Annotated in this window: 51 protein-coding genes and 1 rRNA gene (1 of these 52 running past the window's edge); 16 read left to right on the top strand and 36 right to left on the bottom strand. The window is 54.6% G+C overall.

The genetic code is table 11. The features are described 5' to 3' along the window. The 6 genes from RJP21_RS03255 to RJP21_RS03230 form a co-directional block, all read right to left on the bottom strand. On the bottom strand, positions 1–1,310 hold the 5' portion of the coding sequence (locus tag RJP21_RS03255) for an ABC transporter substrate-binding protein (protein ID WP_310858077.1). 52 nt of this gene lie to the left of the window's left edge; 1,310 of the gene's 1,362 nt are visible here — the first part of the coding sequence; the start codon lies at positions 1,308–1,310; the stop codon falls past the left edge of the window. Positions 1,311–1,341: 31 nt separating this feature from the next. Further along, positions 1,342–3,066 carry a cache domain-containing sensor histidine kinase gene (locus tag RJP21_RS03250; protein ID WP_310858076.1) on the bottom strand — a complete coding sequence of 575 codons (1,725 nt, stop codon included), beginning with the start codon at positions 3,064–3,066 and terminating at the stop codon, positions 1,342–1,344. Positions 3,067–3,201: 135 nt separating this feature from the next. Further along, on the bottom strand, positions 3,202–4,071 hold the full coding sequence (locus RJP21_RS03245; protein ID WP_160038636.1) for a carbohydrate ABC transporter permease: 870 nt from the start codon (positions 4,069–4,071) through the stop codon (positions 3,202–3,204). Then, positions 4,068–5,024 (bottom strand): carbohydrate ABC transporter permease, encoded by a 957-nt coding sequence (locus RJP21_RS03240; protein ID WP_310858075.1) that lies wholly within the window; start codon positions 5,022–5,024, stop codon positions 4,068–4,070. The genes RJP21_RS03245 and RJP21_RS03240 overlap by 4 nt, the downstream gene beginning before the upstream one ends. A gap of 204 nt (positions 5,025–5,228) precedes the next feature. Continuing rightward, positions 5,229–6,578, bottom strand: a complete 1,350-nt coding sequence (locus RJP21_RS03235; protein WP_310858074.1) for an ABC transporter substrate-binding protein — start codon at positions 6,576–6,578, stop codon at positions 5,229–5,231. Between the two features lie 211 nt (positions 6,579–6,789). Next, on the bottom strand, positions 6,790–7,152 hold the full coding sequence (locus tag RJP21_RS03230; RefSeq protein ID WP_310858073.1) for a winged helix-turn-helix transcriptional regulator: 363 nt from the start codon (positions 7,150–7,152) through the stop codon (positions 6,790–6,792). Between the two features lie 269 nt (positions 7,153–7,421). Here RJP21_RS03230 and RJP21_RS03225 point away from each other — a divergent pair, with 269 nt between their 5' ends. Then, positions 7,422–7,961 carry an NAD(P)H-dependent oxidoreductase gene (locus RJP21_RS03225; protein WP_310858072.1) on the top strand — a complete coding sequence of 180 codons (540 nt, stop codon included), beginning with the start codon at positions 7,422–7,424 and terminating at the stop codon, positions 7,959–7,961. Between the two features lie 207 nt (positions 7,962–8,168). Here the strand turns inward: RJP21_RS03225 and RJP21_RS03220 are convergent, their stop codons facing one another. The 6 genes from RJP21_RS03220 to RJP21_RS03195 all read right to left on the bottom strand — a co-directional run bounded on the left by RJP21_RS03220 (position 8,169) and on the right by RJP21_RS03195 (position 13,373). After that, on the bottom strand, positions 8,169–8,435 hold the full coding sequence (locus tag RJP21_RS03220) for a hypothetical protein (RefSeq protein ID WP_310858071.1): 267 nt from the start codon (positions 8,433–8,435) through the stop codon (positions 8,169–8,171). 111 nt (positions 8,436–8,546) lie between these two features. Then, on the bottom strand, positions 8,547–9,416 hold the full coding sequence (locus tag RJP21_RS03215; protein WP_310858070.1) for an inositol monophosphatase family protein: 870 nt from the start codon (positions 9,414–9,416) through the stop codon (positions 8,547–8,549). Between the two features lie 300 nt (positions 9,417–9,716). Continuing rightward, on the bottom strand, positions 9,717–10,718 hold the full coding sequence (gene uvsE / locus RJP21_RS03210; RefSeq protein ID WP_310858069.1) for a UV DNA damage repair endonuclease UvsE: 1,002 nt from the start codon (positions 10,716–10,718) through the stop codon (positions 9,717–9,719). 32 nt (positions 10,719–10,750) lie between these two features. Further along, positions 10,751–11,071, bottom strand: coding sequence for a hypothetical protein (locus tag RJP21_RS03205; RefSeq protein ID WP_160038646.1), 321 nt, complete (start codon positions 11,069–11,071; stop codon positions 10,751–10,753). Positions 11,072–11,192: 121 nt separating this feature from the next. Beyond that, positions 11,193–12,287 (bottom strand): D-alanine--D-alanine ligase, encoded by a 1,095-nt coding sequence (locus tag RJP21_RS03200; protein WP_310858068.1) that lies wholly within the window; start codon positions 12,285–12,287, stop codon positions 11,193–11,195. A 66-nt stretch (positions 12,288–12,353) separates the two neighbouring features. Continuing rightward, positions 12,354–13,373, bottom strand: a complete 1,020-nt coding sequence (locus RJP21_RS03195; protein WP_310858067.1) for an amidase domain-containing protein — start codon at positions 13,371–13,373, stop codon at positions 12,354–12,356. Positions 13,374–13,820: 447 nt separating this feature from the next. Here RJP21_RS03195 and acnA point away from each other — a divergent pair, with 447 nt between their 5' ends. Then, positions 13,821–16,535 carry an aconitate hydratase AcnA gene (acnA, locus tag RJP21_RS03190; RefSeq protein ID WP_310858066.1) on the top strand — a complete coding sequence of 905 codons (2,715 nt, stop codon included), beginning with the start codon at positions 13,821–13,823 and terminating at the stop codon, positions 16,533–16,535. A 195-nt stretch (positions 16,536–16,730) separates the two neighbouring features. Here acnA and RJP21_RS03185 read toward each other — a convergent pair whose 3' ends face one another. The 4 genes from RJP21_RS03185 to RJP21_RS03170 all read right to left on the bottom strand — a co-directional run bounded on the left by RJP21_RS03185 (position 16,731) and on the right by RJP21_RS03170 (position 19,950). Continuing rightward, positions 16,731–17,699, bottom strand: coding sequence for a hypothetical protein (locus RJP21_RS03185; RefSeq protein ID WP_310858065.1), 969 nt, complete (start codon positions 17,697–17,699; stop codon positions 16,731–16,733). A gap of 16 nt (positions 17,700–17,715) precedes the next feature. After that, on the bottom strand, positions 17,716–18,717 hold the full coding sequence (locus tag RJP21_RS03180) for a cysteine peptidase family C39 domain-containing protein (protein WP_310858128.1): 1,002 nt from the start codon (positions 18,715–18,717) through the stop codon (positions 17,716–17,718). Further along, positions 18,717–19,622: a helix-turn-helix transcriptional regulator gene (locus RJP21_RS03175; RefSeq protein ID WP_310858064.1), complete on the bottom strand. Its 906-nt coding sequence runs from the start codon at positions 19,620–19,622 to the stop codon at positions 18,717–18,719. Before RJP21_RS03175 ends, RJP21_RS03180 begins: the two co-directional genes overlap by 1 nt. Positions 19,623–19,734: 112 nt before the next feature. Next, entirely contained in the window at positions 19,735–19,950 is a 216-nt protein-coding gene (locus tag RJP21_RS03170; RefSeq protein ID WP_160038665.1) for a hypothetical protein, read from the bottom strand. Positions 19,951–20,197: 247 nt separating this feature from the next. Between RJP21_RS03170 and RJP21_RS03165 the strand changes: the two genes are divergently transcribed. From RJP21_RS03165 to RJP21_RS03135, 7 genes are all read left to right on the top strand, one after another. Next, positions 20,198–20,344, top strand: a complete 147-nt coding sequence (locus tag RJP21_RS03165; protein WP_310858063.1) for a hypothetical protein — start codon at positions 20,198–20,200, stop codon at positions 20,342–20,344. A 274-nt stretch (positions 20,345–20,618) separates the two neighbouring features. Further along, the gene (locus RJP21_RS03160; RefSeq protein ID WP_310858062.1) at positions 20,619–21,212 is read left to right on the top strand and encodes a TetR/AcrR family transcriptional regulator; all 594 of its coding nucleotides are present in this window, start codon (positions 20,619–20,621) and stop codon (positions 21,210–21,212) included. A gap of 132 nt (positions 21,213–21,344) precedes the next feature. Further along, positions 21,345–22,550 carry an MFS transporter gene (locus RJP21_RS03155; RefSeq protein ID WP_310858061.1) on the top strand — a complete coding sequence of 402 codons (1,206 nt, stop codon included), beginning with the start codon at positions 21,345–21,347 and terminating at the stop codon, positions 22,548–22,550. A 304-nt stretch (positions 22,551–22,854) separates the two neighbouring features. Then, on the top strand, positions 22,855–23,253 hold the full coding sequence (locus tag RJP21_RS03150) for a GntR family transcriptional regulator (RefSeq protein ID WP_310858060.1): 399 nt from the start codon (positions 22,855–22,857) through the stop codon (positions 23,251–23,253). After that, on the top strand, positions 23,253–24,350 hold the full coding sequence (locus RJP21_RS03145) for a DUF1648 domain-containing protein (RefSeq protein ID WP_310858059.1): 1,098 nt from the start codon (positions 23,253–23,255) through the stop codon (positions 24,348–24,350). The genes RJP21_RS03150 and RJP21_RS03145 overlap by 1 nt, the downstream gene beginning before the upstream one ends. Before the next feature lie 118 nt (positions 24,351–24,468). Beyond that, entirely contained in the window at positions 24,469–26,106 is a 1,638-nt protein-coding gene (locus RJP21_RS03140) for an alpha/beta hydrolase family protein (protein WP_310858058.1), read from the top strand. Positions 26,107–26,214: 108 nt separating this feature from the next. After that, the gene (locus RJP21_RS03135; protein ID WP_310858057.1) at positions 26,215–28,215 is read left to right on the top strand and encodes a S9 family peptidase; all 2,001 of its coding nucleotides are present in this window, start codon (positions 26,215–26,217) and stop codon (positions 28,213–28,215) included. Positions 28,216–28,381: 166 nt separating this feature from the next. Here RJP21_RS03135 and RJP21_RS03130 read toward each other — a convergent pair whose 3' ends face one another. Then, positions 28,382–29,122 (bottom strand): IclR family transcriptional regulator, encoded by a 741-nt coding sequence (locus tag RJP21_RS03130; protein WP_310858056.1) that lies wholly within the window; start codon positions 29,120–29,122, stop codon positions 28,382–28,384. A 392-nt stretch (positions 29,123–29,514) separates the two neighbouring features. On the opposite strand from RJP21_RS03130, the gene RJP21_RS03125 reads away from it, so the two are divergent. Then, a complete protein-coding gene (locus RJP21_RS03125; RefSeq protein ID WP_397386167.1) occupies positions 29,515–30,540 on the top strand; it encodes an alpha/beta hydrolase in 1,026 nt (341 codons plus the stop codon). Between the two features lie 94 nt (positions 30,541–30,634). Here RJP21_RS03125 and folE read toward each other — a convergent pair whose 3' ends face one another. From folE to RJP21_RS03095, 6 genes are all read right to left on the bottom strand, one after another. Next, the gene (gene folE, locus RJP21_RS03120; protein ID WP_160038683.1) at positions 30,635–31,228 is read right to left on the bottom strand and encodes a GTP cyclohydrolase I FolE; all 594 of its coding nucleotides are present in this window, start codon (positions 31,226–31,228) and stop codon (positions 30,635–30,637) included. Between the two features lie 56 nt (positions 31,229–31,284). Then, positions 31,285–31,527, bottom strand: coding sequence for a YneF family protein (locus tag RJP21_RS03115; RefSeq protein ID WP_160038685.1), 243 nt, complete (start codon positions 31,525–31,527; stop codon positions 31,285–31,287). Between the two features lie 93 nt (positions 31,528–31,620). After that, on the bottom strand, positions 31,621–32,655 hold the full coding sequence (locus RJP21_RS03110; protein WP_310858054.1) for an HD-GYP domain-containing protein: 1,035 nt from the start codon (positions 32,653–32,655) through the stop codon (positions 31,621–31,623). Positions 32,656–32,709: 54 nt separating this feature from the next. Then, on the bottom strand, positions 32,710–34,485 hold the full coding sequence (gene queG / locus RJP21_RS03105) for a tRNA epoxyqueuosine(34) reductase QueG (RefSeq protein WP_310858053.1): 1,776 nt from the start codon (positions 34,483–34,485) through the stop codon (positions 32,710–32,712). Positions 34,486–34,524: 39 nt separating this feature from the next. After that, positions 34,525–35,130: a signal peptidase I gene (lepB, locus tag RJP21_RS03100; protein ID WP_310858052.1), complete on the bottom strand. Its 606-nt coding sequence runs from the start codon at positions 35,128–35,130 to the stop codon at positions 34,525–34,527. A gap of 206 nt (positions 35,131–35,336) precedes the next feature. Continuing rightward, entirely contained in the window at positions 35,337–35,765 is a 429-nt protein-coding gene (locus RJP21_RS03095; RefSeq protein ID WP_160038693.1) for a GNAT family N-acetyltransferase, read from the bottom strand. A 481-nt stretch (positions 35,766–36,246) separates the two neighbouring features. Here RJP21_RS03095 and RJP21_RS03090 point away from each other — a divergent pair, with 481 nt between their 5' ends. Further along, positions 36,247–36,861 (top strand): superoxide dismutase, encoded by a 615-nt coding sequence (locus RJP21_RS03090; RefSeq protein ID WP_160038695.1) that lies wholly within the window; start codon positions 36,247–36,249, stop codon positions 36,859–36,861. Between the two features lie 98 nt (positions 36,862–36,959). Here RJP21_RS03090 and RJP21_RS03085 read toward each other — a convergent pair whose 3' ends face one another. Beyond that, on the bottom strand, positions 36,960–37,877 hold the full coding sequence (locus RJP21_RS03085; RefSeq protein WP_310858051.1) for a LysR family transcriptional regulator: 918 nt from the start codon (positions 37,875–37,877) through the stop codon (positions 36,960–36,962). 230 nt (positions 37,878–38,107) lie between these two features. Between RJP21_RS03085 and RJP21_RS03080 the strand changes: the two genes are divergently transcribed. After that, on the top strand, positions 38,108–39,118 hold the full coding sequence (locus RJP21_RS03080) for an NADP-dependent oxidoreductase (RefSeq protein WP_310858050.1): 1,011 nt from the start codon (positions 38,108–38,110) through the stop codon (positions 39,116–39,118). On the opposite strand, the gene RJP21_RS03075 is transcribed toward RJP21_RS03080, so the two are convergent. Beyond that, entirely contained in the window at positions 39,081–39,629 is a 549-nt protein-coding gene (locus tag RJP21_RS03075; RefSeq protein ID WP_310858049.1) for a TetR/AcrR family transcriptional regulator, read from the bottom strand. The two genes, RJP21_RS03080 and RJP21_RS03075, sit on opposite strands and share 38 nt — an antisense overlap. Positions 39,630–39,803: 174 nt before the next feature. Between RJP21_RS03075 and RJP21_RS03070 the strand changes: the two genes are divergently transcribed. Both RJP21_RS03070 and rrf read left to right on the top strand, forming a co-directional pair. After that, positions 39,804–40,670: a ketopantoate reductase family protein gene (locus RJP21_RS03070; protein WP_310858048.1), complete on the top strand. Its 867-nt coding sequence runs from the start codon at positions 39,804–39,806 to the stop codon at positions 40,668–40,670. A 119-nt stretch (positions 40,671–40,789) separates the two neighbouring features. Beyond that, positions 40,790–40,906, top strand: a 5S ribosomal RNA gene (rrf, locus tag RJP21_RS03065). A 105-nt stretch (positions 40,907–41,011) separates the two neighbouring features. Here rrf and mutY read toward each other — a convergent pair. Beyond that, on the bottom strand, positions 41,012–42,184 hold the full coding sequence (gene mutY / locus RJP21_RS03060; protein ID WP_310858047.1) for an A/G-specific adenine glycosylase: 1,173 nt from the start codon (positions 42,182–42,184) through the stop codon (positions 41,012–41,014). A gap of 41 nt (positions 42,185–42,225) precedes the next feature. Continuing rightward, positions 42,226–42,621, bottom strand: a complete 396-nt coding sequence (gene acpS / locus RJP21_RS03055) for a holo-ACP synthase (RefSeq protein ID WP_036707416.1) — start codon at positions 42,619–42,621, stop codon at positions 42,226–42,228. Between the two features lie 198 nt (positions 42,622–42,819). Between acpS and RJP21_RS03050 the strand changes: the two genes are divergently transcribed. Together RJP21_RS03050 and RJP21_RS03045 are read left to right on the top strand one after the other, a co-directional pair. Then, positions 42,820–43,380 carry a PadR family transcriptional regulator gene (locus RJP21_RS03050; protein ID WP_310858046.1) on the top strand — a complete coding sequence of 187 codons (561 nt, stop codon included), beginning with the start codon at positions 42,820–42,822 and terminating at the stop codon, positions 43,378–43,380. Further along, positions 43,349–44,137 (top strand): CPBP family intramembrane glutamic endopeptidase, encoded by a 789-nt coding sequence (locus RJP21_RS03045; RefSeq protein ID WP_310858045.1) that lies wholly within the window; start codon positions 43,349–43,351, stop codon positions 44,135–44,137. Before RJP21_RS03050 ends, RJP21_RS03045 begins: the two co-directional genes overlap by 32 nt. 102 nt (positions 44,138–44,239) lie before the next feature. Here the strand turns inward: RJP21_RS03045 and RJP21_RS03040 are convergent, their stop codons facing one another. From RJP21_RS03040 to RJP21_RS03000, 9 genes are all read right to left on the bottom strand, one after another. Next, entirely contained in the window at positions 44,240–46,315 is a 2,076-nt protein-coding gene (locus RJP21_RS03040) for a beta-galactosidase (RefSeq protein WP_310858044.1), read from the bottom strand. Between the two features lie 20 nt (positions 46,316–46,335). After that, positions 46,336–47,376 carry a glycoside hydrolase family 53 protein gene (locus tag RJP21_RS03035; RefSeq protein ID WP_310858043.1) on the bottom strand — a complete coding sequence of 347 codons (1,041 nt, stop codon included), beginning with the start codon at positions 47,374–47,376 and terminating at the stop codon, positions 46,336–46,338. A gap of 12 nt (positions 47,377–47,388) precedes the next feature. After that, entirely contained in the window at positions 47,389–48,267 is an 879-nt protein-coding gene (locus tag RJP21_RS03030) for a carbohydrate ABC transporter permease (RefSeq protein WP_310858042.1), read from the bottom strand. 18 nt (positions 48,268–48,285) lie between these two features. Then, complete coding sequence (locus RJP21_RS03025) at positions 48,286–49,182, bottom strand: ABC transporter permease (protein WP_310858041.1); 897 nt, start codon at positions 49,180–49,182, stop codon at positions 48,286–48,288. A gap of 227 nt (positions 49,183–49,409) precedes the next feature. Continuing rightward, positions 49,410–51,101 carry an extracellular solute-binding protein gene (locus RJP21_RS03020; RefSeq protein WP_310858040.1) on the bottom strand — a complete coding sequence of 564 codons (1,692 nt, stop codon included), beginning with the start codon at positions 51,099–51,101 and terminating at the stop codon, positions 49,410–49,412. 104 nt (positions 51,102–51,205) lie between these two features. Next, on the bottom strand, positions 51,206–52,846 hold the full coding sequence (locus tag RJP21_RS03015) for a response regulator (protein WP_310858039.1): 1,641 nt from the start codon (positions 52,844–52,846) through the stop codon (positions 51,206–51,208). After that, on the bottom strand, positions 52,843–54,609 hold the full coding sequence (locus RJP21_RS03010; RefSeq protein ID WP_310858038.1) for a sensor histidine kinase: 1,767 nt from the start codon (positions 54,607–54,609) through the stop codon (positions 52,843–52,845). The genes RJP21_RS03015 and RJP21_RS03010 overlap by 4 nt, the downstream gene beginning before the upstream one ends. 527 nt (positions 54,610–55,136) lie before the next feature. Next, on the bottom strand, positions 55,137–55,571 hold the full coding sequence (locus RJP21_RS03005; protein WP_160038723.1) for a BrxA/BrxB family bacilliredoxin: 435 nt from the start codon (positions 55,569–55,571) through the stop codon (positions 55,137–55,139). 119 nt (positions 55,572–55,690) lie between these two features. Then, positions 55,691–57,352 (bottom strand): two-component system sensor histidine kinase NtrB, encoded by a 1,662-nt coding sequence (locus RJP21_RS03000; protein WP_310858037.1) that lies wholly within the window; start codon positions 57,350–57,352, stop codon positions 55,691–55,693. Between the last annotated feature and the right edge of the window lie 319 nt (positions 57,353–57,671).

Here is a 57,671-nt window from a genome sequence, read left to right as displayed (position 1 = left end):
TCCAATCGGACCAGCGCATCCCCGGGAGCCGTCTGCCCGTTGATCACTTCCTCCACGACGGCCAGGAACGACCATTTCACCTCCGGCGAAAGGATGTTGTCGTACGGCGCGAACGTCCGCGCCGGCTGCTCCATCAATCCCGTCACCTGGGTAAAAACCGCACCCGTTTGCCGCGTGTCGAAATCGATCCGCATGGACGGAATGCGCAAGCCTTCATAGACGATCCGTTTCTGCACGTCCTCGGAATAAAACGACTGCATCAGCTCCAGCGCCGCCTTCTGCTGTGCCGCCGTCAAGTTCGAAGAAAGACCGATGCCGAACGTATAACCTCCGGCGATCGATCGCTCCCCGCCCGGGTGAAGCGCCGGAAACGGAAGGACGCCCACTTTGTCTTGAAACTCGGGCGGAGCTTTCTCGTTGTGGAACAACGTGATGTCCCAATTCCCGTTCAAATACATCGCGGCTTTGCCGTGCGTGAACAGGTCGATCGCTTCCTCAGTCGACAGGCTGTTCGGCGACGGCCCAAACGCCCCTTCCTTGCCCCATTCCGCGAGCTGCTCGAATGCTTTTAAATACCCACCGTTGTCAAAAACGGCCCCTGCTTCCCCCTGAACGATCCCGTCGATCTGGTTCGGGCCGCTGAAGCGGTCCATCAAATAATGCGCAAACACCGCCGCCGGCCACCGGTCCTCATTCCCGAGCGCAAACGGGATGTACCCGTTTTCCTTCAGCACCTTCACGGCCTCGTTTAGCTGAGTAAGCGTTTCCGGAAGCGCCAGGCCCAACTTGTTGAAAATTTCCGTGTTTACGTACAGCGGCTCCGCGTTGCCTTCGATCGGCAGGCCGTAGATCCGCTGATTGTAGGTCCACAGCTTCAAATCCTTGAATTCCTTCTCCAGATGATTGTTTTTCACGAATTCGGTCAGGTCCATCAGCCGGTTGGACCGGATATACGGCTCGATCTCCGCCCCGCCGAACAAAACGAACATATCGGGCGGCGTGCCGGTCACCATTTCGCTTTTCAGCTTCTGTTCCCGGTGGATCGTCTGGTCCATGCCCTCGAAATTTACCTTGACGTTGGGATGGCTGCTTTCGTACTGCCGGACCACATCCTCGAAAATGTTCAGCATCGGGCGGTCATGCTCGGCGATCCAGAAGTGGCGGAAGGTCAAGGTCGTTTTTTCCGCGGTTTCCTCCTCGATCCCGCCGTGATTGCTCCTGGCCACCAGCGTCACCGTAACGGTAAGCACGGCCGCGTACAGCAGCGCCCAGCTCCAGTTCAGCCATTTTTTCACCCGCACACGTTTCACGCTCATTCCCCCTTCCCAGCGTCCCCTAAGCTCATGGCCCGATTTTGGGCAGCCGGATGCGGATGACCGACCCGCAGCCCGGAGATGAGCAGATCAGGATGCCGTAGGGGGAGCCGAACCGGATGCGCAGGCGTTCATGCACGTTTTTCAGGCCGACGCCGCTGTCGCGGTATTTTTTGGCCCCGCCGGGGTGTTCGTCCCCCAGATGCAGCAGCGTATCCTCGTCAAAGCCCGGACCGTTGTCGCTTACGTCTATGATGATGTCGCCGCCGGCATCCTTCGCTTCGATCCGGATCAGGCCTTTTTCCTCCATCGGCTCGATCGCGTGGTACAACGCGTTTTCCACGATCGGCTGAACGATCAGCTTCTGCGTCATATACAGCTTCAGCTGTTCCGGCAGCGCGATCTCGCATTCGAACCGGTCCTCGAAGCGGTATTTTTGGATGTTCATATAATGGCGGACATGCTCAAACTCCATATTCAGCGCGATCAGCTCGTGGTTTTCGCTGATGCTGATGCGCAGCAGCTTGCCGAGCGAAACGACCATTTTGCTGATATCCCGGTTCCCCGCCAGCACGGCCATGGAATTGATCGACTCCAGCGAATTGTATATGAAATGCGGGTTGATCTGAGCCACCAACGCCTGCATTTCGGCTTCCTTTTTGCGGGTCTGCTCGGTCTCCACCTGCTGAAGCAGCTCCTGGATCTGCCCGCTCATGCGGTTAAAGCCGTCGATCAGCAGATCCGTCTCGTCGAATCGCTCCACATGCGTCTGGATCGGCGTAAAAATGCCCTGCTTCACCCGTTTCATGCCGTTAACGGCGCTGATGATGCTGCGGACAAGTCTGCGGATGAAAAACTGGTCGAACCATAACGCCGACAGAAGCGAAAACAACACCAAAATAACGGCGATGTTGCGGATCGACACCGATTCGGAGCGGATCAGCTTCAAAGGAGTGACGGCGACAAGATACCACCCCTCGTTATGGGACGGCAAAAAGGTAATGAGCGATTTTTCATGCTGGTACGTATCGACGTAGTAATCTTTATTCTGGTGGAAACCATCGGCAAGAAACGGAAAACCCACCCTCTCGCCGACATGACCTCCGGATTTGTTGAACACGATGCTGCCCTCTTGATTGACGAGCAAAATATCGCCGCTTTTCAGCGTCGCGGATTCCCAAAACACCTGGTCCAATATGTCCGGCTTGACGTAAATGACGAGATACCCGATGTCCTCCAGCGAGTAATAGTCTTTGATGACGCGGGCGTGGATCATGACCGGCTTGCCCGTCTCCGCGGAGCCGTTTTCCCCGGGGCCGGACCAGATCGGCCTGCCTTCGGCCTTTTCCATGTCGGCAAACCACACTTGGCGTTTCATGTCGCTGTAGGACATGGGGGCGTTGTACTGGTATACGAGATCGGTTTTCGAATACAAGCTGAACGAAGCGATCATCGGATGATTGATGAGCAGATTGTTGATCTCCTGCTTGCGGTCGTAGGTCATCCCGGATCCTTGGTTTTTGAGCGCCTGCTGGATGGCCGGCTGCGTTATCGCCGCATTCGAGATCGAGTTGATTTCGCTGAGGGCGAATTTCAGCTTCCGGTCGGTTTCCAGCAGGGATATCCAGTAAAAATTGCTCGACTTTTTTTCCATCGCGCTCGAAAAGTTGTAATAGGAAACGGCGCCCATGACAATGACGGGTATAAACACGAGAAGAATAATAGCAAGCAGGATTTTGCGGCGGAGCTTCATGGCCTATCCTCCTGCGCCTTGGTCTGTGGCTTTACTCTATTATTCTTCATCATGCCTGATATTCCTTGCTTGAAACGCTGATAGCAAATCGCAGGCTGCGATCCGGCCGGGGCGCCCGGCCCAAAACGGCGGGCCTCAGCTTTTGACCGCACCGGAAGTCAAGCCGGCGATGACCCAGCGGCTGAACAGCAAGAATACGATCAGAAGCGGAAGCGTCGCCGTAAAGGTCGCGGACATGATCATGCCGTAATCGAGACCGTCCCGGTTGGAAAAAAGCTGCTGCAGCGCGATCTGGATCGTAAAATGCTCGCTGTTTTTCAGGACGACGAGCGGCCAGAAGAAATCGTTCCACACGTTCATGAAATTGAGAATGCCCAGCGTCGCCATGGCCGGCGTGATGACCGGAACGGCGATGCTCCAGAAAATCCGGAAATGCCCGCCCCCGTCGATCCGCCCGGATTCGATCAGCTCCGAATGCACGGCCGTCGCCGCATACTGGCGCATCCAAAAAATGCCGAAGGCGTTAACCATCGCCGGCACGATCAAGGCGCGGTACGTGTCAATCCAATGCAGCTTCGCCATGATGATGTACGTCGGCAGCACGCTTAGCTGGGACGGAACGAACAGCGTAGCGATCACGAAATAAAAAAGCGCGTTTTTCAGCGGAAATTCATACTTCGCAAACGCATACCCCGCCAGCGTGCAGAAGAAAACGACGGACAACGTCACCATCGACGAGACAAACAGGGAATTCAGCAGCGCCTGAAAAAAATCCGTCCGCTCCAGCACGCGCTGGAAATTGTTGAAGAACTCCCCTCCGATCGTGAGCAGCGGCGGAATGTGGAACACCGCGCCGCGGTCGTTCGTGGCGATGACGAACATCCAATAAAACGGGAAGATCGATATCAAGGCGCCGATGATAAGGAGCACATAAAATACCGTTTTGCCGAAAACTCCGGCTCCGCCGGGCGCTTTCGAAGCTGGGGTCCAACTGCTTGCGCTCATGCTTTGCCACCTCCCGTGTCGCCTTCCATCCGGTTCGATACCCACATGTTGATCATGGAGAAAATGATCGTAATGATGAACAGCATGACCGCGGTCGCCGCCGCCGTGCCGAAGAAGCCGTTACGGAATGCTTCGCTGTACAGGTACGTGACCATGGTGATGCCTTCCTGCCGCGTGGAGCCCGTTCCCGATTGCCCGAGATACACGTAAGGCTCCGTAAAGAGCTGCAGTGCCCCGATGGTCGAAATGAGGGTGACGAACACGATAAACGGCTTCAAAAGCGGCATCGTGATGTACAGCAGCTGCTGGCGCCGGTTCGCGCCGTCGATGCGGGCCGCCTCGTACAGGTCGAGAGGTATGCTTTGCAGGCCGGACAGGAAAATGATTGCGTTGTAGCCCGTCCAGCGCCACATGACCATCGTGGAGATGGCGATCTTGACGCCCCACCAGCCGGAGTTGAAGGCCATGCTTTCAAGTCCCATTTGATGGAGCAGCCAGTTGATCATGCCGTTGTTGCCGAACATCGTGCTGAACACGAGCGTCACGGCCACGATGGACGTAATGTTCGGCATGAAAAAGAGGACGCGGAACGTTTTTTTGAACCGGGTCATCGCCGAATTCAGCATGACCGCCAGCAGCAGCGCAATGATCAGCTGCGGAACGGTGCCCATAACGCCCATAATGAGCGTGTTCACGAACGACGTCCAAAACAGGGGATCGCTTGTTACCAGATCGTAGTTTTTCATGCCGACATAAGTCATCGGCCCGAGCGCATCCCATTTGAAAAACGACAAATAAATGGTGAAGAAAATCGGGTATAAGCCAAAAATCGCAAACAAAATAAAAAAAGGCGATATGAACGTATAGGCCGTTAACCGGCTTCGCCTTTGCTCGGTCCAAAAAGGCCGCCTGCCTGCCGAAACGGGCCGCGCGGCGGTGACGGGTTCTGCCATGACGCACCTCCGTGAAGTCTCTTAAAATTATCGGAATCCGCCGGGGAGGCGACTGCCTAACACCCAGCGGATTCGCGAATAAACATTGCACCATTCCATTGGTTGCAGCCTCAAACGGCTGATCGGCCGGAGAGCAGTTCACGATCCCCGGTCAAACCGTTCCGGTTCGAGTTGGCTCAACGAGCCGCGTGCTTCTGCTTGCTTCTAGCTGCGGGCCGCCAGCGTTTTCGCCTTCTCGACCGCCGCGTCCCATTCCTTGGCCGGATCGGCTTTTTTCTCAAGCACGTTTTTCAAAGCGTCCTTGAAGAAGGTGTCGGTTTGGTCATGCAGCGGGCCGTAATAGACCGGTTTTACGCGCTGAGCGGCTTTGCCGTATTCCACGGCCGTCGCTTGGCCGCCGAAAAATTCGTCCTTGAAGCCGGTAAAGGCTTCATCCGTATACAGCGCCGGAATCGAAGGCATGAGGCCTTTGGATTTGAACGACTCCAGCTGATTTTCCTTGCTGTCTAGCCATGCGATGAATTCATACGCTTCCTTCGGATGTTTGCCCTGCTTCGGCAGCGTCAGGAACGAACCACCCCAGTTGCCCGCGCCTTCGGGAAGCTGGGTGATTCTCCATTTGCCGGCGGAATCCGGCCCGTTGCTCTTGATGTTGCCGGCCATCCACGCCGGGCCGAGCATCACTTCGAAACCGCCGTCGTTTATCGCCTGACCCCATTCCGGAGACCACAGCAGCGTGTTGCCGATCCATCCTTCCTGGATGCCTTTGACGGTAAAGTCGAACGCCTTTTTCACCTGCGGATTTTTGTCGCCGATAAAGGAGCCGTCCGCTTTGCTGAAATAGATCTCCCCGTCGGATTGGTCCCGAACGCCGTTGTAGACGAGGTCCGTCAAGTCGGCGAACGGCTTGCCGGTTTTTTCCTTGAACTGCTTCGCCACGGCGGCGAATTTATCCCAGGTGTCGATCGCTTTGCCGAATTCCTCCGGATCCGTCGGCAGCCCGGCCTGTTCTGCCAGGTCGGTGCGATAGTAGGCGACGGTCGGCCCGATATCCGTCGGCAATCCGATCTGGAAGCTGCCGTCCTTGGAAGACCCCTGTTTCCATTTCCAGTCCAGATAGTTGCCGGCGATATCTTTCGCGCCTAAATCGTTCAGGTTGTAAAATTTGTCCTCGGCCGTAATAAAGCGCTCCATGAATCCGATTTCGAGCATGAAGATGTCGGGCGCCCCGGAACCCGCGGACAGCGCCGTCGTCAGGTTGTTGTGGTGGGCCGTCTGGTCGGACGTATTTTGAAATTTGATCGTCACGTTCGGATGTTCCTTCGTGTACTCCTTGCCGAGCTCCTCGTAGTTGGTCGTTCCGAGCGACCAGAAGGTGAGCTCCACTTTTTCGCCATCGTCTTTTTTGTCGTCGGTTTGCGCGGCCGAATTGTCCGTCGTCTTCTCCGGCGTCGTTTGGGCGTCCTGCGTGCCGCTTTTCCCTCCGCACGCCGCCAGCGACGCCGTCAGCAGCAGCGAAAGCAGCAGCAGCGACCATGTTTTGCCTCGTTTCATTTTTCTTTTCCCCTCTCGAAAATAGGTTTGACGTTTGACAAGGTTCAGTCTACCGGAGCGGGCGGGAAATTTTGAGGAGGCAATATTTCGATTTCAGGTTGAAATTATTACGGCACGAAAAAAACGCCGTGGGATTCCCACGGCGTTTTTGGCACACTTCATTATTTTTTTCGATTCGAAAACGGCCGGCCCGGCAAACGAAAGAGACAAGTCACCTGCTCATCCGCTCCTCCTCGAAACCGCTCATGAACTCCCGATGATTGTACCCCCATCCGCACATATCTTTAAGCACAGAGCTTAACGACTTTCCGTGCTCGGTCAGCGAATATTCGACCTTGGGCGGAATTTCCTGATAAATCTTCCGGGTGATCAGCTTGTCGCGCTCCAGCTCGCGAAGCTGGTTGGTGAGCATGCCCTGCGTTATGTTGGGGAGCTGCCTCCGCAATTCCCCGAACCGTTTGGTGCCCTCATGGAGCAATATGAACAAAATCAGCGGCTTCCATTTGCCTCCGATCGCATGCAGCGTCGCCATGATTCCTTCCGTGCCCCCGGGGCGGCGATCAACCGTGCTCATGTTCTTTCGTCCCCTTTCCCTTTCCGATCGGTTTCGGTTTTTTCCATCTTATCAAAACGCGCCGTGATCTTACAGTACTCTTATTTCTCGGACATAGTACGTTTTTCGGTACTATCCTGCAACCCGCGTCTGAACCGATGGTACGTTTTGAGAGACCTGGTATGAAAAAAAAGCGTACTTTTCAGAAAACGGAATCGGAACCATACTGAAGATGAATCAAACGAATGCAGCATTTTAAACCATGTTAATCAACGAAAGGATGATTCAATATGAAAACGATGATCCTTGCGGCGCACCCCGATCTCGCCGCTTCCAAAGCCAATCGAGCGCTCATTGACGCGGTGAATGAAGAACAAGACATTTTTGTCCACGACCTTTACGCCGAATATCCCGACTGGAACGTCGACATCGCTCGCGAACAGCGGCTGTTGACCGAACATGACCGAATTGTGCTGCAGTTTCCTTTTTATTGGTACAGCACGCCGCCCCTCCTCAAAAAGTGGTTCGACGACGTGATCATATCCGGTTGGGCTTACGGCCCCGGCGGGGAGCATTTGAAGGGGAAGGAATTCATGGTGGCCACCACGGCGGGAGGAACGGAGAAATCTTTTCAAGCTGGCGGAGACAACTGGTATACGATCAGCGAATATTTGAAACCGATTCAGGGGACGATCAACAAATGCAGCGGCCTGTTTCTCCCCCCATTCGTCGTTTACGATGCCAATCGGGCGGACGGCTCCCGTTTGCGGCAAGAGGGGCGGCGGTTTGCAGAGCATATACGTAAACCTTATCGTGTCTTGGTTCATTAAAAGCGATTATTAAGCCGTTAAAAAATGGGCCGCATAAAAAATCCAGCCTATAAAACGATGTCTATCGAGGTATATTCATTTGGAGGGAGAACTGCATTGCGCCGATTTTTTTTGCGCTGCTTAGCCGAACGTGAGGCATATCCTTTCTCCTATTATCTAAAAAAAAAAGCGGACGCAAGTGAAATATCCACTCCGTCCGCTTCTCCTTTATTCCTTATCCAGCCCGGATTCGGGCTTGGTTTCCCTTTGTTTCGTCCGTTCCAAATAACGGTCGTACCGGTCGTCCAGCTCGCGCGCGATGCTGCGGTATTTCAGCGTCTCTTCCACGATCGGATCCATTTTGGTCTGAATCCGGATTTCATACCGGGGCGAGATGAGCTCCCGCTCCTGCTCCTTGCGGTGATGCTGATCCTCCATTTCGCCTTCGGTTAGCATCTCACTAAGCTGACGCTCCAGTTCGTGTTTTTCGCTCATAGCAGGACACTCCTTTTTGCGATAGATTCAGCACCCGAACATCGGTGCCGCACGATATTTGTTATCCCTAAAACCGGGGAATGAAACGATCTTTAAAAGGCTTCAAGACATTTAGACGTTTTCAAGCCCGGTAGCCGCGGCTTCCTTCAAAGCCTGCACAAGCTCCGAATGTACGGCCCCGTTCGTCGCCGCAATATGGCGCGTGCGGAGGGAATAAGGATTCCCTGCCGTATCGGTAATCTGTCCGCCCGACTCCATCACCATCAGCGCTCCCGCTGCGGTATCCCAGGCGTTCAGGCCGATTTCCCAGAATCCCGTCAGCCGGCCTGCGGCAACATAGGCCAAATGCAGCGCAGCCGATCCGCCGGAACGGATGTTGCGGACCTTCGGCGCCAAATAAGCCAAGCCCGCCATATTTACCGGCAGCGTGCCGGCCAAGTCTACCGGGAACCCGGTAGCCAGCAAGCTTTCCTCAAGCTTGGCCTCGTCCGACACCTGCATGCGCTTGCCGTGAACATAGGCGCCTTTGCCTTTTTCGGCGACGAACATTTCGTCGCGCGACGGATCGTAGATGACGCCGACGATAATCTCGCCTTTATGCGCCAGCGCAATCGATACGGAGAAAAACGGAAAACCGTGCACGAAATTGGTCGTGCCGTCCACAGGATCGACGATCCATAAGTATTCTTCTTCCGCATATTTCTCGAGCGCTTGGGCCGAAGCCTCCGGACCGGGGGCGACGCCTTCCTCCCCGAGAATGGCATGATCCGGGAAATGGGTGAATATCAGTTTGCGGATCATCGATTCCGCTCCTTTATCCACTTCCGTCACCAGATCGCTGACCGCGGATTTGGTATTTAATTGTTTTACGGTGCCCAATCTGCTTTTAATCCATTCTCCCGCTTTGGAAGCGGCATTGATCGCCACAGCGGTATAGCTTTTGCTTGTCACGACATAAGGAGTTTTTTCCTTTTGGTTCAAAGCGCTCACTCTACTTTCTGTGTTATCGTAAAAAACATCGACCGATGTCTGTTCAATGAAGAGACCGCGTATAGCGGAAGGTTTCCCATGAGATAAAACTCGTGTCCTTCATCCCGATGCCTGCATTTCCCTGCTTATCCTCGGCACCTCGGAAGGCCCGATTCTTGCAGCTATCATCTTTAAAATATACGTAGTGAAAGATTTAAAGTTTCGCCTGTTTTCGCAGGGGAAGGCAAAACCCGCGCGAGCCCGGAAAGCTTTGCGCAGAGCCGTTTTCGCCCGTCCCGTCGTTCCTTTGAATCAACCCCGGATTTCAATGCTCGCTCCGTCCAGAATCCGGACTCCTTCGGATGAATAACCGGCCAAATGTTTCATCAGGTCAAAAAGGGCCGCGTCTTTATGTTTGGCTTCGATCATCACGTCGACCGCGGGAGTGTTATCGGCAATGCGGCGCAAAAAAGCAAGCAACGGCTCCGGATCGACCAGGTCGGCATGGCTGCGCGGATCGCTTTCGCTTTTCGGGCTGGAAACATGGATTTTCGGCGGCAGCGGACGGTCCCGATCCGCATCTTGCTGCGCAAGAGGCCCGGACCACGTCCTCAGAATGCCGGGCCAAAGCTCCCATGGCTGCTCGCCGTCATTGTTCACCCATTGGTGGTGCAGGTCCAGCACCATCGGCAGGCCGGTTGCCCGGCAAACCTCCAACGTTTCGGCCGCCGTGAACGTCTTGTCGTCGTTTTCGAGCGTCAGGCGCTCCTGGATCTCCCGTTCCAGCACGCGGAAGTGCTCTTTGAAGCGTTCGGCCGCAGACGGCTTGTCTTTGTAGGCTCCTCCGATATGGATATTGTTTTTCGCGGTAGCGTTCAGCCCCATCGCCTTCAGCATCGCGACATGGTGCCTAAGGTCCCGGATAGAGTTCCGCAAAACTTCCTGTCTTGGCGTGCTGAGCACCGTAAAATGATCCGGATGGAAAGACACCCTCATGCCGTGTTCGCGAACGTATCGACCCACTTCCCCAAAAGCGTCTCCAAGAGCTGCAAACGGGTCCCAATCCTGCAAATCCTCATGGGTCGCAAGCGGGATCAGCTTGGAAGAAAAACGGTAAACCCGGATGTCATGGGCGTAATTGTGCTTCAGCAGCCTTAGCGTATTGTGCAAATTCCCTTCCGCAATCCGCTCCAGCTTCCGAATGGCCGCCTCCCGGTCACTCAGCTTGCGAAAACTCGTCAGCGTCATCGTTTTGGACGGGGAAGCGTCCTGAACCGACATCGACATGGCCACATAGCCGAACCTTACGATCATATTTCCGCTCCTTATGGTCTGTAATGAACACCTTAAGGATTATGTTCCCCAAAAAACATTTCGTAAGCCAAGGCGGTCTGAATTCGCGATTCCTCGTCGTTCAGCTTGCGGATCAGCTCCATTTCGACCTCGGTCACCTCTTGGCCCTGGAAGTTGATTTCCGCGATGCAGCCCACGATTTTGACGATGGCCACGGCGACGTTTTCCGGCGTATACGCAATCACCTTCTGGCCCGTCGGAAAAACGCGGAAGCCCTGCTTCACCATTTTGCCGCGCCCGTATTCCATCAGCTCGTACAGCTCCTGCTCGCTCTTGAACTTGCATACGGAGTTGAATTCCGTTTGAAATCCCATCCATGCACCCTCCCTTTCGGCATAAAATCGGCCTTCCAATGCTTAAAAGGTGCCCGGGCCTTCAACTGCGCCGGCCGGACACCTTATGAAACGTTTGTTCATCCCCAACGGGCGCCGCCGCTTACGCTTCGTTCGTGTAGCTCAGCGCCTGTTTGCTTTCGTAACGCTCGAATGCCAGCCCGATCATCCGGTCGAGCAGCGCCTGATAGCTGAGGCCCGTTTCCCTCCACAGCAGCGGATACATGCTGTACGGGGTAAAGCCCGGCATCGTGTTGACCTCGTTGATCAGAATCGCGCCGTCCGACTTGCGGAGGAAAAAGTCCGCGCGGGTAATGCCGCTGCCTTCGATCGCTTGGAACGCGACCAAAGCCGCCTCGCGGAGACGGTCCGCCACGTCGGGGTCCACCGGAGCCGGAATGATCATTTCCGATTGCCCGTCGGTATATTTGGCCGCGTAATCGTAATAATCCGCCGAGGAGACGATTTCGCCCGGAACCGAAGCCATCGGCTCCTGGTTGCCGAGAACGGCCACCTCCACCTCGCGGGCGTCGACGAATTCTTCGACGATGACCTTCAGGTCGTACCGGAACGCCAGCTCAACCGCGCGCTCCAGCTCTTCACGGTTTCTCGCCTTGGAAATCCCGACGCTTGATCCGAGATTGGCAGGCTTGACGAAGCACGGGTAGCCAAGTTCGTCTTCTACGCCCATGATTAGATGGAAGCTGCCTTGTTCCCATTGATGTTTGGTGAAATGGCAAAATTTGCACTGCGGAAGGCCGGCTTGGGCGAACAGCTTTTTCATCACGACCTTATCCATTCCGGCCGCCGACGCCAGCACGCCCGCTCCGACATACGGAATGTTGGCCATTTCGAACAGACCCTGGATGGTGCCGTCCTCGCCGTACGTTCCGTGAAGAAGCGGAAACATCAGATCAACGGCCGCTTCCCCGCCGTACATCCGGCTGAAAATCGCCCCAAGCGCCGCTTCCGTGCCTTCGCTGCCGTGCTCGAGCTTCAGCTTCTCCACCTTGTCTAAAGGCGCGGATAGCGCGGAGCCTTTTCTCCATTCCCCCTGCTTCGTGATGTAAAACGGGATCAGCTCGTATTTATCGTAATCAAAGGCGTTCATGACCGCAAAAGCCGTCTGCAGCGACACCTCGTGCTCGCCTGATTTGCCGCCGTAAACCAGCCCTACGGTTGTTTTGTTGTTCCCCATGCCTAACCTCTCTCTTTTTCGCTGTATTGCAGGCTGCTCCTGCTGTCGTACTTACATGATAACGTTCTAGAAGTAGTCCGGGATATGCAAAAAGCGGTATGCGGTGTTTTCGGTCCACGCATAGGAATCCTTGTAATCCCAGTAGCGCTGCCTGCTGCTGACCGTGTGCGCGTTGACCAGCGGCTGCCCGCCGGCATCAAAAGCGGTCACAATGGTCGAATGCTGGAAGGAGCCGTCCCCGTCCCAGTCATAAAAAATGACGTCGCCGAGCATAAGCTGCTCCGGGCGCTCCACGATTTCCCCGCGGGTTCCCCACGCGCTTCCCGCCAAAAAAGCGGCCATCGCGTTGGAAACGGCCCAGCTGTAGCTCCACCATTCTTTGCCGCCGACGTATCCCTTGTACCACCAGCCCGTTTCCCTTCTTCCAGTATAGTTGATTGGCGCGCCGCCTGCAAAGAGACATTGGGAAATGTAATTGGTGCAATCGACGTCGAATACGGCGAATTCGGGGTTATTGGAATTCCACCATCTGTCGGCATACGCGGCCGCTTCCTCCCGCCGGTACCGGACGGATTTGCGCCCGATGCCGCCGCCAAGAATATACGGGTTCAGGTAAGGCTGCGGGCTGCCGTCGTATGATTGCTGGTAGCCGATCTGCTGCGGCCCGGCATAAACGTCCAGGCCCGATGCGGGGGGATGTTTTTCGGGCGTCAGATGCTCCACGGACACGATGACCCACTCGTCCCCGTCGCGAATAAGCGTCAGGCGCTCCCGCTGAATGATTTCTTCGGCATGGGTCACGCCGCCTTTTTCGTAAAAAAGCTGCACGTGCAGCAGCACGTCGATAACCGCCTCATCCGGCGAATCCTGGATCGTCCGCAGCAGCTTGGCCCTCGTTTCGCTGCGAAGGGGCCGGGCTCCACGCTCCGCGTACCACTCGGAAAGCCGGGCGGAGCGCTCCGCTCTGGCCATCAGGTAGGCCGGATCGGCCACCACCTGCTGCGTATGCTGCGATCTGTAATCGATCTGCAGCTGGTTATATTGATTCACATAGGTGTAAAGTGTCTGCTTCCATTCCTTCTCCATTTGCTTGATTCCCCTCTCGTTTCCGTTACTTGCAGCCGTTTCAGCCCGAGACGGGCGAACCATGAACAAGCGATGCAACGGCCTCTTATATAACGTATATGAACCTGAACGAGCCGCTATGAGCTTCAGTTCGTTCACGGTTGACCGGAGCGGTATGGGGAAAGAATGATAGGCAGCGGGTTTGGCGAGCCTAATTCATTGGCGGAACAAGGATCGTCGGCCCTTTGGGCGTTAGTTCCCCCGCCTTGGATCCATCTTTTCGTTTCATATAAATAGACGCAAAAAGTTCTTTACTCACCGGCTTGTAAACGGTATACTAAAAACAAACCTCACTATTTTGAAATTATGTTTCATCTAGTGAAACAGGAACGGCAAAGTGATGGCCTTATCGCTTACCGCATCCCACCGAAAATGTTCACAAAAGCACATTCTCAAGGAGGTACATGTATGACAGCAAAGGATCAATTCTCCACTGCCCGCAGCCTGGAAGTCGGCGGCAAAACATACCGCTATTACAGCCTGCAGGCGCTTGAAGAACAGGGACTCGGCAACATTTCGAAGCTCCCGTTCTCGATCAGAGTGCTTCTGGAAGCCGCTGTCCGCCAGTTTGACGGCCGCGCGATTACCGAGGAGCATATCAACCAGCTGGCCAAATGGAGCGAAGGCGTCGGCCGCAACAAAGAGATTCCGTTTATCCCTGCCCGGATCGTGCTCCAAGACTTCACCGGCGTGCCGGTTGTCGTCGACCTTGCCGCGATGCGCGACACGGTGAAAAAAGCGGGCGGAGATCCGAAGAAGATCAACCCGCTCGTACCGGTCGACCTCGTTATCGACCACTCCGTTATGGTTGATGCCTTCGGCACACCCCAGGCGCTGAACTACAACATGGAAGTCGAATTCGAGCGCAACGAAGAGCGCTACCGCTTCCTGCGCTGGGCGCAAACGGCGTTCAACAACTTCCGCGCGGTTCCTCCGGCTACGGGTATCGTTCACCAGGTCAACCTGGAATACCTTGCATCGGTAGCGGCCACCAAAACGATTGACGGCGAAACCGTCGTATACCCTGACTCCCTCGTCGGAACGGACTCCCATACGACGATGATCAACGGTCTTGGCGTCGTAGGCTGGGGCGTCGGCGGCATCGAGGCTGAAGCCGGCATGCTCGGGCAGCCGCTTTATTTCGTCACTCCGGACGTCATCGGCTTCAAGCTGACGGGCAGCCTCACGGAAGGCGCAACCGCGACCGACCTGGCCCTGACGGTAACCGAAATGCTGCGCAAAAAAGGCGTTGTCGGCAAATTCGTCGAATTCTTCGGCCCCGGGCTTGCCAACATCAGCCTGGCGGACCGCGCGACCGTAGCCAATATGGCACCGGAATACGGCGCAACCATCGGCTTCTTCCCGGTTGACAGCGAAACGCTGTCCTACCTGCGCAACACCGGCCGCTCCGATGAACAAGTCGAACTGGTCGAAGCCTACTATAAAGCACAAAACATGTTCCGTACGGCCGACACGGAAGACCCTGAGTTCACGGACATCATCGAACTCGACCTGGCTTCCGTCGTACCGAGCCTTGCCGGTCCTAAACGTCCGCAGGACCGCATCGAGCTGACGAACATGAAAAAAGCCTTTAACGACATCGTGCGCACGCCGATCGAAAAAGGCGGATACGGCCTCAGCGATGCCAAAATCGAAGAAAAAGTGACCGTGAAGCATGCGGACGGCACCACCAGCCAAATGGGAACCGGCGCCGTCGTGATCGCCGCGATCACAAGCTGTACCAACACATCCAACCCAAGCGTTATGCTGGGCGCGGGCATCTTGGCGAAAAAAGCGGTTGAACGCGGCCTGAAAAAACCGGGCTACGTGAAAAGCAGCTTGACGCCGGGCTCGCTGGTCGTTACCGAATACCTGGAAAAAGCAGGCCTGCTTGAGTCCCTGGAAGCGCTCGGCTTCTACGTTGCAGGTTACGGCTGCGCGACATGTATCGGCAACTCCGGTCCGCTTCCGGATGAAGTCAGCCAAGCGATTGCCGACAACGACATGACCGTTGCCGCCGTATTGTCCGGCAACCGGAACTTCGAAGGCCGCGTCCATGCGCAGGTCAAAGCCAACTACCTGGCTTCGCCTCCGCTCGTGGTGGCATACGCGCTGGCCGGAACGGTCAACATCGACCTGCAAAACGACCCGATCGGCCACGACCAACAGGGTGAGCCTGTATATCTGAAAGATATTTGGCCGACTTCCGCGGAAATCAAGGAAGCGATGAACCAATCCATGAACGCGGAAATGTTCCGCAAAAAATACGCGAACGTCTTTACCGCCAACGAACGCTGGAACGCGATTCCGGTTCCGGAAGGCGAACTGTACGAGTGGGACGAAAAATCCACTTACATCCAAAACCCGCCGTTCTTCAAGAACCTGGGAACGGAGCTGGATGACATTAAAGACATCAACGCGGCAAACGTACTGGCGCTGCTTGGAGATTCCGTCACGACCGACCACATCTCCCCTGCCGGCAACATCTCGCCGACCAGCCCAGCAGGCCTGTACTTGAAAGAACACGGCGTCGAACGCAAAAACTTCAACTCCTACGGCTCCCGCCGCGGTAACCATGAAGTCATGATGCGCGGCACGTTCGCCAACATCCGGATCCGCAACCAGGTTGCGCCTGGAACCGAAGGCGGCGTCACGACTTACCTGCCGACGGATGAAGTGATGTCCATTTACGATGCTTCCATGAAGTATCAAAGCGAAGACCGCAACCTGGTCGTCATCGCTGGCAAGGAATACGGGACGGGAAGCTCCCGCGACTGGGCGGCTAAAGGTACGTTCCTGCTTGGCGTCAAAGCCGTCATCGCCGAAAGCTTCGAACGGATTCACCGCAGCAACCTTGTCGGCATGGGCGTGCTTCCGCTGCAGTTCCAAGAAGGAGCCGGCTGGAAGAGCCTCGGCCTGACAGGCAGGGAAACATTCGACATCGTGGGTCTGAGCAACGACGTGCAGCCTGGCCAGTCGCTGACCGTGAAAGCGACGCGCGAGGACGGCACGACCTTCGAATTCCCGGTTACGGCACGTCTGGACAGCATGGTGGACGTGGATTACTACCACAATGGCGGCATCCTGCAAACGGTGCTTCGCCAAATGATCGCAAACCAATAATCGTTTTATTGGAGGATATTGCAAAATTCAAATCGCGACTTCAAGCGAATTTTGCAATATCCCAAATGTAAAAAGGCGTTCCTTAAGCCATGGTCAAAATGGCTTTGGGAACGCCTTTTTTGCTGTATTTTTTCATTCATCGCCAGCTTATAACATTTACAATGCCGTACCGCATTACCAGCGTGCATACGCAGACTAACGCAACCCGATATGATCAAATCGGTTTCGGATCCGCTCTTGCATAAATGTTTTGATCTGACCGATCGCCCCGTGCTCCGCCTGCTGCGCTTCATCAAATAGAAGAACAAGGCTTTGCTCTTTGCGCTTCATTTTGTTGTGATCACCGTCCATGGCTCCCATCACCTTCTGAAAGGCGTCCGCCACACTCCGATACCCATCAGCCGCCGGTTCAAGCTGTGGCCACAGGCGGCTCAGCATTTCCATATATTCACTGACGTCTCGTTTGGCAGCCGCGTAACTTTCGAAAACGCCGGCAGCCTGCACGGGATCGTATGCCCCATCGGATAAAGCTTGCTTAATTGCATCATAAGCGGCAAATCCGCAGGCATAATCGGCTTCCGGCAGTACCCGGTCAGGTGTTTCCCATTTGTAGGCGGCCTGCATCAAAGATTCTTTATATATTTCGAGCGGATCGAGCTCCACCGTTCCTTCGAAGACCTGATAATACCAATATGGGGACTCGTTTTGTCCGAATTCATCGTATGGCAGCCGCTGCAGCCCAAGTCCTCCGCCGTCGTCATAATACAGGATCCCATCCTCGTCATCATACCCTGCCGCAATGGCAAAGCCATCTTTCCAAAACACGGCTCCAACTCCCCGATCCAGCGAAGCCTTGATTTGCCCAATCGCTGCATCCCTGTAGAGCGGAAACGTCGGATGAAAAGAAAATCCGGCCGATGACGAAGCCGTGACCCCCACAAAATCCGCGGCAAGAAAGTTTTCCGCCATCCAATTGTAAGCCGTCGGCGATTCGGCGGTTAAACGCCGATGGACCGCAAACCGGAAACCTGTGACGGTCACTCCGGACAGCACAGCCTTGGAATACGTCGTCCAACCGGCATGGGTTAGCACCGCATGCATGGCATCGACATAGGATCGGGACTCTATGGTCATACCCAAATTCTTCAGAATCTTTTTCCCCATCCCTTTCCCCCTCCTTTTATCTTGCGGAATGCAGTCCCCAGCGCGGAACCGTGGACCGGTTCAAATCGGGATATTGTCCGGATATTTTTTTGAAAATCCTCATTGCATGCTCTTCCAGCCGCTCAGCCTCTTTCAATATATCGACCAGAGCCGGAACAACGTGGGAACTCAATGCGCGTCCCCTGCTTTCGGCATCAACCCACCGATCAGGCGCTCCGAAGTTGCATACTAGCTGCTCATAACACTTTACCGCCTCATTTAAACCTGGGAATAAAATCGCTGTGTCTTGCAAAAAGAGCATGATTTCATTTCGTGAAACCCGGAAAGAATCCAAAATATAAACGGCTCCGCGCGCATCAAAATCTCCTCGCTCGAGCGCAGAGATATAATATGAATACGCCATCCTGCCGGATGCGATTTTGCGGTCAGGCGGAACGGAATAGGGGGTTTCCCAATCGTCCAATGCCATGCGGAGCGCTTCGAGGGTCATATCCTTTACCGGAATATCCACTTTCCCGCCAAAAATTTGAGCATACCAAAAAGGAGTGGAGTTGATGCCAAAGTTATCGTATAAGACAATTCGGCTTTCCGAAGAGAATCCATCCTGTACATAAAAAATCCGGTCGGCATCGTCATATCCATGGATAACGCCAAACTCAGGCAGCCAATACACGGCTGCGAGTCCGCGGTCGAGGCTTGCTTTGATCCACTCAACGGCATCCTGCTGATACGACTTGAAGGTGGGATGCCGCGTCCTGCCTGCATCCGTCACCGTAAAAATGCCCAGATTATCGGCAGCGCGTTTATGTACCGTCCCCCACTCCCCGTACGCACTAACGCAAAACGGCAGCAGCCTCTCGTGTACAGAAAAAATGGAAGCCATGCCGCTCAGCGCTGATAGCATGTATTTCGGCCCGGAAAACAATCCTGCTCCCGTAAGGATCGCATACAGGCTATCTGTAAAAGACTTCGATTCCCTTTTCATTTCGAGTTCGAGAATCACTTCGGACACTGGCATCATTCCTCCCCATACAAGCATGTTAATATTTGTTCGCATCGGTTCTGCAGCTTTGTTTTCAGCCATTTGGGGGATTCCAGCCTCTGCCATGATCCGAGCACAAGCTGCTGCAAAAATGCATCCGCATCATAAAACTCGATGTCGTAAAGACCATCTCCCGTCGATCGGGCTTTATAACCATGCCACGTATCCCCTTGGAGCTCCGAATTCAGTTTAAGCCTGGCCGTAAAAGGTTTGATCCCGGGAGGCCCGGCTTTTGTGAGCGGAACCTCTTCCCCATCGTCTTGTTCGAAAATACGTCCTGTTATATGCAAGTTTTCGATGCGGTCCAGCCGGTAAAGCGTCCTCCCGCCCCCATGCTCCCCATAAGCGGCGACATAATCGGCGTTGTATTGGGAAAGCAGCCGCACAGGGCATACGTTTTCCCGGGTCTGCCCGTTTTCGTGCCGGTAATGGAGATGCACGACCCTTCGGTGCGAAATCGCAAACGAAAGTTGCTGACTGATCTGAATAAGCCGGGGATCGGCTTCGAAAAAAGGGAGGCGGCGGGAATCCTCCCCTCCCTCTTCACCCGCGAACCTACCCAGCAAATGCGCGACCCGCCGCACGCCGGACGGTGAATCGCTGCTGTACTCCCCGTATTTCCGGGCCAAAAACTTCAGCACCGACTTCTCTTCTTCCGTCATGTACAAATGCGGCAGCACATAGGTTCTGTCCTCGTAGCAGTAGCCGCGGTATTTGGCTATGTAAAGAAGCGGAGCCCGCAAGGAAACCGCAAGGTATTCGATATCCCGCTGCGCCTGCCTTCTGGAAATTTCGAATTGAAGGGCAAGATCTTTGCTGCTCGGATAATGCCCTCCCCTAATCCGCTGGTCAAACCAGTGAATCCTGTGCATATTGCTCATATCTCGCTTCCCCTCGCAACAAGAAGTGATGCCCTGCCATTTTATTGAAGCATTTGCGGGCTTTCCGATACAAGCAGTTTTTCAAATTTTTCCCGGCCGCAAAACGCCCGATTTACTCCTTCCGAATTGCGGATTCCGGCTTTCTACTGGCAGCGTCGACTCGTTCCTGCTCGGCTTTAAAGCATTTTTTGCACACCTTTAGAGCCGTGCCGTCCGTAGCCGTGCGCGTATACAGGAGCTTGATCCGCGTGCTGCGGCAAACAGGGCATGTTCCCCGCCCCCTGGACGGCAAACTCCATAATGCGCGACCTCGTTTCGTTTTTGCCATAGACATTCAACCTCATTTCATTTTTCCAAGTTACAGGACCATTATAGAAGACATGGTGCGACATAAAATGTCGTATCAATTTCCGCCTTGAATTTTTGCAAAATTTAAATTTTCAAAATATGATGTTTATAAACCGCGCGAAACGGGTAACAGATGGTAAGAAACTGCGCCGAACCCACGGCGCTTCCGGTTTGCCCCGCTGCCCGACAAATTCAAGGCCGGCAAACCTTCGGAAGGAGAGATCAGGATGAACGTCCCGCGGATGATGCCCTTTCACCCTTCATATCCGAGACCTCAGGTCGTTGCGCCGAAGAAAAAGGAAGATTCCCTGGAGCAAAACGCGACCTTTAAAGAACTGCTCAAAAAGAAAATGAACCAAAAACAACAACGTTGATATACGCTGCTCAGACAAAAGCGACTGCTTTAGGGCAGGCGCTTTTTGGCATGAAGCCGGCCGCATGTTTGCGGTCGGCTTTTTTGTCTTTTCCGTACGCCGATCTCCTCATGCATAATGATTTCGATCTGCCCAAACGCCTCAGACTCTGCATGCCTCGCTTCATCAAACAGGCCCATGAGGTTTCGCGTGGTGCCCACGCAAGCATGGAACAAAAAATACTGGACTACTCGTTCCAGTTCGTATATACTTGTGCTCAAAGGAGGTGGCGCCGATGGGCCGCACCAAAGAATTTGACCGGGATCAAGTGCTCCGCAAAGCTATGATGGTGTTCTGGGAGAAAGGTTACGAGGCGACGAGCATACCGGATTTGCTGGAAGCGATGGGTCTTAGCCGTTCCAGTTTGTACGAAACGTTCCAGGATAAGCAGTCCCTGTACTACGAGGCGATCCAGCACTACAAAAAGATGTCGCAAAGAAAGCGGGATCTGTTAATCGCCGCTCCTACCGCCATTGAGGGCATCCGGCAGTATTTCGAGATTCATATCACAAATGCTTTTGCCGCGCAGGACGAAGTCCTTCCCAACGGGTGCCTGATTACGAACGCAGCCCTGAGTATCGACGCCATGGACGAACCGCTGCAGAACATGGTCAAGAAGAGCTTTGAGGAACTGGAACAGCTGTTTTACGAAAAATTAAAGAGAGGACAGGAGACCGGAGAAATTTCTCCCGACAAAGACATTCGTCTCTTATCGTTCATGCTGCTCAATCTCAACCACAGCGTTAACGTGATGGCGAAAATTCAGCAGGACAGCGCCAAGGCGCGGGAAATGATGGGAATGGTGCTAGGCATGCTGTATTTTTTTTAACCATACTGGAACGATTGTTCCGAAAAAAGATTTACTAAAAAAACTATTTTTGTGTAAAAAATTAGGCGGACTGTCTTCATACTGGAATGATCGTTCCGATAAAGGATGCCTTATAAACAAAGGAGAAATGTTATGAATACCATCGCAAAAGGAAAGCCTCACGCCGCTGCCGTTTCGTCCTGGATCAACCTGATCCTCGCCGTCGCTTGCGGCATCATCGCTGCCAACCTGTATTATGCCCAGCCTCTCGTAGGATCGATCAGCTCAACCCTGGGACTATCCTCCGGAGCGGCGGGATTGATCGTCACCTTAACCCAAATCGGTTACGGAATCGGCCTGTTATTGATCGTTCCTTTGGGGGATTTGCTCGAAAACCGCAGGCTGGTGGTCACGCTGCTGCTCCTTAACGTGATCGTTCTCGTCGTCGCTGCCGAAGTCCGAAGCGCAGCCTTGTTTCTTGCGGCATCGCTCTTTATCGGTGTTGGATCCGTTGCTGCCCAGATTTTGGTTCCGTATGCAGCTCATCTGTCTCCTGAGGAAACGCGGGGGCGCAACGTGGGGAATGTCATGAGCGGCCTGCTCCTCGGCATCATGCTCGCCCGTCCGGCTGCAAGCTTGGTGGAAGACTTCCTGGGATGGCACGCCATCTTTATTTTGTCCGCCGTTCTGATTCTGGTGCTTGCGCTGGTTCTGGCCAAGGCGCTTCCGGCAAGACGTCCGCAGACATCCATCAGCTACCCGGCCATCCTGTCGTCGATGCTGAAGCTGCTGAAGACGACGCCGATTTTGCGGCGCAGAGCTCTTTATCATGCGTTCCTGTTTGCTTCCTTCAGCCTGTTTTGGACGACGGTTCCTATGCTGCTGGTCAGCCCGGCATTTCATTTTTCCCAGACAGGGGTCGCCCTGTTCGCCTTGGTAGGGGTATCCGGAGCAGCGGCGGCGCCGGTTGCCGGCCGCCTTGCCGATAAAGGATGGATCCGTCCCGGTACGGGGATCGCCCTTGGGCTCGCGGTCATTTCCATGCTCCTGCCCCTTCTGATCCATGGCGGTTCCCTGCTTTCGATCATCACCCTGGTCGTGGCCGCCATTGTGCTGGACATGGCGGTGTCCGCCAATCTGGTGCTCGGGCAGCGCTCCATTTTCGCTCTGGGCGCAGAGCTTCGCAGCCGGCTGAACGGCTTGTTCTTGGCGATCTTTTTCGCCGGCGGGGCCATCGGTTCCGCAGCGGGGGGATGGGCGTACGCGCAAGGCGGATGGGAAGCGGCCATATGGCTTGGCGTTCTGTTTCCGGTGCTGGCCTTGCTCTACTTTTTTACGGAGAAAAGGGAAGCGAGATAAGAGGTTTGGCGCAATCTAGAAGATCTCTGTTGATGTCTCAAAAAAAGCAACCGTACAAGTGAATTTTTTGCGTGCGGTTGCTTTTTTATTGAGGTTTGTAAACAACAACGTTGATATATGTACATGAAAAAAAGCGTCTGCTTTGGGCAGGCGCTTTTTGGCATGAGGCCGGCCGCATGTTTGCGGTCGGCCCTTTTTTTCCTTTTCCGTACTTGAGTTAAATGTTTATTTACAGCATTCGTTCTATCTGTTATATTTGTTGTATAACAGAAGCAATATTTCATATCCGAAAGAAGGTCTTTGTATGATCATCCGCCTGGATATGCAGTCGGATTTCCCCATTTATACGCAGCTGATTAACCAGATTATCGAAGGCATCGCGAGCGGCAGCCTGCAGCCGGGCGAAGATCTTCCCTCCGTCCGCAACCTCGCGGCCGATATCGGCGTTAATTTGCATACCATCAACAAAGCTTACACGCTGCTGAAGCAGGAGGGTTATATCCAGATTCACCGGCAGAAAGGCGTGGTCGTCAATCCGGACGGTATGCCTCCCGTCACTCCGGAGTTTGTAGAGAAGCAGGCGGAACAGCTGCGGCCGCTCATTGCCGAGGCGATTTGCCGCAATATGGATAAGGAAAGGCTGCTTGAAATGGTCGATTCCATTTATGAAGATATTTCACACGGCAAAAAGGAGAATGCATAATGTTCTGGATCCCCGCTATTATGATCGTCGCCTTGTTTATCCCGATCTCCATTGCGCTGGTCGCCATGCCGTTTCTTAGCAGGGAAACCGTCAGCTTTGGCGTTTCGGTCAGCGAAGAGATGTACCACAGCCCGCCGCTGCGCCGGATGAGAAAGCAATTCGCCTGGATCAGCGGCACGGTGTATACCCTCCTGCTGCTCGTTTGCCTGTATTCGTTGATGCATGCAAGCGAGCAAGGCCAGGCGTCCGTCTTGACCGTCTATATCACTGTGGTTATCCTTTGCTCGGCGGCGATCAGCTTCATTTTTTACCTAAGAATGAAAAAAGCGAAAGCTTCCTTGCCGGAAGTTCGCCGGCCAAGCGGAAAAGTAGCGATCGACACGAAGTTCCGCAGCAAAAAGATCACGATTTCCAACCGCTGGTTTGCATTGCATATCGCCGTCATGCTGGTCAGCGCCATCCTTGCGCTCGTCTATTACGACCAATTCCCGTCTTCCATCGCCATGAAGTTCAATTGGCAAGGTGAAGTCACCCGCTCTGTCGGCAAGTCGCTGCGGACGGTCCTTGGACCGAACCTGATGCAGCTCGTCATGATTGCGCTGTTCATGTTCATCAATCGGATGATCCGGAAAAGCAAACAGCAGCTTCATCCCGATCATCCCGAGCTGTCGGCGCATCGAAATACCGTCTTTCGCCTCAGATGGTCGATGTTCAGTGCGGTTTCCGGCATGATCATCGTGCTCATGCTTTCGTTCATTCAATTAAATATGCGTTATTCGCTGCCGAACGATGTGGTCTTTCTCATCACGCTCCTAATGCCATCGATCATCGTCATCACGGCTTTGGTTCTTTCGTTTACGACCGGGCAAGGAGGCCGCCGCATCGGCCGCCTTGCCGGCGGCACCAGCAATACCGCCGTCAATGACGACCGTTTCTGGAAGCTGGGCTTCATTTACTACAACCCGGACGATCCGGCATTATTCGTAGAGAAGCGAATGGGCATCGGGTGGACGGTCAATTTCGCCAGACCGGTCGCATGGATCGTCTTTGCAGTGACCTTGCTCGTCATCCTTGTTGCCAGCCTTATCGCAGGTTAAGCATTCCATCGCTACATGGTTGTTTTGCGGCATCGGACACCGAAGATACCAGCATTCCTTGCGTATGATGCCTTTAATCCATATACCGGAGCGAAGACGCTCCCGAGGAGGAACCTTCATGAAAAAGAATCCGAAAACATTCCGCAACATCGCTGCCGCTTCCCTTGCGCTTGCTCTCACTCTGCCTGGCGTCGCTTCCGCGGCGGAGACGTCCCCAGCCGAGGCGGCTTACGCCCCCGTACGCGACGCAGCCGCCAAGCTCGGCGTGCAGGTCCGCTGGGATCAAGCTGCGCATACCGTGACACTGACAAAAGGCGACACGGTGCTTGTTCTGACGCCGGGCAAAGCCCAAGGGCTGTTAAACGGCAAAACCGTGCAGGTCGGCGGCACCGTGCAGCTCGTTTCCGGGAAAACGCTTGTCCCTGCCGCTTTCCTTTCCGGCATTTTCAGTGAAACATCCGGTACGGGCGACGGTATGGGGCCGGTAGCTTCCAAAAACGCCGCCGATCTCTTCCTGCAAGCGCTTGAAGCCGGGAACGGCGCCAAAGCGGCCGAATACATGACTCCCGCTTTCCAGAAAGTGCTGCCGGTTCAAGCGATCAATGCTCTATGGGGCAATTATGAGCAGATGTATGGAAAAACGTCCTCGAACCCTCCTGTGCAAACGGAGCAAACCGATGCGGTCTACCATAACGTTTCGTACATGCTGCAGCTGGGCCAGGTGCCCGTGAACGTGACGCTTCGGCTGAACGCCGACGGCAAAGTGGATGACATGTATTTGGGGCCGGTCAGCGCCGCGGGGTATCAAAAACCGTCCTACGACAACCCCGCCGCCTATACGGAGCAGGAAGTGCGCATCGGGAACGGCGAGATGGCCCTGCCCGGCACGCTGACGCTGCCGCAAGGAGAAGGCCCCTTCCCTGCCGTCGTGCTTGTCCATGGCTCAGGGCCTCAAGACCGCGATTCTTCGATGGGTGCCGCCAAGCCGCTGCGTGATCTGGCCGTCGGCTTGGCCGCCAAAGGCATCGCCGTTCTCCGTTACGACAAGGTTACTTATGAGCATACCTTCAAGGTAGCGTCCGATCCGAAATTCACGCTGAAAAAAGAAAGCGTGGACGACGCGGTCTCCGCCGTCAAGCTGCTGAAACGGACTTCGAAAATCGATGCGGGCCGGATTTTTGTCGCGGGCCACAGCCAAGGCGGTTTCGCGATGCCGCTCATTATCGATGCGGACCAGGACCATGACGTTGCAGGTGCGATCTTGCTCTCCGGCCCGAGCATGGGATTTGCGGATACGCTGATCGATCAACAGCAGGAGCTGGTGGCGCGCGTGAAGAAGTTGGGCCAGGACGCGGCGCCGTATGAACAGCAGGCGGCCGCATGGAACGGAATCGCCAAGCTGGTGAATGATCCGCAGTACACCGTGGACCACATGCCGGAGAACTTCCCGGTATCCCCCGCTTACTGGTGGTTTGAGCAGAAGAACTACAAGCCGGTCGATCTGGCGGCCAAACAGCAAACGCCGATGCTTATCCTTCAGGGGGAAAACGACTGGCAGGTGACGATGAAACAGTTCAACGGGTGGAAAAACGCGCTTCAAACCCGCAGCGACGTCGAGTTCAAATCGTATCCGAAAATGAACCATGTGCTTGCGGATTACGACGGCCTTTCGATCGGAACGGAATATGCCGCTCCATCCAACGTATCCGCGGAACTGATTTCCGATATGGCCGCATGGATTCAGAAACATAAATAAGCGGTACCGGGCCCTCGGCCTTTATCGAAACGGGATGGAATTTCCGTCCATTCTCTGGGATAATGAACTCATGCAATGGTTCATCATTTTCATGGGAGGTCTTTTTCGATGAGTGAGAAACGCTTCATAACGGCCGAGGACCTGTACCGCATGCACTGGGTTAGCGATCCTGCCGTTTCGCCCGAAAACGGCGCGACGGCATACATACTGAAAACTGTCAACGACAAGCGGGACGGTTACTTGAACCAAATCCGCCTCATCCAGCCGAACGGAGGCATTGACGTTCCGTTTGCGGCCGGCGAGCAGGACGGGGCGCCTCAGTGGTCCCCCGACGGTTCGCAGCTCGCTTTTCTCCGCAAAAAAGGAGATGCGCGCCAAGTGTGGATCATGTCCGCACATGGCGGCGAAGCGCAGCCTGCTACTGAGCTCAAGCATGGCGTAAGCGCCTTCAAATGGTCGCCGGACGGCAAGTCTCTGCTGCTGAAAGCCGAAGCGCCGGATACAACTGAAGAGCAAGCCGAGTCCTCCAAAGCTAAAGACGAAACGAAACTTCCCGAGGAGAGAATCGTGGACCGCATCCGTTATAAAGCCGACGGAGTCGGTTTGAGAAGCGTCCGTCGGTCGCATTTATTCGTGTTCGACCTCGAAGCCAAAAGCAGCGTGCAAATTACGGAAGGTGCGTTTGACGTCGGCTCGTTCGCCTGGTCGCCGGACGGCAGACGTATCGCATACACGGCGGAGCTGCCGACGGAGGAATATGCCGACCCCGATCTGAGGCCGACGGGCGATTTGTACGTGACGGACCGCGCCGGCGGCGAAGCGCGGCGGCTAACGGACGGCACAATCCGCATCGGCGCCGTCAGCTACACGCCTGACGGCCTCTCCATCCTGATGCTTGCCGATGATCTGTCCTGCGGTTACGCGACGCTGACCCGCATCTATCTCATCCCTGCCGAGGGCGGCGAATACCGCGCCCTGTACACCGAGCTCGACATTCAGCTCGGCCACAGCTGCGTCAGCGACATGCGTGCCGGAGCCGGGACGCCTCCGGTTTTCAGCCACGACGGAGCATACGTCTACCTTCAGGTAAGCCAGAACGGCCGCGTTGAAATCGCCCGTTTTGCCCTGGACGGCTCCGATTTCGAAATCGTCGCCGGCGGCGACCGCGAAATTTACCAGTTCGCGCTGACGCCGGAGGGCAGCCTGGTGTTTGCCGCCGCCGACCCGTTGAATCCCGGCGATTTGTACTGGATGGAGCTGCCCGGCGGAGCAGAGACGCGTTTGACCGAATGCAACAAAGAGCTTTGGAGCGAGCTTGCGCTAAGCGAGCCGGAGGAGTTCCAATTTACGACCGGCGACGGTTGGCCGTTCCAGGGCTGGATCATCAAGCCGATCGGCTTTAAGGAAGGCTCCAAAGTTCCGGCCGTCCTTGAAATCCACGGCGGGCCGCAAGCGATGTACGGCCATACGTTCATGCATGAATTCCAGCTGCTTGCCGCTTCCGGTTATGCCGTGTTCTACACGAATCCGCGCGGCGGGCACGGCTACGGCCAGGTCCATGTCAACACGGTTCGCGGGGATTACGGCGGACGGGATTATTTGGACCTGATGGAATTTACCGATTACGTGCTCGAGCGTTACCCGTTCGTCGACGCCTCCCGTCTCGGCGTAACCGGCGGCAGCTACGGCGGGTTTATGACGAACTGGATCGTCGGGCATACGAACCGCTTCCAGGCGGCCGTGACGCAGCGCTCCATCAGCAACTGGCTGTCGTTCTACGGCGTCAGCGACATCGGGTACCACTTTACGGAGGATCAGATTTGGGGCAATGCGTGGGACGACGTCGAGAAGTTGTGGAAACACTCGCCGCTGGCCTACGTGAAGGACGTAAGCACCCCGCTGCTTATCCTTCACGGCGAGCAGGATCTGCGCTGCCCGATCGAACAAGGCGAGCAGTTGTTCGTCGCCCTGAAACGGCTCGGCAAAGAAACGCAGCTCATCCGATTCCCGGGCGCAGACCATAATCTTTCCCGCAGCGGCAATCCTTATCTTCGCACGCGGCGCCTCACCCACATCGTGCGCTGGTTCAAAGAGCATATCGAGGCCTGAAAAAGTAAAATTCTATCGACGTACTTCAATAGAAGACAAACCGCAATTAGCGGCAGTTTTCGCTTGCGACTAAGGCAAGCAGAGGCTCCGGAACTTTTATTTTCTTATATGATCAAAAGCCCGCTTAACCGTTTAAACGGTCAAGCGGGCTTTTTGCCGCCTATGCCTATATCATGAGGCCCATCTCATGGGCCGCTTCGATCAGCACCGGCGCAAACTCATGCAGCGTATCGACGCCGATCCGGCTGATCGGGCCGGACACGGAGAGGGCCGCAGCCACCTCGTCCCTCCGGTTTACGATCGGCACGGCTACCGCGGCCGCGCCCGGCTCGCGCTCCTCGAAGCTGGTCGCGTACCCGCGCTCCCGGATCTCCTCCAGCATGCGCAGATAACCTTCCGGATCGGCCATTTCCGGCCACTCCGGATCTCGCAACAGCTCCTGCCGATCCTCCTCCGAAGCAAAGGCGACAAGCACCTTGCTGGAGGCGCCGACGTACAGCGGAAGGCGCGCGCCGACCTGCGCCACCCGCCGGATCGCCTGGTTGCTCTGTACGGCCTGAATCCGCAGGCGGTCTTTGCCGTCCCGCAAATACAAGCTTACCGTCTCCCCAAGTCGGTCGCGAAGCCGTTCCATGGCCGGAAGGAACAACACGGCCGGGTCATCGCTTTTGGACAAATGGGTGGACAACTCCCATACCTTCAGGCCCAGGCGGTACTTCTCCGTAGCCGCATCCCGGGCGACGAAACCTTTCTCCTCCAGCGTCGTCATCAGGCGATGCACCGTGCTTTTATGCAGGCCGATCTGTCCGGCGATTTCGGTCAGCCCCAGCTCGCCGCTTTTGGTAAAACACATCAATATATCAAGCGCACGCTCGACGGCGCGCACCGTTAATTTGCGGTCTTCCATTCTTGCTCCCGCCCCTCTTAATGTTTCACCAAATGAAACATGGTTACAATAATTATAAGAAATTCAGCCCTCAAAGTCTACTTTTTCGCTAAAAATCCGCGCCTCGTCCCAAAAGAAATAACGCAACCGATCTGCCGGCGAAGGAAAACCTCGTTTAGCCCATGTTCCCGCCATTCCAAAGAATGCGCAAGCTATACTGGAGCCACCATTTTAACGCCTCAAAAAAAGCCCCCGATCGGAAGCCAGGCTGTTGACTTTAGGCAGCAGAGCGCATAGGATATAGAGTAAAATTTTTTCTGTTTCCGAATCGGGTGTATAATAGGTAAACTAGAAATAGAACTCGAAATTTGTAGAATCCTGAAATTTGATATAAAGGAGGGGCAAGCATGAATATGGCAACCCGGAACGACGCCCAAATTTCTCCCCCCCTAACCGAAACACCCATACCGCTCTCTCCGCGGCTGATCCGCCTGAAGCATGTTCTTGTCGCTTTGCTGTTGTCCGTCGTGTTTTTCCTGCTCTTTTGTTTTATCTCTTTGCACGCCTATATCGCCTGGGTGCTTTCGAACCCGACCGTCGCGCCGCTGTATTCGAATCCGATGCAGGCAAAGCATATGTCCTACGAAAACGTCACCTTTCCCGCTTTGGACGGAAGCCGGATGATGCAGGGCTGGTACATTCCCGCCGCCGGATCGAAGAAAACGATCGTATTCAGCCATGGATACGGAGCCAACCGCGAGGAAACGTGGATCCCGATGTACGACCTGGCCCATTACGCGCACCGGATGAATTTTAACGTCGTCATGTTCGATTACGGCTTCGCGTCGCAGACCAGCAAGGCGGTAGCCACGGGCGGCAAAGCCGAATCGCAGCAGCTGCTCGGAGCGATCGAGCTGGCCAAAAAGCGCGGCGCAAAACAGATCGTCGTGTGGGGCTTCTCGATGGGGGCGGGCACGGCGCTTCAGGCCGGACTGCAGACCAAAGATGTCGACGCCATGATTCTGGACAGCACCTTCCTGCTTGAGCCGGATACGCTGTACCATAACATCAAAAACCAGATCGATCTGCCGCGGCATCCGTCGCTCGAAATATTGGAGCTGCTGTTCCCCGTGCTAAACGGAACCAGCCTGCATCAAATCCCGTATCAACAGGTCAAAAAGGAGGATTACCCGTTCCCGATCTTTTTCGTGCACGGGACGGAGGATGAAAAAGCGCCTTACCCGATTGCCGAAAAATTGGCGGGGAACCAGACGAACCCTTACTCCGATGCATGGATCGTCCCGGGCAGCCATCATGAGCTCATTTTCCGCGAACACCCGCGCGAATATCTTCGCCGCGTGTCCGCCTTCCTTGCCAATGTCAAGCTGGCCGAGCAGAAGGACATCGACAATGACCCTATGATCAAAAACAAACCGTAAACCTTACCCGATAAACAACATTCCTCCAACATATGAAAAAGGCATCGCTGAAGATCCGACGAAGGTCTTCAACGATGCCTTTTCGCTTATACGATCATTCTTTGATCAAAGACAGAAACTCGGCTCTGGACGCCGGGTCCTCACGGAAAATGCCGCGAACCGCGGATGTGACCGTTTTGCTGCCCGGTTTTTTCACGCCGCGCGCGCACATGCACAGATGTTCGCCTTCCACCACGACCATGACGCCATGCGGCTCCAGAACTTCGACCATGATGTCGGCGATCTGCGACGTGATGCGCTCCTGAACCTGCAAACGGCGCGTGACGGCTTCAACGAGACGGGCCAGCTTGCTCAGTCCCGCGATTTTGCCGCTTGGGATGTACCCGATATGGACCTTGCCGAAAAACGGCGCCATATGGTGCTCGCATTGGCTGTAATAAACGATATCTTTGACGATGACCAGTTCCTCATGGTTTTCATCAAAGGTAACGCCAAGGACATCCCTCGGGTCTACTTCATATCCCGCAAAAATTTCCTCGTACATCCGAGCCACGCGCGCAGGGGTTTCAAGCAGTCCCTCCCGCTGCGGGTCTTCGCCGATCAGTTTCAAAATTTCCGCGATATGGTGCTCGACCTGCTCGCGGTTTTGCTGAACCCGGGTATTTACGTAATCTTTAACGCCAGCCACAGCACTTCCCTCCTCTCATGACCTCTTATTTCTCTTGCGGATGTTCGTGATCCGCCTTATTTGCGTTTGCCTCCGCCAGGCTTCTTTTTGCCGCTGAACTGCGGATTGTTTTTCATCATTTGCTGCGCTTTCTGCATTTGACGATTGTTTAGATTATACCCCATCTGTTTTGCCATTTTCTGCAGCATTTGTGGATCACTCTGCATTTTCTCCATTTGCTTGCGCAAATAATACACGCCGATGAAAAAACCGCCGACCAAGCCGACGATCAGCGTAATCACAGGAATGACATATTGCATGTTCCGCCACCTCATAGTTATAGATCAATACTTTGCGTGTATAGCAACACGAACCTATCATAGCATTTCCCCGGGTGGCTCGCAAATGGATTTCTAAGATAACACCGCCTCGATAAACACCGTCGTTTCCTGCGCCAAATCCAGTTCCTTGACATCGAACCTGCTGGCTTCGCCCTGCACGATCCGAATCACCGGGCGGCCGGGAAGACCGCGATGCTGGCGCACGACAACCCCCGTTTCCTTGGTGGACAAGCGAACCGCGGTGCCGTTGGGGTAAACGGATACGATCCGGTTAAATTGCGAAAGCACCTCGTGGTCGAGCTGCTTTTCCGACATGGCCATCATTTCCTCGCAGGCTTCGTGCGGCAGAAGCTTCTTGTCCTTTGGCTCTAGCGGATGGATCAGGCGCTCATAGGTGTCCGCCGCAGACACGATTTTGGCGTACAGATGAATTTCATCGCCCGTTAGCCCTCGCGGCAACCCGAACCCGTCGATCCGTTCATGATGCTGTAAGGCCACATGGGCGATCAGCAAACTGAGCTCCCTTTTGCTCTTCAGCTTTTCGAAACCTTTCCAGGTATGATGGTTTTTGAGGTCGGAAACCAGCTGGTCTTCCTCCCTCATGCCGGTTTTGCCGATGTCATGCAGCAGGGCGCCCGTCGCCAGCTCCTTCAGCTGCTGATAATTGAGCCCCATGTTGATGCCGATCACGGAAGATATCAAGCACACATTGATGGCGTGGATATATTGGTTGTTGTCCTTTGTCCGAATGTCGGTCAATTGAACCAACAATTCCTTGTTGTTCATGATGTCCGTCAACAAGTTGTCCACGTTGCTCCCGATCAGCTGGGTGTTCCAGTCCTTTCCGGAACGGATCGCTTCAAACACATTGTTCATGACCTGGAGCGTGCCCTGCTTTGTTGCTTCGCTGAGCATGTCATCGGTCTCCACATCATCGAACATCGGATCCTGAATATACAGCATGGTGACGCCGATCCGGTTCAACGTGCTGATCATGTACACCGTCAACTGGACGCCTGCGCCCAAAAGCACGGTGCCGTTGCCGGAATAGATCGTTTTGCCCAAAAATTGCCCGGGCTCTACATGGTCTATGCTAACATACCTCATGAATCTTCCCCCGATTTTGAAGCGGCTGGAAGCGAAATAGCGCTTTTTGCCGCTTTACTCTTCGATCCGCTTGTTTCTTTCGGGGAGTGCGTTTTCGTGGCTCAAAAGTTTGCGCTTCGTTTCAAGCCCTCCGCTGTATCCGGTCAGGCTTCCGTCACTTTCAAGCACGCGATGGCAAGGGACGATGATCGGAACCGGGTTTTTGTTCACGGCTCCGCTGACGGCCCTCATCGCTTTGGGTCTTCCTATGGCCTCTGCGATCACCCCGTAAGAGCGGATCTCTCCATAAGGAATATCGGCAACTGCCGCCCAAACCTGTAGCTGAAAAGACGTGCCCCGCAAATCCAGCGGAACGTCGAAGGCCTGCCGTTTGCCCGCGAAATATTCGCCAAGCTGGCGTTTGGCCTCCTCAAGCCGCTCGTCGTCATGCTCCAGCTCGCCGCCGCCGCACCAGGTACGGGACCATTTTTGCAGCACGGCCTCCTTCACGCTGAAGCTGCCGAATTCGATCAGGCACAGCCCTTTGTCGGTGGCGCATAACGTTAACGGCCCGATCATCGACTGCATTTCGTCGTAGTAGATCGTTTCCGGTTCTCCGCCGAGGGCCGGCGAAAATTCCGATGTTTCGTTTTTGTTTTCCGCTGCGTCCGCTTTCGTTTGCGATTGAAGTTGTTCTTTGGCTTCGACGAGCATTTCCCTTACCTTCTCATCCTGCTCTTCTGCCAAAGCTTTATTCATGATGTCCAATGCCTCTTCGCCTCCTATGCGTCCCAGCGACCAGGCCGCGGTTCCCCGCAGTTCCGGCCGCGGATCTTTCAGCAGCACCTCTCCGAGTTTCGGCACCGCAGATTTGTCTTTGTAATTGCCGAGCGCAATCACCGCGTTGCGCTGGATGGGTTTGCGGCCCCGCCATGCGGCGGCGCTTTCCCCGAATTTTTCCTTGAACTCGCGGTTGGTCATATCCAAAATCGGCAGCAGCAGCGGTCTGTCTTTTTCCGGATCCGGCAATAGCTCCGGATGATGCGTCCAATGCTTCCCCTTATTTTTCGGGCAGATGACCTGGCATGTGTCGCAGCCATACAGCCGGTTGCCGATTTTCCGCATCACCTCGTCCGACAGAAACCCTTTCGTTTGCGTCAGAAAAGAGATGCAGCGCTGCGCGTTCAGCTGCCCGGGACCGACCAGCGCCCCCGTCGGGCAAGCGTCGATGCACAAGGTGCAGTCCCCGCAATCCTCGGTTACCGGCGTATCCGGCGGAAACGGGATGTTGGTCACCATGTCGCCGAGGAAAATCCAGGAGCCCCATTTCGGGGAAATGATACAGCAGTTTTTGCCGCTGAAGCCGATTCCGGCCCGCTCCGCGACGGCCCTGTCCACCAGCGCTCCGGTATCCACCATGCTTTCCAGGACGGCATCCGGCACCCGTTCCCGGATAAAAGCCTCCAGCTTTCCCATCGCCTCGCGCAGCACATGATGATAATCCTTGCCCCAAGATGAGCGCGATAAGACGCCCCGGTATTTGCCGGGTTCGTTTTTTGGGGGGTTTGGCATTTTGGAGGAATACGCGACGGCGATGGAAATGATCGAGGCCGGCTCTGAGGAAGGCAATGCGGGGGTGATGCGTTTATCCAAATCCGGCTCCTCGAAGCCGGACTCATACCCAAGATCCCGGTGATTTTGCAAAATGGCTTTTAATGATACGAAAGGGTCCGCGGAAGCGAAGCCGATCTCGTCGATGCCGAATTCGGCCGCCGCTTCCTTGATTTCCCGCTTCAGCTGCTCCCACCGGGAAGGCGGAGGAGCATAAGCGGATGCATTCGTCGTTGTCAAAAGCTTGCGCCTCCTTTCCCAGCAATCGTCGTTTTCGATTTACAAACCTCTGATTTGGGAGACCGGCCAAAAAATGAATTCGGCCCTGCCGACGATGTCTTTGGCGCTGACGCTGCCGAAGGAACGGCTGTCTTTGCTGGCGCCCAAGTGGCGGTTGTCCCCCATAACGAAGTAGTGATCCTTGTCCAGCTTCAGCGGCCCGAAATCGGGGTCCTGGATCTCGACTTCGGTATACGGCTCCGATTGGGGCTCGCCGTTGACGTAAAGCTTATGGTTTTTCACTTCCACCGTATCGCCGGGAACGCCGATGACCCGCTTGACCAAATATTCTTTTCTATCCGGCCCGTTGCTCGGATCATGCAGCACCACGATTTCGCCCCGGCTCGGCGTCTTAAAATCGTACACGATTTTATCGATAAAAAGCCGCTCCCTTTCGTGCAGCGTCGGCTGCATGGATTGGCCCTTGACCATCGACAGGTTAAATACGAACAAATTGAGCAGCATCATGATGACAAAGGCAATCACGATCGTTTTCGCCCAGTCCCACACTTCGGCGGCAAAACTGCGTTTTTTCGGTTCAGCTTCGGTTTTTGCTTTTTCGTCGTTTTCGGAATGTCCGTGCTCTTGCAGTCGAACTTGATTCATGCTACACCTCATTTTTAGACAAATTCCCCTTATATACAGAAAAGCATATCTTGCGCGGTTTTGCAACGGCAGCCAAGATATGCTCAATATAGAAAATATTGTTTGTTGACAACAATAATGAATTTGCTGTTTTTACTGTTTCTGTGTTCGGGGCATGTCCCGTTGATCGAGACCAGCATCGATTTTATAATGGATTAAAACGAAAATTAGTGCTGCGGGCTAATGATGCTAAGCTTCTGGATAGCTTCCCAAACTTTGTTGGCACCGTAACCCATCGCTTCGTAAAGAGGCATCGCCGCTTTGTTGTGCTCATCGCCTGCAATCCAAATCCGGCTTACCTTCCGGTTCTGGAAACGCTGCTCCATGGCGGATACGAGCGCTTTGCCCACGCCTTGGCGGCGGTAATCGGGGTGAATGGCAATGCGGTAATAGCAGCCGTGGTTATGCTCGATCGTGCCGATCAGCGCACCCACGATTTCATCGTCTTCCTCTGCGACCAAAATCAGCTCCGAATCCCAGGACAGCTGCCTGGAGAACGGCCCCATCGTATTCCGGTAACATTCCTCGGACAAGGCAATCTTCATTAATTCGGTCACGTTGGTACAATCACTTAACTGAAAGGAACGAACATGCATGATTAAATCTCCCTTTTTCGTCAGCTTGTTTGGATCCTCGGAAGATCAAGCTCCTCTTTATAATCCAGAATATAATTACGACAAAAAACGTTAAATTCCTTCTTTATCATTCATTAAATCATAGTTTTCTTTAAAAAACACGCTTTTTCTTTTGAAAGCGCTTTATAGCAAACGTTTGCAATGAAATATAAGTTTAAATAGCCATATACTGTTAATTTAGGCGCATAAAAATACCATAATTGGGAAATGGATAATATGGGTTCTAGGCCTTTCGACCTGATCATGAACTAAAAGAGACTTTTTAAACATAAATGTTGATTTAATTGAAAAAATACGGTTTAATTGTACTTGGAAGCATTACTGTTTGAAACCGGTCAATAAAGGATGTCTTTGCCGAAGCGGCGAAAACTTCCTTTATGAAGAGGATCAATTTCATTGATTCCTTGATAAAAAGAAACCACATTACAGGAGGTATTTTATCATGGCATTTCAATTACCTGCACTTCCTTACCCTAACAATGCGCTCGAGCCACATATCGACGCACAAACGATGGAGATCCACCACGACCGTCACCATAATACTTACGTAACGAACTTGAATGCAGCTTTGGAAAATGCTCCTGAACTGCAAAATAAAAGCCTTGAAGAGCTTTTGACGAACCTGGACAGCGTGCCTGAAAGCATCCGCACCGCAGTCCGCAACAACGGCGGCGGCCATGCCAACCACAGCATGTTCTGGGAAATCATCGGACCAAACGGCGGCGGCGCTCCGACCGGCGCTTTGGCTCAAGCGATCGACAGCGAGCTGGGCGGATTCGATAAATTCAAAGAAGACTTCGCCAAAGCGGCTGCAGGCCGTTTCGGCAGCGGCTGGGCTTGGCTCGTTGTAGGCAAAGACGGCAAACTTGCCATCACAAGCACGCCGAACCAAGACAACCCGATCATGGAAGGCCAAACTCCGGTTCTCGGCCTGGACGTTTGGGAGCATGCTTACTACCTGAAATACCAAAACAAACGCCCTGACTACATCGCCGCATTCTGGAACGTTGTAAACTGGGACGAAGTCGGCAAACGTTACGACGCTGCCAAAAAATAATAAGGGTTATGAGGTGACGGGCCGTTCCGTTGCCGTCTGATCCCTAGAGAAGCGGTTCAAGCATAAGCTTGAACCGCTTTTTTATTGCTGCGGCAAGATCATTTGGAAACACGTCTCTCAAGACCCATACCGGGTTCCGGTCCATTTTTTGCGAAATACTGGACGACGAAATCGCGGAATTCCCGGGCAGCGGCCGACAGGTACCGCTGTTCATGCCATGCCAAGTAATATTGGCGCCGGCATCCGGGATCCTCGACCGGAATGAAAACGAGGTCCGAATCGGCATTCTCTCCCCTTTTGCAGCCGAACAAAGCAACGCCGATTCCGGCTCGGACCAGGCTCAAAATCGCCGGGGGCTCGTCAACCCTGCAAATGTACCGGGGGGCGGCGCCAGCCTGTTTCAGAATGTCGTCATTCATTTGTTGAAATATAAAATCCTCCCGATACCCTATAAAGGGCTCCCTTGCCGCTTCCTTCAAGGATATACGGCTGCGACCAGCAAACGGATGCCCGAGAGGAACGGCCAAATACAAATCCTCGCTTAGTACCGGAACTTGGGCGCAGTCGGTTTGCTCCACGGACAGCGGCGAAAAGCTCAGATCGGCTTCACCCGAAGCAATATGATGAGCCGACTGCGCCGGAGAAACATGGGAAATACGCAAGTTCACCTCCGGATGCAGAGCCAAAAATTCGTTCATCGCCCCAGTCAGCCGGTCCAAGTTCGATGTGGCTAAATGGATGCCGCCTTTCTCCAATCCGGCCAGGTCGGCCACCTCCCGTTTCCCCTCTTCCAACAGCCGCAGCGCCTGCTCCGCTTTGTTCAAAAACGCCTTTCCGTACAGGTTCAAACGGATTTTTCCTTTGTGCCTGTCGAATAGCGGAACGCCGATATCCTCCTCCAGCCTCGAGATCGTCTTGCTGAGCGCCGGCTGCGCGATTCTGAGCTCCCGAGACGCTTTTGTCATATGTTCCAGCCTGGCTACCGTTCTGAAATACTGCAGTTGAAGAAGTTCCATGCCAATCCTCCCACATCATATACTCGAGTATATAAATGTTATAACTAGATATATATTTTCGATTATCACATGTTGATTATAAAATGGGATTCAAAGGAAAATCAATGCGGCGTTCCGGCAAACGCTTGTGAACATACAGGGAGGGGATTGCTTAGCTTCATTTCGGGAGGGGATTCGCAAGCATTACTGAAGCTATTCGTCATCATATTTGAAATAAAGGAGTGAACGGCATGAAGGCCGTTGTTTTCAATCATTTTGGTTCGCCCGAAGTATTAGAGCTGGCCGAACTTCCACTTCCTGCGGCAGGTCCCGGCTTCATTAGAGTCCGCGTTAGAGCGGCGGGGGTTATGCCGTTCGATTGTTGGGCTCGTGAGGGGAACATTCCGGCTGCGCGTTCCCGCCCTTTCCCGATCATTCCCGGCAATGAGTTCGCCGGCATCATAGATCAGGTAGGGGAAGGCGTGAGTGGCTTTGATTCCGGCGACGAAGTACTCGGCTTTACGACATTCGGCGGTTACGCCGAGTATGTGGTCGTCAGCCCCGAACAAATCGTGCGCAAACCAAGTTTTATGCCTTGGGAGACGGCAGGCGGATTTTCGGGGAACGGTCAGGGAGCGCATATGGCTTTGCAAGCCCTTGGAATTCAGAGGGAGGATACGGTACTGATCCATGGCGCGGCGGGCGGGCTAGGGACCTTTTCCGTACAGCTTGCTTTTGCATGGGGAGCGAAGACGGTTATCGGCACGGCGAGCGAAGCGAATCATGATTACCTCCGCCGGCTTGGGGCCATTCCGGTCCGCTACGGTGAAGGGCTGGCGGAGCGCTTGCGCGCTGCCGCCCCAGGCGGCGTCGATGCTGCGTTGCATGCGGCCGGAGGGGACGACGTCCTGCGAATGACCGTCGATCTTGTCCGCAACAGAAGCCGGATCGTGTCGATGCTGCCGGGCGATCTCGCCCGGCAGCTCGGCATCCGGCAGCTTGCCGGCCAACGCAGCAAGGAGAGGCTGGCAGAGCTTGTCGATCTTTATACCCAAGGCAAGGTGGACATCCATATCCGAAACGTCCTTCCGCTTCACCGGGCCCAAGAAGCTCATCGAGAGATCGAAAGCGGTCATGGCCGTGGAAAGATCATCCTGTCATCTTTCAATCAGCATCTCCATGGTAGTCGGGTGAACTCTTCCAAAAAAGCAAAAAGCAAGCATGCTAACTGTTCTTTACAACAGACGATATTCCCGAAGTAAATAGCATATCTATCAAACCAACTAGTTCATCTGGGGGCAAATCTTTTTGCCTGCGCTGCCAAAGACGAAGCAGTGAAAACGAAGTTGAAAGGTGAAACTCTAATAAATAGGGCGTCACTAAACTATCTTTAGGGAAACAATATTTCTGTTCATCAGAAAAAAATTCGCCTTTCAACTTTTCTATAAAGCGGATATTACCGTAATCACCTAATAAAGCATTTAGATATTCCCCTTTTTCCTCAAAAAGTAAAAGTAAATCCCGTGGTTTTGCGTCAACTTGCTCTGTGTTTATCAATTTCTCCCGGATAAAATCCAATACATCGTTTTCGACGAAGCTAAGTAAATCGTAAACATCGGAAAAATACTGATAAAAGGTACTTCGGTTATATCCGGACTTGTTTGCGATTTCCTGTACCGTGATTTTCTCTACCGGTTTTTGGCAATAAAGTTCGCAAAAAACGCTGATAAATGATTGCTTTGTTTTTTCCGTTATTTCAGGCTGCTTTTTCATCGCCTGCCCCTTTCCAGCAACTTATGATCCGACAAATCAAATACATTTGTTGGTTGTTGAATTTAAAACAAATTCGTATTATTTATCATACAACACGTTGTCTTATAATCAAAATGTAAGGAGAATAAGAATGAAAATAGCCGCTGAAACGAACGTGCGAAAGAGGGTAGTCATATGAAACTGCTAGTGTACGGCGCCGGGGTTCTAGGCAGCCTATTCTCCGCCCGCATGCATGAGGCCGGGCACGACGTCTCCCTTCTCGCCCGGGGCGAGCGACTGAACGCTCTGCGCCGGCACGGCGTGCAACTGGCCGAGGGAGGCAGCCCGGCAGTAAGGCGGGTACCGGTGCCAGTGGTCGAGCACCCTACCGGCAGGTACGACCTGATCGCCGTCTTCGTCCGTACCCATCAGGTGGAAGCGGTGCTGGAGACGCTCACTGGCGTCGAAGGCGACGTGCTGTTCATGCTCAACTGGGCGGCCGGCGCGGAACCGCTGGGCGCGGTGATTGGTCACGAGCGAGTGCTGCTCGGCTTCCCCACCGCAGCCGGCACGATGGACGGCGACGTGGTCCGCTACCGCGCGACCAACATCATAACCCGCCTGTTCCCGACCCCGATCGGCGAACCCGATGGCCATGCCACCCCGCGACTGGAACGGATCGTGCGGGAGTTCCGCACCGCCGGGATCAACGCCAAGGCTGAGCCGCAGATGGATGCCTGGCTTAAGACGCACGCCGCGTTCGAGGTGCCACTCTTGCAAGCGGTGAACGCGGCGGGCGGCCCGGTAGCACTGGCCAACGATCCGGACACGATCCGCGGCATGATCCGCCTCATGCGGCAGAATATGGCCGCATTGCCAACGCCGCTCGTTCCTCGCGGGTTCGTTGCGTTGCAGACTCTGCCGGAAGGGCTGCTATTGGCCATGCTGCGGCGTTTCCTGCGAAGCCAGACGGCCGCACAACTCGACGGCCCCTCACCTGCGGCGAGGGCCGAGCTCGAGCGGTTGGCTGAACAGATAGGAGTTTATGCGAGGGTCCAGTAGGAGATAGCGGATTAAACTACCCTGAAAATAACGAATAATGTAAGGCTAAAAAAGGCAGCAGGAAACTAACGGGATACGATAGTTCAAAACAATAAAAGCTGCAGCCGGCAAGACGCTTGCTTGGTAGTTATGGTGGAGGGGGTTCCGCGCGTACCATCCCGAACACGACTGTTAAGCCTTCCAGTGCCAATGGTACTTGAGCCGAAAGGTCCCGGGAGAGTAGAACGCCGCCAAGCAACGAACAAGCACTGCCGACAATTCGGCAGTGCTTGTTGTTGTGTGCAATGCGATGCAACCTCGTTCTTTCGTTATGATTAAACCCCGCACTTCCACAATTCGACTTAAGGCCGCTTCCCCTTAAAATGCTCCCTGAGGATTCTCAGGAACACGTTCGGAAACGCGTACAGCTCCATCTCTTCTTCGCTGATCCAGCGGTACTGCGGGCGTTGCGCGCCAGCGTCAGCGTCAAGATCAGCATCAGGCGCGTAAGCCTCTCCGGATTCGGCCACGGCCACGGAAAGCAAATCCTCTTCGCGGCAGCGATACACCTGAAGGTTCCAATGAATATGGCTGAACGTATGCTCGGCATCCATCATGAACCCTTCCGGCCGTGCATAGATTCCTTCTTCCGCCAGCATGTCCGCCACAATATCCATGGCCGGCTCGTCCGGGAGCCGGCCCTTGCGGCTTTGCGGAACCTGCACATGCGGCAGCTCCCACATGCGGGCGAGCAACCCTTCCTGCGGACGCTGACGGATCAGTACCTTGCCCGCATGCTGCCCCGCTCCTTCGACCAAAGCCACCATCCGGTACTCCGGACGCGGGGGTTTCGCTTTGGTCTTCACCGGCAGCGATTCCTCCGCTCCCTCGATCCGTGCGGCGCAATGCTCCATGACCGGACAAGTCAGGCAGTGCGGCGATTTCGGCGTACATACGAGCGCGCCAAGCTCCATCAGCGCCTGGTTGAAATCCGAAGCCCGTCCCTCGGGGATCAATTCGGTAACCAGCCCTTCCATCAGCGACCTCGTGCCAGCTTTCATAATGTCTTCTTCAATCAAAAAGTAACGCGACAGCACACGCATCACGTTGCCGTCCACCGCCGGCTCCGGCTTGTTGAAGGCGATGCTGAGGATCGCCCCCGCCGTATACGGGCCGACGCCTTTAAGCGCAAACACCGCCGCCCTGTCATCCGGCACCCGTCCGCCGTGCAGGTCTTTTACCTGCTTGGCCGCCGCCTGAAGATTTCGTGCGCGCGAATAATACCCAAGGCCCTCCCAGCATTTCAGCACGTCCTGCTCCGGTGCGTCCGCCAAAGCCTCGACGGTCGGAAACCTTTCGATAAACCTGTTGAAATAAGGGATCACCGTATCAACGCGCGTCTGCTGCAGCATGATTTCCGATACCCAAATATAATAAGGATCCCGGTGGCGGCGCCACGGCAAATCCCGTTTATTTTCCATGTACCATTCCAGCAGATGCCCGCTGAAAAAACTTTTCCGTTCCGATTCGTTCATACAGCCGCTTCAAATCCTTCCGCTTTCTTCTCCCTCATGCTTTACAATCTTTTTTCGACCACCGCAAACGCCGAAGCCAGCTCGGTTTGGTGGGATATTGTCAAATGGATCGTATACTCCGGCTCGCCCGGAAGATTCAGGCGCTCCCATGCTCCCCGGCTCAGGGCGGCCACGGGTTTCCCGCTGGAATCCGGCAAAATTTCGATGTCGCCAAAGCCGATTTTACTGCCGATGCCGCAGCCGAAGGCTTTGGAAATCGCCTCTTTGGCGGCAAAACGCCCGGCGACGAACTCCGTGAGCTTCCCGCCTCTTTTTCTGGCTTCCTCCCGTTCCTTTTCCGTCAGCACCCGTTCCATGAACCTGAATCCGAGCTGTCCGCTTAACAGAAGAGCAAGCCGCTTGATTTCCAGCACGTCATGCCCGATTCCGTGAATCAATGGACCACACCTTCCTTCCGTGACATACAAGTCCTATTGTAGCAGGAGACCTCCCGTGATGCGAGTCCGTGCAGGCCATATTTCCAACGGAACGGGTGCGGAAATTTTTGTAAAAAATGTCCTTGACGATGCAATTGCTCATCCGTTATATTTATATCAAATCGATACATCGAATTGATACATTAGAGGTGAACGGCATTGATCGAATACATTATTTTGGGATTATTGATGGAGGGAGACATGAGCGGGTATGAAATGAAGAAAACCATCGACCTGTCCGTCGGCATGTTTTACAAAGCAAGCTACGGCAGCCTGTATCCGGCGTTGAAGCGCATGTCCGAAAAAGAATGGGTTTCCGTCACGGAAGAAGAAGGCAGCAGCAAAAACAAAAAGATATATTCCCTTCTTCCCGAGGGACGCAGCCGCTTCATGCAATGGCTCAAAGAGCCGCTCACGCTGGACCGGAACGAATTTTTGCTGAGAGTCTTTTTCTATGATTATTTGGACGATGAAACCCGCAGGCTCCGCCTCCATGAATGCCGTTACAATTTGAACCGGGAGATCGGCCGCTTGCAGGCCGTCGAAGAGATCGTGGCCGGGGAGCTTGCGGAAATTCCCGACCCGCAGAAGCATTACTTCAGGGTTTCGGTGCTGTCGTACGGAAGGCATTTTTTTCTTATGTTAAAAGATTACGTGGATCAATTGCTTAAAGGAGAGGAATCGAGCCATGAAAACAACGGTAAAACCGGTCAACCTTAACGTCCCTTTTTCAGAAAAACGCCCCATCCTCAGCGTCGTCCTGATCGAACTGCTGCTCCTTGCAGCCATGTTCGCCGCCGGAGCCTACGCCACCGTTCAGAAGTTGAGCTACACCGCGCCCGTGCTGATCGCGTTTATACCGATTTCGATCGTCTTACTGATCGGCCTGACATGGAAAAAAAGCTGGCGTCGTTACGGCTTCCTGCCGTTAAACGCCATTCCGGGACAAAATTGGATCTACTACCTCCCGCTTGTCCTGGTGCTGGGATGCATCGCTTTGAACGGGTTTAGAACCGTTTCGGTCCGCGAGGCTCTGTTTTTCGTCCTTTTCACCCTGCTGGTCGGTTTCGTGGAGGAAACGGTGTACCGGGGCCTGATCCTGCATATTATGCTGCGCAAAAAAAGCATTGCCGCCGCTGTCATCACCTCAAGCCTGCTGTTCTCCGTCACGCATGTGCTGAACATGCTGTCGGGCCAAAGCGCCGAAGACACGGTGGTTCAGCTTGTTTACGCCCTGCTGACGGGCGCTGCCCTAGCCCTGCTCATCGTCAAGAACAAAAACATCCTTCCACTGATTTTCTATCATTTCATCCATAACCTGATCCAATTTCTCGGCCCTGACGGCCGGTCGGTTTCCGTAATGGATTATGTCGTCCTCGCGATCCTGCTTCTTCACTGCTTGTGGCTGATCCTCAGCCTCAACAAAGAAAAAGGCGCAGCCCGTATTTCGGGTTCGTTCGAACGAGTGGCGCCATAAACGAAAACTTTGGCGGCGTATTCGCCGCCGGCTTATGCCAGGCTGCCGCATCCCCATCGGGCATGCAAAAAGCGGAGCCATGGACGGCCCCGCCTTTCATCCCTAAAGCAAATTTCCCGTCTTCCTTTTCAATATCCGGACGCCGTGAACGTCCAGCTCGATTCCGCCTTGCACGGCGTCTCCGCTCAGAACGTCGGTATATGCCTCCGAGTCCAGATTGACCTGCGCCTTCCGGCCGCTGAAGTTCAGAACGAACACGTAGTCCGTGCTGCCGTCCGATCTCAGCTGCGCCGTGACCCCTTCGGGAAGCTCGGTCTCGATCGCCTTGCGAATTCCCGCTTCCCGGATCAGCCGGGCATAAAAGTCGGCATAAAACGGTTCCTTCGCCCGGGATGCCACATAATACGCTTTGCCTTCCCCGTACGCATGAACCGTCAAGGCCGGACGGCCCGCATAAAAATCGGCGCCGTATTCAGCAAGCACCTGGGCCCCTTCCGGATGGATCAAATCGCACAGGTCGTACAGCTCGTACGATCCGTTCAGCCCTAAGGCATTGCCTGTCAGGCAAACCATCGCGTTCCGCTCGCTTTCATGCAAGCCGTCGATTTCCTCGGACCAGATGCCGAGCACTTTCCGCAGCGGTCCCGGGAATCCGCCCAAGTGGCACAGGTCGCTTTCATCGACGATCCCGGACCAATACGTCGCGACAAGCGTGCCTCCTCCGGCGACAAACGCCTCCAGGGCGGCGCCGGCCTTCTCCGTGCACAGATACATCATCGGTGCCACGATCAGTTTATACCTGGAAAAATCGTCTTCGGAGCCGATGACGTCCACCGGTACGCCCATATTCCACAACGCCCGGTAGTGCTGCATCACCGTGTTTTCGTAGTCGACGCCCCGGTTCAGCGGTCCTTGCGCGTCCTTCACGGCCCAGCGGTTGTCCCAGTCGGCGATGATCGCGGTCTCCGCCGGAACGCCGGAGCCGGTCACCTCGGCGATCGTTTCCAGCAATCCGCCCAGCCCGGCCACGTCCTGAAATACGCGCGTATGCTCGTGACCGACATGGTCCACGACCGCTCCGTGAAATTTCTCGCTCGAACCGCGGCTTTTCCGCCACTGGAAATACTGCACGGTGTCCGAACCGTGCGCCACCGCCTGCAGCGACGACAACAGGTGCATGCCCGGCCGTTTCAGCTTGCTGACCGGCTGCCAGTTCGTCAGGCTCGGCGTGCTTTCCATCAGCATGAACGGCCGCCCGCCCTTCAACGAACGGAAAAGATCATGGTTGAACGAGAACCAGGCGGCAAGTTTGCCCGGCTCCTGCGTATCATGCCAGGTCGGGTATGCGTCCCAGGAGATGACGTCCAGCATGTCGGCAAACTTGCGGTAATCCAGGCCCTCGAACCAGTCCATCATGTTGGTCGTAACCGGCAAATCCGGACGGATCGCCTTGAGCGGGGCGATTTCGGCCCTGCAAAAATCCGCCGTTTGATCCGTGACGAACCGTTTCCAGTCCAAATTATGCCCGTGAACCATCTTCTCCCCGTGCGGGGCGGGAGATTCGATTTGGGACCAGTCCGTGTACGTATGGCTCCAGAACGCCGTCCACCAGGCGCGGTTCAACGCTTCAAGCGTGCCGTAGCGCTTCTTCAGCCATTCGCGGAACGCATCCTGGCAATAATCGCAGTGGCATTCTCCGCCGTATTCGTTAGAGATATGCCAGCCGACCACGGCCGGATGGTTGGCGTACCGCTCCGCCAGCTTCGTGTTGATGATGCGGGTTTTCTCCCGGTAGACCGGCGAAGTGTAGCAGTGGTTATGCCGTCCTCCATGCAAATTGCGCACGCCGTTCTCGGAAACCCGCAGCACCTCGGGATACCGCTGCGACATCCACGCCGGCCTTGCGCCGCTTGGCGTTGCAAGCCACGCGTAGATTCCGTTCGCGGCAAACCGGTCCAGCACCCGGTCCAGCCATTCGAACGTAAACGTCCCCTCTTCGGGTTCCAGAGCGGCCCAGGCAAAAATGCCGACGGCCATCACGTTGCATTTCGCCAGATTCATCAGCCGGATATCTTCCTCAAGCACTTCCGGTGCATGCTGCCATTGGTCCGGATTATAGTCGGCCCCGTGCATAAACCCGGCAATTTTCGGGCTGATGGGCGGATAGGATTTTATCATGAATAAATACCTCTTTTCTGTTATGGAATGTACAACGCGGGCAGCGGATAACCGTCGTGATCGAACAACGTGAGATTGCTCCAATTGTTCGCGTGGCCGACCGACCACTCCCTCTGCGACGGGATCCAGCACGGCTCCCAATAATAAAACCCGATCCCGCGGCCGCACTTCGTCCGGCGAATCACGTCCGCGAACTCCTTCATGTACGCCTCCTGCCCCTCCGGCGTGGCCGGATACGCGGCGGGCAATGCCTCAGCATTCTCTACGATGAGCGGAAATCCCTCCTTGGCGCAAAAGGTCCACGGATAGGCCGTTTCCACGACAATCAGATCCCGGCCGTACCGCGCCGACAGCTCGTCCAGATTGCGGCTTAGCTGTTCCAACGGGCCATGCCACCACGGGTAATAAGACAAACCGATGATGTCGTAGTCAATCCCCGCCGCTTCGATCCGGTCAAAAAACGACCGGCTTCCTTCCGGATCGCCGCCCCGGTCGATATGCAGCATGACCCGGACGGATTCGTCCGTATCCCGGACGGCAGCCACGCCGGCTTTTAACAAGCCGCAAAGCCGGGCCCACTGTCCATCGGCCGCACCAGGGTCCTCCCCGGTCCCGATCCTGCCGTCCGGCCATAACATGCCGTTCGTGATTTCATTCCCGATCTGCACCATGTCAGGCAGCGCGCCCCCCGCGCGGAGTACCGCGAGCACCTCGTACGTGTAGTCGTAAACCGCCTGCTCCAGGCCGCTGCCTTGCAGATCCGACCATGCTGCAGGTTTCCATTGGTTCGCCGGGTCGGCCCAGCGGTCCGAATAATGGAAGTCGAGCAAAAGATGCATTCCGAGCGACTTGACTCTTTTGGCCATCAAAAGGGTCCGTTCCAGATTGCAATATTCTCCGGGCGGGTCGTTCCAGATCCGCAGCCGGATCGAATGAACGCCGCCATTTCGGAGGACGCTCAGCGCATCGGCGCTTTCGTCTCCGTCATGGAACACGCCCCCTCCCTGCTCGATTTCGTCGAGAAAGGACACGTCCATGCCCTTGATCCACTTCGGTTCCATGCCCGGCCCCCCTTATTCTTTAACCGAGCCCAAAACCAGGCCCTTGACGAAATATTTCTGCAGAAACGGATAAACGAGCAGCACCGGCAGCGCACCGATGAAAATCTGGGCGGCGTTGACCGTTTTTTGCGACAGCAGCGCCACTTCCTTCGGGTCGATGCTCATCGAGCTCATGTCCTTCTGCACAATGACCGTCTGCAGAAAGGTGGCCAGCGGAAACGACTTGGAATTGTTCAGGTAGAGCAGCCCGTCGAACCAGGAATTCCAATGGAACACCATGCTGAACAAGGCGAGCGTCGCGATGGACGGAAGCGAAACCGGAAGGTAAATCGAAAAAAGCGTGCGGAAATGTCCGGCCCCGTCGATAAAAGCCGCTTCCTCCAGCTCCTTCGGGATGCCCCGGAAAAAGTTCAGCAGCAGAATCGTCAGATAGACGTTGACGGCTCCCGGCAGCACCAGCACCCAAAAGGAATTGATCAGATGAAGCTTTTGGATGACGATATAAAAAGGCACCAGCCCCCCGCTGAAAATCATCGTGAACACGAAGATCCACGAATACGCGGTTCTCGCCTTAAACACGCGCGATTCCTTGGACAGCGGATAAGCCGCCAGGAAAGCAAGCAGCAGCGTCAAGCCGGTCCCGATGACCGTCCGCTTGACGGATACCCAGATGGAATGCAAAAAGATCGGATTGTCGATCGTTTTTTTATAGGCTTCGGTCGAAAATTGAACCGGCCAGAGGCCGACCAGGTTGGCGTCCGCCGCCGACTTGGCGCTGAACGAAACCGCCAGCACATGCAGCAGCGGGATGATGCACGCGAGCGACAGGAACAGCAGCAGGATCGTGTTGAAAATCGTAAACAAGCGGTATGATGCGGTTTTATGATACATCCTTTTTATGTCCCCCTCTTAGAAAATCCGGTAGTTCGCCAGCTTATACGCCAATCGGTACGAGATCAGGATCAGGACCATCGAAATGACGGACTTGAACAATCCGATCGCCGTTCCGAGCCCCATCTCCCCGTTCAAAATCGCCGTGCGGTACACGAAGGTGTCGATGATGTCCCCTTTTTGATATACGAGCGGGTTGTACAGGTTGAAAATCTGGTCGAAGCCCGCGTTCAAAATGTTGCCGAGGGCCAGCGTGCCGACAACGACCGCGATCGGCAGCATCGACGGGATGGTAATATGCAGCGTCTGCTTCCAGCGGGACGCGCCGTCCACTTCGGCAGCCTCATAGAGGGACGGGTTGACGTTCGCCAGCGCCGCCAGAAAAACGATCGTCCCGAAGCCGAATTCCTTCCAAACGTCCGAAACGATCACGGTAAAGCGGAACCAGTTGTTGTCGCCGAGGAAAAAGATCGGCTGAATGCCGAACCAGGAGCTTAAAATCCGGTTCAGGAAGCCGCCGTCCGTGGACAGGAAGTCCAGCAAAATGCCGCCGAGGATAACCCAGGACAGAAAATGCGGCAAATAGACGAGCGTCTGGACGAAACGTTTGAAAAACGCCCTTCTCACCTCGTTGAGCAGCAGCGCGAACGTAAACGGCGCCACCAGATTCAGGACGATTTTGAACGCTGAAATGATCAGCGTGTTCCAAATAACCTCGATGCTGTCCTGCCTCGCGAACAAGGCCCGGAAGTTGTCCAGCCCGACCCATTCGGAATGGGCGAAGCCGAGCCAAGGCTTGAAATTTTGAAAGGCCATGACGATCCCCGCCATCGGCACATAGCTGAAAATAATGAGAAGCACCAGCGCCGGCAGCACCATCGCGTGCAGCGGCCAGGTTTTTTTCAAACGGTTCATGCGCGTTTTCCCCCTCATGATTGCTCTTTCTTCTTCTAGGTACCGACATTATAGCAAGGCGGCCGAAGCCGTCTGTAGCCCATAAAACCAACATAAATGGCACTATTGCAACCAGTTGCGGAACACCTTCCTTGACGGACGAACGTTGATCCGTAAGCCGGACGAATCTCCGCCAAAAATAAGAAAAACGGCATGCTTCCGCATGCCGTTCGTTTGCCCTCGCCGGTCTATTTGCCCAGCTTGGAATACCAGTCGTTCACTTCATTCGTCATTTGATCGCCGCCTGAAGCTTTCCACGTCTCGACGAACTTGTCGAACGCATCCACGCCCTGCTTGCCGTAGATGATTTCGTTAAAGGTCTGGTTTTCGATTTTGTTGAGATAATCCAGCTTGGATTTCATCGTCGCCGTCGTCGGGCCGGTGTACATGTTCGGATAGGCGATGCCTTCCTGGGACATCAGCACCTTGGCGGCCGCCGGCGTTTCGAGGCCGTAGTTGAGCTTCACTTCTTTTTCCAGGCGGGTTGCCGCTTCCTTGCCGTCCGCCAGGTTCAGGAGCGCCTTCATTTGGGCGTCCGGAATCCGCGCGCCGTCCCGCACGAGCAGATAGCGCAGGCTGTTGACGTAACCGCCCGGAATTTGGTCGTACCGCAGCGCTTTACCGCTCGCGTCGAAATCGTAGTCGTATCCTTTGAACAAGCCGTTTTCGAATACGCCGCCCGGCTTGGAATCGGCGAGATTGTCATACATGTAGTTTTGGTAAGTAAAAAACGCTTCCGGATGCTTCATGTTTTTGTTGATCAGCGTCACGCCGTTGGTAAACAGCGTACCGTGCCGCCCGGCCTTGCCGTCCGGACCGGTCGGCAAAGGAATCGGCTCCCATACCGCCGTTTTTACGTTTTTCACCGTGTCGGAGAGCGGCCAGCCGCTCATCCAGTATGGCCCCGGAATCATCCCCGCCTTGCCTGCAACCGCCGGTTCCGAGGTTTTGTTTTCGTCCCAAAGCGCGGCTTCCTTCGGAATATACCCTTTGTTGAACCATTCGTTCAGTTTCTGCAGCCCCGGCTTCATGGCCGGGTTAATTGAGCCGTACTCCAGCTTGCCGTCCTGGCCTTTGTTCCACTGCTGCGGAATGGTGCCATAGGCGCCGAAAATCCAGGAAGGGTCGCCCATCCATGTATTCATCGTCGTTTTGAACCCGATGCTGAGCGGGATGACCTCATCCGGCTTCAGGCCGTCCGGGTTATTGTTCTTGAAAGCGTCCATGACCTTTTCCAGCTCATCGATCGTTTTCGGAGCGGGCAGGCCGAGCTTGTCGAGCCAGTCCTTCCGAATCCACATCAAATAGTCGTGGTTGTATGCATAATCGAGCACCGGGATGCCCATTTTTTTGCCGTCGCGGATATACGGATTCCATACATTGGAATCTTGTTCCATCGCTTTCTTCCAGGTGTCCGACGCATACTCGTCGAACAGCGACCCCGCCTCCCGGAACATGCCCGAATCGATCAGGTCCTGCGCCAGCTGCGCGTCGCCGATCGTCACCACGTCCGGCATTTCCTGGCCGGAGGACATCGCGAGGCGAAGCTTGGTCGCAAAAGCGTTGTTCGTGTCGGTCACGGACCAAAGCGATTTGATGTCAATGCCGAGCGTATCCTTGGCCCATTTGGTGGCTACGTTGTTTTCGATCGATTCCCCGTTTTTGAACTTGAGCTCCGGATCCACGCCCCATACGGTGGTGATGGTGACCGGCGGATCGTATTTGTCTTTATAAGCGTTTTCATTTCCGGATGCGGCCGGCGGATTCTGCGCCGGATCGGCAGCCTCTCCGCCCTTGGAACCCGAACATCCGGCGAACAGCGCGCTGACCAGCACGAGGCTGGAAGCCAGCGTCAAAGCCTTTTTTGTATAAGCCTTCATGTCGCTCCCCCTTGATATATATCTTGCTACATGTTCCATTATAGAAGCGCAAGGTCCGGTGTCCCATGTCATTCTTCGAACATTTCTGCACCTTTTGCAACCTGTTACTGATCCCTGAACTCGTTCGGGTTGAGGCCGTAATGTTTTTTGAACATTTTGCTGAAATATTGCGGGTTCTGGTATCCAAGCTCCGCGGTGATCTCGTAGATTTTTTTGTTCGTTTTTTTGAGCAGGTACAGCGCCCGTTCCATTCGCATGCGGATAATATAGTCCCCCAGGCTCTCACCCGTTTCCGCCTTATAGATTTTGGACAAATAGACCGGGTGCAAAAAGACCTTGTCGGCGATCGTCTTTACGGACGTATCCTGCCCCAGATCCTTGGAGATCAGCTCCTGCACCTGATGAATGATGTAGCTCCTTGCATACCGGTCGCTCGCCGACAGCTCCGTCCGCAGCTTCTCCAGCATGGCGCCGGCCCATCCTTTCAGCTTGTCGAGCGACAGGATCATGCTTTGGTCATGCATCAGGTCAAATCCCGACTGGTCGATCTGATATGCAAACTGCCCCTGCTTGTGGGCCATGTACATAAACGCATTGGTCATCAGCAGATACACCTCGTACAGGTGCTCCCGCGAATAGTTCGTGTTCCGCAAATCTTCAAACACTTCGTCCACCTTGCTCTGCGCGGAGTCCCATTGCTTCGATTCCAGCAGGTGGATCAGCGTCGGCGGTTTGTACAGCGATTCGATGGATTGGACCGGATGGACATGCCCGGCCTGCAGATCCTCCAAATACATAACGGCTCCCGCTTCATCGCCGCCGGACATCATGATGCTGCCGAGGCCCGCCCGGTAAGCCTGGGCGATCCCGTCCGGGAACCGGAACCAGTCCGAAATAACGATCCGGATGTCGCCTTTCAAATAACGGCTCACCTGCCCGCGGAAGCTTTCGGCCAGCTCGTGCAGCCTCCTTCTTCGCTGCGCTTCGAAGTCCGGCAGCCGCTCGATGCTTTCCCGGAGAGAAGGCTGAAGCGACGCCAGCATGACAAGCCCGTCATGCGGGGCTTTGCAGGCCCAGACCGCAAAAGATTCGGCAAACACCTCTTCGGCGATATTGCCGACCGCGTACTCCATCAGCGACATGGAATGATGGTCGTAATGCGCAAATTGCTCGCCGAGCTGCATCATCAGCAGCACCGCGTGCTCGTCCACCGGAATGCGGATTTCGTATTGGGCCAGCTTGTCCGCCACCGTCCGCTGCGACCACGTCCGCCCTAACACCAGGTCATGCATCAGGCTGGCTTTCAGCACGGCGGAATCCGATTTGATCGTATAGACCAGCTTATGGTATCTCTCGGCCGCCTCCCATTCGTCCTTTAACGCTTCGATCGCGCTCGAAAGGCTCCGGATAAACTCCTCGTCGTCGACCGGCTTGAGGATATAATCGAACGCCTGCAGCCGCAGCGCCTTTTTCGCATAGTCAAAATCCGAATACCCCGTAAGCACCATGCAGCGGATATGCGGCCATTCCCGTAGAATCCGCTCGATCAATTCCAATCCGTCGGTCTCGGGCATGCGGATATCCGACACGACGATATCAATGGATTGCTCGCGGAGGACCGCCAAAGCCGCTTCCGCGGAATCGGCCTGATATACCTTCTCCACCCCGAGATCGCTCCAAGGAATCGTGGCTTTAATGCTTTCGGTAACATAGGATTCATCATCCACCAGCAGAATTTCGATCATGAACGTTCTCCCCTTTGCGTGACTGCCGGTTCTGTTTGCTGCCCGGCGGGCCAATAAAGCTCCGCTTTGACTCCGCCCAACGCGGACGGCATAAACCTGAGGCCCGCGTCTTCGCCGTAACGGATCAGCATGCGCTGCCGCACGTTCCAAAGACCGCAACCCGTCTCTTCATTCATCGGCCGGGACAAGGATCGGCGCAGTTCCTCCATTTCCGGACCGCTCATGCCTTTGCCCCCGTCCTCGACCCATATCCGCATCTCGTTTGCTCCGATTTCGCCCGCGATCCGAACGCATCCCCCGCCGGACCGGGGTTCGATGCCGTGGAGCACCGCGTTTTCCACAAGGGGCTGAACCACCAGCAGGGGCAGTTCCCAATGCCGCATCGTTTCCGGCACGTCGATCGAAAAATCAAGCTGCGGCTTGCGCATCTTCTGAATCTCCAAATAATTGCGGACGAAAGCCAGCTCCTCCGCAAGCGGGACGACCTCCCGCTCCTGCCGGGTCGTGTACCGGTAATAGCTTGACAGGTTTTGCGACATCGCCACGACCGCCTTCATGTTCCCCAGCTTCGCCATGCTCGAGATGAAGGAAAAGCAGTTGTAGAAAAAATGCGGGTTGATCTGCGACTGCAGCTGCTTCAGCCTCGCCTCCCTGGCATGAATCCGTTCCATGTACACGTTTTCGAACAGCTCCTGGATTTGCTCCACCATGGAGTTAAAGCGCTCGAACACGAATCCGAATTCGTTGTTCCCTTTGGCCTGCAGGCGGATGGAGTAATCCTCGTGCTGAAGTTTTTTGAAAGCGACGACCAGCTTTTTCACCGGAACCTGCACCTGGGCATACAGCATGTATGCCGCCAGGCACCCCAACAAAAGCGTGAGGCCTACCGAAAAGTAAAACAGGCGGTTCGATTGCTCGATCGGCGCCACGATATCCTGCAGCGGCATATAGTCGACCAGATACCAGCCCGTCGTGGCCGAAGCGGCGACATTGACCAGGTAGGTCTGCCCGTTCAGCTCGAGCGTCCGGTTCTCCGCATCCTGCAGCGGCTCCTTCTGCAGCTGGCGCAAAATCGAATCCGTCAGCGGCTTGTCGGCCGAACGGTTGTAAATGACGCCGAGACCCGGCTTGAAGTATACGGGATCCCTTCGTCCGTCGCTTTTGAATTTATCGAGCATATCCTGGATGTTGCCGCTTTCGAACTGAAGCTCAATGATCAGGTTGGCGTCCTCCGGATGATTGAACGAGGAATAAGGATAGGCCGTAAACAACGAAAACACGTAATAAGCTTCATCGCCCTGTCCCATTTTTTTCACCTGCCAGCCCGGCTTCATCCGCTTCTTGAGGTCATCGTTGTCATAGTCGTCCACATCGTTATCGGAGACCACCCTTCCAAGCGACGGCGAGAATATGTAAAGCTTCGTTTTCCAGTTCGAGGAGCTTTCCTGAATATTGAGCTTCGTCTGGATCCGTTTCACCAGGTTAATGATATCGAGGTTAAAATATTCGCTGCTTAAAAAAATGTCCTTAAACCCGAAAATGTCGGGATCCTGAATCAGCAGGTTCGGCCAAAGGGAAAACAGGTCGATGTTCGTGTTGACCTGCGTCTGAAAAAAATTCAGCTGGTTTGCGTTCGATTGGTTCAGCTCCGTCCCCAGCACTTCCGTGCTCGTCCGGTTGGAATAATAGTAAAGCCCCACGATCGGGACGAGCATCACGACGAGCAGAAGGATCATTTTGCGGAACAACGTATGTCTGGGCACGGATCAATCACACCTTACGTCAATGTTTTATCCAATGATTCGTTTGCGGAGCGCATCCCGAAATCATAAAAAGCAACCATCATTATACTGTAAACCGGCAAACTCTAGTAGAGTCCGTTAAAGAAAGGCCCCCGGTCTGAAAAAAACGCAAAAAAGAACCGCCGGCGCGTTTCGTATTGAAAGCACTTTCATTAAGTGCTAAACGGCCAGCTTTTTCCTGATTTTATTGTAATGGGCTTCCCCGGAAGGGAAAAAGGATACAACCGCAACATTTCCGCACTTTTTGCAACTTTCGGCCCGTGCCCCGCATCCCATGTCTGCGCAAAAAAGACAAGCCGCAACTGCGGCCTGTCCTAACCATAACGCTCCCATAATTTACCGTCGGGCAACTCACTTCCAAAATACAATGACGTGCGCATTCGTTCGAATCGGCATGTATTCCGGCGCCGCGAAACGCCCGCATCAAAAACGAAAGCCCCGTGATCGGCTGACGCCGATGAACCGGGGCGAATGGAACGCGCGGCCGATTAACGGCACACGCGGTCAAAAGCTTCAATTAAATCTTCGGCGATTTCTTGAGCCGAACGGTCTTCGATCTGATGGCGCTCGATGAAATGGACAAGCTCCCCATCCTTCAACAGCGCGATGGAAGGCGAAGACGGCGGATACGGCGCAAAATATTCTCTGGCCTTGGCCGTAGCTTCCTTGTCTTGTCCGGCAAACACCGTGTACAGATTGTCGGGCACCAGCTCGTTTTGCAGCGCCAGGGCTACGCCCGGACGGCATTGTCCCGCCGCGCATCCGCATACCGAGTTGACAACGACCAGCGTCGTGCCCGGCGCGTCCGGCAAATGCGTCTCCACTTCTTCCGGAGTTCTGAGCTCTTTAATGCCAAGGCTGGTCAGCTCGTCTCTCATCGGTTGAATCATATCTCTCATATATCTGTCAAAAGACATCGACATTTCTTTAATCACTCCTCGATCCGCAAAATATCAGACTGTGTTCAATACTATTATACCTTCCCAAGGTCCGAAATCAAGATAAAGCGCGGTACGGTTACCCCCAACCCCTTCTTTTCGGGCTAGGATTCGGCAGCCGGAAGCGAGATGATGAACGTCGTTCCTTTCCCTTCTTCCGATTCCACCGCGATTTTGCCGCCATGCCGCTCCACGATGCTCAGGCAAAGGGCAAGTCCAAGCCCCGTCCCTTTGGCCTTCGTCGTAAAAAACGGCTCGAACAGCCGCTCCTGGCGGCTTTTGGACATGCCCACACCGGTATCCTTGACGATCAGCTCCACCGTGTTGTCCGTTTCCCTGAACCGGGTTTGGATGGTCAGCTTCCCTTTTTCGTCCATCGCCTCCATCCCGTTCCGGGCCAGATTCAAAAGCACCTGCTTGATCTCCTTGGCATTCAGGTGTAGCTTCGGCACTTGCTCGTCCAGCAGCAGCTCGATCGTTTGCCCCCGCAGATTCGCGTCCGCCCACAGCAGCGGGCTCAGATCGTTGATGATCTGATGGAGATGCCACTGCTCTTTTTCGGCAATCCGGTTTTGGGCAAGCGACAAAAAGTCGTTGATAATGCCGTTCGCCCGGTCCAGCTCCTCCATGACGATCCGGTAATAATGATCAAGCGAATCGGGGCTTTTTTCCTTCATGAGCTGTAAAAAACCCCGCACCACCGCCATCGGATTCCGGATTTCATGCGTAATGCTGGCCGCCATCTGCCCGACCAGGCTGAGCCTTTCCACATTCACCAGCTCGGTCCGCAGCCGCTCCAGCTCCGTAATGTCCTGGATGACGAGAACGGCTCCGAGAATCTCGCCGGTATAGCTGTTCGTGAGCGGCGAGGTGCTCGTATAGTGGATCTGCGATCCGATCCGGATCAGCTCGTTGTCCATTTTAACTCCGTTTAAGGCTTGGGCAATCCGGCTTTTGATATAATCCTCCTCGTCCATGTCGACAAACGCGCTGAGCGGCTGCCCCAAAATATCGTTTTTGGTCAGCTCCGGCGACCGGCTTTTGAACAGCCCCATCATCATTTCGTTTACGCTGGTGACCCGCCCTTCGGTATCGACCGACACCATGCATAGCGGCGCCACGTCCATCACCTGCTGAAGTTTTTCTTCCTCCCGAAGGTATTTCTCCGAGATGCCTTTGATTTGTTCGGTCAGGAGCAGCTTCTCTAGCGCGAATTCGATCATATAGATCAAGGCCGCGCCGGCAAAGACGGTGATCAGTATGTAAAACAACAACATCAGAAGCGGACCCGCATCGGAGAAGCTGAGGTTCGGGTCTTCGATAATCGGGGACGACGTAAGCAGAAGCATCGCGGGCAGGAGGCACACCCACAACTTGTTAATTTTGTCGTTAAGGGTTCCCATCCGGAATCTGGGGGACATCCAAACCAGCAGCGGATAGAATAACAACCCCGTATGCAGGATCGCACCCGAATAAGACCAGTTTTCGTTTGAAAAGTAATCGCAGAGCAAATACAGCCCGGCCAGAGGAAGGCCGCTTTTGTATCCCCCGTACAACATGCCGATAAACAGGGGTAAAATGCCCAAATTCAAGGGGATCAGATGAAACAACGAAGAAGAGAAAAAAGAACACATGATAATGCTGAGCGCACTGGATATGATGATAACGACTTCGAACCCGGCGGCCCGCAGTCTCTTCTTCCTGCCGAGCAGACGGACGTATTTGTCCAAGCTCAGCGGAAACAAAAACGCGAAAGACCCCGCCATGAGCACCTGTGTTATAATGTTTTTCAGCGCATAGATAATCGCAATCCATCCTCCCTTCGGGGTGGCGTATACAATCCATTCACTTGAGGACACGGGCGTTATTCGGTTTTTGCGACAAATGACGACAAATTTTATTGGTTTAGTAAAGTATAAATCAGAACGCTGCGAAAATCATGAGGTTTATGTATGAAAAAACGCATAAAATCGCGCTTTTCTGGAGACGGTGCGCTGCTTCGAAAAGCAATGTACATGTAGATTAAAACATAGGCTACACTATATTACAATATACCCTGAAATATCCTATAAAGGTGCAATTAAA

Source organism: Paenibacillus sp. VCA1 (genome assembly GCF_031583795.1).
GTDB lineage: Bacteria > Bacillota > Bacilli > Paenibacillales > Paenibacillaceae > Paenibacillus_AQ > Paenibacillus_AQ albilobatus.
This window is presented reverse-complemented; position numbering and strand designations above follow the sequence as displayed.

Excerpts from the sequence above, each read along its gene's own strand:
- RJP21_RS03185 (WP_310858065.1), bottom strand. The coding sequence starts at position 17,699 with ATGGGGAAAAAGATTCTGAAGAATTTGGGTATGACCATAGAGTCCCGA.
- RJP21_RS03000 (WP_310858037.1), bottom strand. The coding sequence starts at position 57,352 with ATGGCGGGGTCTTTCGCGTTTTTGTTTCCGCTGAGCTTGGACAAATAC.
- RJP21_RS03155 (WP_310858061.1), top strand. The coding sequence starts at position 21,345 with ATGAATACCATCGCAAAAGGAAAGCCTCACGCCGCTGCCGTTTCGTCC.
- RJP21_RS03225 (WP_310858072.1), top strand. The coding sequence starts at position 7,422 with ATGAAAACGATGATCCTTGCGGCGCACCCCGATCTCGCCGCTTCCAAA.
- RJP21_RS03125 (WP_397386167.1), top strand. The coding sequence starts at position 29,515 with ATGGCAACCCGGAACGACGCCCAAATTTCTCCCCCCCTAACCGAAACA.
- RJP21_RS03045 (WP_310858045.1), top strand. The coding sequence starts at position 43,349 with ATGAAAACAACGGTAAAACCGGTCAACCTTAACGTCCCTTTTTCAGAA.
- RJP21_RS03250 (WP_310858076.1), bottom strand. The coding sequence starts at position 3,066 with ATGAAGCTCCGCCGCAAAATCCTGCTTGCTATTATTCTTCTCGTGTTT.
- RJP21_RS03015 (WP_310858039.1), bottom strand. The coding sequence starts at position 52,846 with ATGATCGAAATTCTGCTGGTGGATGATGAATCCTATGTTACCGAAAGC.
- RJP21_RS03160 (WP_310858062.1), top strand. The coding sequence starts at position 20,619 with ATGGGCCGCACCAAAGAATTTGACCGGGATCAAGTGCTCCGCAAAGCT.
- RJP21_RS03205 (WP_160038646.1), bottom strand. The coding sequence starts at position 11,071 with ATGGGATTTCAAACGGAATTCAACTCCGTATGCAAGTTCAAGAGCGAG.
- RJP21_RS03200 (WP_310858068.1), bottom strand. The coding sequence starts at position 12,287 with ATGGGGAACAACAAAACAACCGTAGGGCTGGTTTACGGCGGCAAATCA.
- RJP21_RS03025 (WP_310858041.1), bottom strand. The coding sequence starts at position 49,182 with ATGAACCGTTTGAAAAAAACCTGGCCGCTGCACGCGATGGTGCTGCCG.
- RJP21_RS03175 (WP_310858064.1), bottom strand. The coding sequence starts at position 19,622 with ATGAGCAATATGCACAGGATTCACTGGTTTGACCAGCGGATTAGGGGA.
- RJP21_RS03230 (WP_310858073.1), bottom strand. The coding sequence starts at position 7,152 with ATGAGCACGGTTGATCGCCGCCCCGGGGGCACGGAAGGAATCATGGCG.
- uvsE (WP_310858069.1), bottom strand. The coding sequence starts at position 10,718 with ATGATCGTAAGGTTCGGCTATGTGGCCATGTCGATGTCGGTTCAGGAC.
- RJP21_RS03115 (WP_160038685.1), bottom strand. The coding sequence starts at position 31,527 with ATGCAATATGTCATTCCTGTGATTACGCTGATCGTCGGCTTGGTCGGC.
- RJP21_RS03140 (WP_310858058.1), top strand. The coding sequence starts at position 24,469 with ATGAAAAAGAATCCGAAAACATTCCGCAACATCGCTGCCGCTTCCCTT.
- RJP21_RS03005 (WP_160038723.1), bottom strand. The coding sequence starts at position 55,571 with ATGTCGATGTCTTTTGACAGATATATGAGAGATATGATTCAACCGATG.
- RJP21_RS03035 (WP_310858043.1), bottom strand. The coding sequence starts at position 47,376 with ATGGAACCGAAGTGGATCAAGGGCATGGACGTGTCCTTTCTCGACGAA.
- RJP21_RS03095 (WP_160038693.1), bottom strand. The coding sequence starts at position 35,765 with ATGCATGTTCGTTCCTTTCAGTTAAGTGATTGTACCAACGTGACCGAA.
- RJP21_RS03135 (WP_310858057.1), top strand. The coding sequence starts at position 26,215 with ATGAGTGAGAAACGCTTCATAACGGCCGAGGACCTGTACCGCATGCAC.
- RJP21_RS03020 (WP_310858040.1), bottom strand. The coding sequence starts at position 51,101 with ATGAAGGCTTATACAAAAAAGGCTTTGACGCTGGCTTCCAGCCTCGTG.
- RJP21_RS03235 (WP_310858074.1), bottom strand. The coding sequence starts at position 6,578 with ATGAAACGAGGCAAAACATGGTCGCTGCTGCTGCTTTCGCTGCTGCTG.
- lepB (WP_310858052.1), bottom strand. The coding sequence starts at position 35,130 with ATGAATCAAGTTCGACTGCAAGAGCACGGACATTCCGAAAACGACGAA.
- RJP21_RS03180 (WP_310858128.1), bottom strand. The coding sequence starts at position 18,717 with ATGCCAGTGTCCGAAGTGATTCTCGAACTCGAAATGAAAAGGGAATCG.
- RJP21_RS03130 (WP_310858056.1), bottom strand. The coding sequence starts at position 29,122 with ATGGAAGACCGCAAATTAACGGTGCGCGCCGTCGAGCGTGCGCTTGAT.
- RJP21_RS03080 (WP_310858050.1), top strand. The coding sequence starts at position 38,108 with ATGAAGGCCGTTGTTTTCAATCATTTTGGTTCGCCCGAAGTATTAGAG.
- RJP21_RS03195 (WP_310858067.1), bottom strand. The coding sequence starts at position 13,373 with ATGGAGAAGGAATGGAAGCAGACACTTTACACCTATGTGAATCAATAT.
- RJP21_RS03085 (WP_310858051.1), bottom strand. The coding sequence starts at position 37,877 with ATGGAACTTCTTCAACTGCAGTATTTCAGAACGGTAGCCAGGCTGGAA.
- RJP21_RS03075 (WP_310858049.1), bottom strand. The coding sequence starts at position 39,629 with ATGAAAAAGCAGCCTGAAATAACGGAAAAAACAAAGCAATCATTTATC.
- RJP21_RS03110 (WP_310858054.1), bottom strand. The coding sequence starts at position 32,655 with ATGAGGTATGTTAGCATAGACCATGTAGAGCCCGGGCAATTTTTGGGC.
- RJP21_RS03245 (WP_160038636.1), bottom strand. The coding sequence starts at position 4,071 with ATGAGCGCAAGCAGTTGGACCCCAGCTTCGAAAGCGCCCGGCGGAGCC.
- RJP21_RS03030 (WP_310858042.1), bottom strand. The coding sequence starts at position 48,267 with ATGTATCATAAAACCGCATCATACCGCTTGTTTACGATTTTCAACACG.
- RJP21_RS03090 (WP_160038695.1), top strand. The coding sequence starts at position 36,247 with ATGGCATTTCAATTACCTGCACTTCCTTACCCTAACAATGCGCTCGAG.
- RJP21_RS03240 (WP_310858075.1), bottom strand. The coding sequence starts at position 5,024 with ATGGCAGAACCCGTCACCGCCGCGCGGCCCGTTTCGGCAGGCAGGCGG.
- RJP21_RS03070 (WP_310858048.1), top strand. The coding sequence starts at position 39,804 with ATGAAACTGCTAGTGTACGGCGCCGGGGTTCTAGGCAGCCTATTCTCC.
- RJP21_RS03165 (WP_310858063.1), top strand. The coding sequence starts at position 20,198 with ATGAACGTCCCGCGGATGATGCCCTTTCACCCTTCATATCCGAGACCT.
- RJP21_RS03040 (WP_310858044.1), bottom strand. The coding sequence starts at position 46,315 with ATGATAAAATCCTATCCGCCCATCAGCCCGAAAATTGCCGGGTTTATG.
- RJP21_RS03170 (WP_160038665.1), bottom strand. The coding sequence starts at position 19,950 with ATGGCAAAAACGAAACGAGGTCGCGCATTATGGAGTTTGCCGTCCAGG.
- mutY (WP_310858047.1), bottom strand. The coding sequence starts at position 42,184 with ATGAACGAATCGGAACGGAAAAGTTTTTTCAGCGGGCATCTGCTGGAA.
- acnA (WP_310858066.1), top strand. The coding sequence starts at position 13,821 with ATGACAGCAAAGGATCAATTCTCCACTGCCCGCAGCCTGGAAGTCGGC.
- RJP21_RS03145 (WP_310858059.1), top strand. The coding sequence starts at position 23,253 with ATGTTCTGGATCCCCGCTATTATGATCGTCGCCTTGTTTATCCCGATC.
- RJP21_RS03150 (WP_310858060.1), top strand. The coding sequence starts at position 22,855 with ATGATCATCCGCCTGGATATGCAGTCGGATTTCCCCATTTATACGCAG.
- RJP21_RS03220 (WP_310858071.1), bottom strand. The coding sequence starts at position 8,435 with ATGAGCGAAAAACACGAACTGGAGCGTCAGCTTAGTGAGATGCTAACC.